Below are 57546 nucleotides of genomic sequence, written 5' to 3'. Positions count from 1 at the left end.
GTGACTTCCACGGCTAACTCTTGGTTCCATTGAGCTAACAGCGCGATGCGTTGGAGTTCCAAAATGTGGGACGCAGTCATTTTCATCACTGAAGAGAGGTGCGTCTTCATCTGGCCAGATCAACCTCAGGCTGTTGACTTTTTGCTTGGAAATCGCCTGAACACCGAGCCAGAATGGACGCTTGAGCGGGGCCATACAGCCAAGAATACGCGTACAACCTTCCCCCTGAACACGGATTGGCAGGAGCAGGAGCTCCAGATCTACTGACTGGCCCATTTCAGTTGTGCCGGTGAAGCTGATCACAGCAGCAGCGCCATCCTGTGTTATGGCAGAAAGCATGGCTGTGACGGCTTGCTGGTCTTTCTCATCCCAGCCATCAAGGAAACTGCGGCCTTTCAGTTCACGGCAGAACAGGGAACACAATCGTGTCCCTGCAAGACGGAACCTGAAATTGTTCTGCTGTGCCAGTTCCAGAATAAACGTATCGCCCAAAACACTTTTGATTGCGGAAGGTTGAATATCGCCACGTTCGGGAGCTGGTCGTTCAGCCCGAATTTCGTCCCAGTATTCGAAGAGTATCCGTGATGCACCGTGTTTCATATTCCCGCCTTCCCCAGTCCGCTTATTGGGTTTTCCCATTGGGGTCAGTGTCCTTTTTATGGACAACTTTAACTATCCGCTGGTCTATGGTGGGGAATAAGCATGGAGCGTGCCAAGTTAGAAATATCATAAAAATTTAATAAAATATTAACCTTAACAAAGGGTTTAAGTTGTGCTGTTGGGTGGCTTGTATAATCTTGGTTGCAGTTGCCTCACCTGAACCCTTGAGGCCCGAAGAATTGAGCTATTGTTGGCGGTAAACCTAGGTTTTCAGCATTTCGTGTGCTGATAAAAAGTCGGGAAATCAAACGCCTAACGGGGAGAAGCTCCGATAAACCGTCAGCGCTTGGGGGAGTGCTGGCGGTTTATTGTTTTCATTTGATCCTTACATTTTGCGGCAAGCCTTGCGAAGCGTGCCAAGTTGTCTTAGTTCAAAATGGGACAATAATTTTGGATCTGTAATAAAATGAACCAATCCAATGAAGACCATCTGGCACCTCACGGCCCCAACCTTCAGAGACCAGCACGGGAGCCGATGTTCAATCTGCCAACCGTGGTTGTTGGACTGTCTCTGATTTTTATTGGGATACATCTGGTTCGTGCCTATGTGTTGACGCCCAATGCAGATTTGCAGACGCTGCTTCTGTTTGCGTTCTGGCCTGTCCGATATCTTAGTGGTTTTATGGCTGAATATTCCTGGCCAGGAGAAACCGTTTCGGCGATCTGGAGTTTTCTGACCTACGGATTTTTGCATGGTAGCGTGCAGCATGTAGGTTTCAATGTGCTTTGGATGGCAGTGTTCGGGAGTGCTGTTGCACGACGTTTTGGGGCGACACGTTTTCTGGTGCTCTCGGCTGTTTGCGCTGTTGCCGGAGCTGGTGCTCACCTTGCTACAAACTGGGGGCAGAGTATCCCGGTGATTGGTGCCTCGGCGGCGGTCTCAGGACAGATGGCAGCTTCCTTACGTTTTATCTTTGAAGCTGGTGGTCCGATGAGTTCGTTTCGGCGCTATGATAATGCAGCCTATTCTATTCCTGCCCGACCTTTGATGGAGGCGTTGAGCGATCGTCGTGTCCTTACCTTTATTCTGGTATGGTTTGGCTTGAACTTCCTATTTGGCATGTGGTCCGCGCCAATTGCGGGTGAGGGCGTTAGTATTGCCTGGCAAGCTCACGTAGGTGGATTTATCGCTGGCTTGATCCTATTCCCATTATTGGATCCGATTAAACCGCGTTGAAGTGGAGCGTTTAATAGTTAGCTAACTACATATGTTAACAGCACCTAAGTTGGTGGCTAGGCAAGCATTGTTTTTTTGTGTCATGATGCCGTAGGGTTAGATTTGTTCTCTTCCTCTTTTTTCTCTGAGAAAGAAGGATGACATAAACAAACGAGGAGGTCGCCATGACAGTTGCTGCCATATTGAACGGCAAAGGGCGGGACGTTTTTACGGAACCGAGCACACGTAGTTTAAGCGAGATATGCGCAAGCCTTGGAGGCCGCCGCATAGGTGCTATTGTGTTGTGTGATCAGCCGGGTGTGATTGTTGGGATCGTGTCGGAGCGTGATGTGGTTAAGGCAATTTCCATGGAAGGAACTGATGCACTTGCACAACCCGTCAGTGACTACATGACTAAAGAAGTTGCCGTCTGTAACGAAACCGATTCCGTGAACGGTGTTATGGCGCGTATGACTGATGGGCGGTTCCGTCATATGCCAGTTGTGGAAGACGGAAAGCTCATCGGGCTGGTCTCGATCGGTGATATCGTGAAGTTCCGCATTGCTCAAGTTGAGCGTGAAGCCGAGGATCTGCGGAGTTACATTCAGGCCGTATGATATGTGCCTAAACTGCTGTGCTTCTAAGGCACAGCAGTTCTATCCAGTCTATTTCTTATCAATACATTGTTGGTCAATGCACTTCATCAAGGCTGCATCTCTGCCAGTTGATGGAGTTCTGGAAGCGCACGGCATGTGGTTTCATATCCAACGCGAATTGCTTCTTCACCACGATGAAAGTCGAAAAGACCCAGATGTGAGAGGCGCAGTGTCAGAATGTTGTCTGGGGGGTCTCCTGCAAGCCGTGAGCGTCCGATCCTGTCCTGAATGATATTGTAGCTGTCCATCATTACGCCGGAGATGCCCGGCAATCCTTTTGGCTTCCCACCGAATATTTGACGTCGCAAGACGCGCTTGATTGCGCCGCCCGGATCTTTTTGCAGCTTGCTATCGATCTCTGGGATCATGTCTTTCGGGATTGGGGGCAGTTCATGGACAATTGTAGAGCCTCGGCCGAATGTGTCGGAGTTGAGGTTGACTGCGATCACAGCTCGTGCACCCATCGCGCGGCATACTGAGACTGGGATTGGATTGACCAACGCACCATCCACCAGCCAGCGACCACCATATGCGACCGGCTCGAACACGCCGGGGAGAGAGGTGGAACACCGCATCGCCTGCGTGAGTGGACCCTTCTTCAACCAGATTTCGTGTCCGGTCCCAAGCTCTGTTGCAACTGCTGCAAACGGTCGGTCGAGGTCCTCGATCATGATACCGCCGAAGTGGTCTTCGAATAATGAAAGGACTTTTTTGCCTGAGATGAGGCCGGAACCGCCGAAGGAAAGGTCGACCATGCTGAAGACCCGGCGGCGAGAAAGTGACACAACCCATTCTTCGAGTTGGTCCAGCTTGCCACAGAGATAACAGCCGCCGACAACAGCGCCAATGGACGTGCCAGCTATAAAGTCCGGCTGAATGCCTGCTTCTGAAAGGGCTTTAAGTACGCCAATATGCGCCCAACCACGAGCCGCACCACCGCCTAGAGCCAATCCGATACCTGGTGTGATCTCTGGCTCAGGTGTGGTGGGTGGTGTCTCAGGCTCTTCTTCTACAGGCTGTTTGCTGTTTGGCCACAGAGGTAGATTTTGCAGCACTGCTATCTCCCCGACTGTCTTTCAACGGTTGAATAATCAAAATTACCTTGGGGTAACTATGCTATTTAAACCTATAAAAAGACTGAATCGGGGCACAGCGAAACCTACTGTTTTTTCCCGTAAACTTCTTGGGGGTCATATACCGGAGCGACTTCCGTCTTCTCCAGCCAAACGTCGCCTGTGTCGTTGCTGTCCACTTTTCGAAAGAAGCAGGAGCGGTAACCGACGTGACAGGTTGCGCCGTTGCCATGCACCTTGACGCGCAGCCATATGGCGTCCTGATCGCAATCGGTCCGGATTTCAATGACTTCCTGCACTTGGCCGGAAGTGCCGCCCTTTTTCCAGTATTCCTGTCTGGAGCGGCTCCAGTACCAAGCTTCGCCGGTTTCAATTGTACGACGCAGGCTCTCGGTGTTCATATAGCCCACCATGAGTAGCTCACCGCTCTCGAAATCCGTGACTGCAGCTGCGATCAGACCGTTATCGTCAAATTTTGGGCAGAGTTCATCACCCAGCTCAATTGCTTTTTTGTCAGCACGCGGCGCGAAGCCGTCGGCTTTAATATTCGTCGACATGAAATGCTCGAATTTTGTGATGAATGGTCCGAGCTTACGAACGGACCATTGTCATAAAGCGTACCTGTTCAGATGCGTTATCTTCAAAAACACCAGAGAACCGGTTGGTGAGTGTTGATACACCTTGTTTTTGAATGCCACGCATGGACATGCACTGGTGTTCTGCCTCAATCATGACGGCGACGCCACGTGGAGCCAGATATTCTTCCAATGCCGTTGCGATCTGAACGGTCAGATGTTCCTGTGTCTGAAGGCGACGCGCGTAAATTTCTACAACACGTGCGATCTTGGACAGGCCGACCACAGCATGATCTGGATAATAAGCGATATGTGCTTTTCCGGTGAACGGCAACACATGATGCTCACAGAAAGAAGTGAAAGAGATATCCTTCAGCAGCACAATATCATTGTAGCCGCCGACTTCTTCGAAGGTTCGTTCCAAGTGCTCGCGAGGATCTTCTTTGTATCCAGAGAAGAGATCTTCGTAGGCTTTTACCACGCGTTTTGGTGTATCCAGCAGTCCTTCACGTTCGGTGTCATCACCGATCCATTGAAGAAGTACGCGTGCAGCAGCCTCAGCTTCAGCCCGGCTAGGGCGGTTGGGGAGCTTGTTGTCTTCTGTAGCCGTGGGATCGGTCTCTGTAACCGGTCTCAAAACAGCGTCCATATTATGTCTCCAACAATACGCAGTCGATGAGTGTAATTTAAGACATACTTCTCTTAAAAAAACACTGAACCCGCCATAGGTTCCTGCGCAACAACTATTTTTGTCGGCCTGTTTTCAGTCAGGCTCTTCCCATTGTCATACGCAAATCTATAGCTTACCTAAGGAGATGCGAGTATGGCGCAGGGTATAAACTACGACAACCCGTTTAGACAGCCAATAAATTGGCACCTATGGTTTCTTCTAGGTAATGTGTGCTAGATTGCGATATTCCGCTTTTGACCTCTAGCAAGGTCTCGGCAGCACCACCTATATAAGATAGATGTCTTGGTTAGGAAAGGGTCTTCCCTTACTACTGAGTGATCCAAGGTCGCTTTAAGTTATAAAGCGAGTGTCAGAATAGTAGCCAGAGTTTTGCATGTTGGACGACATTTACAATACTAAGATCCTTGAGTTTGCAGGGAATATCCCTTTACTGGGACATCTCGATGCCCCGCAAGCTCAGGCAAAAGCACACTCGCGGCTTTGTGGTTCGACGGTGAGCGTTGAGGTTTGTGTAGCCGATGGTCTAATAACCTCATTTGCGCAGGACGTGAAAGCGTGCGCGCTTGGGCAAGCATCAGCCTCTATTTTAGGTCAGCATGTTATTGGGGCTTCACCCTCTGAAATTCGGGAGGCTTATGCGCAGCTCCATGCGATGTTGAAGGAAAATGGACCACCACCGGTCAGTCGTTTTGCTGATCTGTCCTTCCTTGAACCGGTGCGCGAATATAAAGCGCGTCATGCGTCCACCATGCTTGCGTTTGAAGCCTTGGTGAAAGCGCTTGATGATGTTGAAGCTACCGTTGCTTAAGGCCAACTGAAATGTGTAAGCCCGAACCGCTCCCCAAAGTGAGGCCTGCCAGCCTGATGGCGCGGGTTGGGGTCGGGCTTATTTGGATTTACCAACACAGTTTGTCGTTGATACTCGGGCGTGCGTGCCGTTATCAGCCTTCCTGCTCACATTATACAGCTGAGGCGATGGTGCGTTTCGGCTTTTGGCGTGGCGGTTGGATTGGGCTATCACGGATCATCCGTTGTAATCCATATGGAGCGAGCGGGTATGATCCTGTGCCTGCAAGTCTGCCCAAGCATTCCAGATGGTATCTGCCCTGGCGCTATGGGCACTGGACTGGACACCATATTGACCCCAAGACGCGCTTTGATCTGCTGGACTAGAAACCGTTCCTGTTGCTAAGGGCAGGTGAACTCGTTTTTCTCTTCTTCAGTGAGGACTGGCAAAACCGCGAACTCTCCCTCAATGGAAAGGTTTTCATAGGGCTGTGAGTTGATAACAACACCGTATGCTTTTCCGCTGGCAGCATCTAATGTCCAAACCCATCCGAGATTGGATTCCTGCGGATTATCCTTCCAGGAGATTTGAGTAATTTCCGGTGTGATCTGCTGAACAGTGTAGGTTGCAGATCCTTTGCTCTTGCCAAGTTTGGAGGTGGTGTTCCATGCGAGTGCTTCACTGTTGCAGATGAAGGTTGTGAACTTCTCTTCAATTGCCTCTGCGCCTTCCTTTGTAATAGTCCAGGCGAAATTCAATGATTTCCCTAACCATTGCTCAGCGGCTTTTGCAGCGGAAGCGCCACTTCCAGTTTCTGCGAGTGTATGGATGTCGCTTTGGAGGCTTTTGCTGGTTGGGACGGGCGGGCCATCTCCCGTAACCTGTGCAACCGCTACCAGACCAGATGAATGAATGAACAAGACTGCGCTTGCGCTCAGGATTGCTAAGGGTTTCATTGGGTTATCCTGTTTTCATTCTTGCCGCTGTTTGATTGAGTTCAAAGGCTACTGAAAGAACTGCGACCAAAAACTTCCTTTGTCATTCTCGCTATTCTCATTGTCAGTAGCGGTTGGATCAGTCGTCGGTTCGGATGGTGCCGGCATGTCGTGCGGATTGCTCATTTGGTATTCCGGCATGCCACTCATCATGGATGGGTCTTCTTCTGGATTATCTGGTGCTGGTTCGACAGTTCCAGAGGTTCCAAGAGAGGGTTCAATAGATATCTGAGCGTGAGCAGGACGCGCTCCAGACGTGAGCGTAAACCCCATGACGACGAGATATGTGAAAAGCCAGTGCCTGCTCATTTGAATACCTTTGGATGATCAGTGTAGTGTGCACTCCAATACAGAAACTCATAATTTCGTTTGAAGATAATGGCTTAATGTAGAGTTGCGTCCAGCAACTTGCAGTGGTTCCGGGTTCTTGGCTTAATGAAAAGCTATCTGCCGGTGTTGAAATTCATGAAATTTTTGTGCGGGAAATACGTGATTTTGCCTATGTGAGAGCTGCCTAGAGGCGTGTTGTTCACAGATTGAGGGCCAAAAACGTTTTTTCCTATGTTTTCCCAACCCAAATTTCAAAGGAGCGTTGACAAGAGGGGCTCAAATGAAGATAACCCGTCCTCACACGGCGCGGCCAACTTGGCCAATGCGACGGAGGAGTGCCCGAGTGGCTAAAGGGGGCGGACTGTAAATCCGCTGGCTATGCCTACGTTGGTTCGAATCCAACCTCCTCCACCATTTTTCTTTCATAAAATCAGTTTGTTACGGTAGAGATGCATGTCTATTGAAGGTTTTGAAGACCTCCCAAGTTATGCTTTTGGCGACAGCCCTGACCTTGCTGACAGCTTGCTTGAGCTTGTTCTGAATGGAACAAAGACGGCTACCTGTGGCGATCTGCTTTCCTATGAGAAAGAAGGGGAGCCGCTTCCTCAGCCGGGTGATCAGTTCGTTATTCTTGATGGTAAGGGGCAAGCCGCTTGCGTCATTGAGATGGTTACGGTTGATGTGCGCCAGTTCGACGAGATTGATGAAATTTGGGCTGTACTGGAAGGCGAAGGCGATCTTAGCCTTGAATTTTGGCAGGACGCGCATCGTGAATATTTTGAGCGGAACGGTGTCTTTGCTCAAGATATGAAGTTGGTTTGTGAGTATTTCCAGCTGGTAAAGATCTTCGAACGCGATCAAGCTAAGCCGAATTAAGTCTCTTCCAGTTTTTGTGAGATGCTCTCTGAGCCGGATGATCGCTTGTCCGGTGATGTGCTGTGGCTTTGAATAGCCTGCCAGATATCCTCTTTAACATTCTGCCATTGCCGGAGCTCAGCCCTTAAGGGTAGTTCTGCGCGTAAGGCGTCCTTGGTTTTTAATGTTGATTGGATCAGGGCGGCCAGTTCCTCAGCGTTGTGCGGGTCGAAATATCGGCAATGATCACCGCCAACTTCTGGAATGGAGGTCGCATTTGAGGCAAGCACAGGTGTCCCCATCCAAAGAGCCTCGCCGACGGGCAGGCCGTATCCTTCAAACAAGCTCGGATACACCAGCGCAATTGCTTCTTTGTAAAGGGCGGTGAGCTCGGCTTGCGAGGGCGATTGGACAATCGTCACGTACTTGCCAATAGCCGTATACTGCTGATCTTTGTTGAGGCTTGCGAAGGCGCCATTTGGAATTGCGCCTGCGCATATGAGCTGTGGCAGTGGGGTATCTTCGTTGTGCTCCAGAATGTGCAAGTAAGCGTCAAAAACCAGCTTCGCATTTTTTCGGTATCTAATGTCACCTAACAGCAAAAAGAAACCATTCTCCGGGCGTTGTCTGAGCGGGTAGATCGGCTCTGTTTCCTGAAATTCGTGAGCCAAATGGACAACGCTTGTGCTCTGAGGGGATGGGAGTTTCTGCTCTGCCAGGAATTTCAGCAGATCGCTTCTCGTATACTCAGAGTTTGCCAGAACGTGCGGTCTTGTAGTGACGGTTCGCCTTAGATGTTCCAGCCAAAGTTTTGCGCCGAGGTCTTCTTCAGGGTCGTTGAGACGCAAAGGAGATATGTCATGGATCATGACATAGACTGGTACATATGGTGCGCGGCTCTTCACATACTCAGTTAGACGCCGAGCTTCTTCCAAGTTTCCCAATGAAAGGAAGGGAGCGTCAATGTCGGAGAGTGGTTCTCCAAGCGCTTCTCCATCATAAGCTCCGATGGTTTCATCCGCGTGTGAGCGCAATGTATGCCGCAACCTGTGAAATAGTCCTTTGATTTTGCGGTTCCTGTATTTTTCAAGATGGAATGTTTTTACAGGAGCGCCCAGCAAGTCGGGCAGATATGCAGGGTTAAGGTCATCATCTTTAAATAGAGGATCGGCTTGCACACTCACATATTCGTTTGTTCGAGCGTCATGGCAGATGAAGGTGACTTCAAGGTCATCTTTATAAAAGCGTCTGGCTGTTTCATAGAGTGTTCTGGTGACGCCATTCGCCTGTAATGAGGTAGAGCGGTTCTGCCTCAAGGTGGTCAAATCAAAGTAGAGCTTTGGCTTTGGCGTCGTCATGCTCAGCTCCTGGTTGCTGGTAGAGTGTGCGTCATGCATTCCTTGTGATGGAGTTTGCGAATCCTGTTGTTGCAAACAGTATGCGGAGTGGGGAGGGGGAAGGCTAGCTAAACCCTTGCTAACCAGTGGTAATTCAAGGTGTGTAACCTGTCGATTAGGTGATCTCTCCCGAGGAAAACAGAGTTGGGTGCGCTTAAAATCATCTGGACGCGTCTTCAAGAATTGTTTATTCAGGCAATCCATGATTAACACCAAACCGCTTACCTGCCTTGTTTGCAGGAGTGAGCTGGAGACTTGATATGCTGCAATTGACTTTCCCTGACAATTCCGTTCGCGAATATGACGCTGGTTCCACCGGAGCTGACGTTGCGGGGAGCATTTCTAAATCTCTCTTGAAGAAAGCTGTTGCCGTCGCGATTGACGGTGAGCTGCGCGATCTTTCTGATCCTATTCCAGCAAGTGCTGCGATTGAATTTGTTACTCGGGATGACCCTCGTGCGCTGGAATTGATCCGCCACGATGCGGCGCACGTGATGGCAGAAGCTGTGCAGGAGCTGTGGCCTGATACACAGGTTACAATCGGCCCTGTTATCGAGAACGGTTTTTATTACGACTTTAAGCGTGAAACGCCGTTCACGCCTGAAGATCTGCCAAAAATCGAAAAGAAGATGCAGCAGATCATTCAGCGCAACGCGAAGTTCACCAAGGAAATCTGGAGCCGCGATGAAGCGAAGGAATACTTTGCTTCCAAGGGCGAAGATTACAAGGTTGAGCTTGTTGATGCGATTCCTGAAGATCAAACCGTTAAGATCTATAAGCAGGGTGATTGGCTGGATCTCTGCCGTGGTCCGCATATGGCATCCACTGGCCAGGTTGGTCAGGCATTCAAGTTGATGACTGTTGCTGGTGCTTACTGGCGCGGCGATTCCAACAATGAAATGCTGACCCGTATCTACGGTACTGCATGGTCCAATGAGAAAGATCTGAAAGCTTACCTCCATATGCTTGAGGAAGCTGAGAAGCGTGACCACCGTAAGCTTGGCCGCGAAATGGATCTGTATCACTTCCAGGAGGAAGGTCCGGGTGTTGTCTTCTGGCATCACAAGGGCTGGCAGCTGTTCCAGAACCTGACCAACTACATGCGTCGCCGTCTTGCTGATGACTATCAGGAAGTGAACGCACCGCAGATTCTGGATAAATCGCTTTGGGAAACTTCCGGTCACTGGGAATGGTACCGCGAGAACATGTTTGCGACTGAGACCGAAGACCACCGCGTCTTTGCGATTAAGCCGATGAACTGTCCTGGTCACGTCCAGATCTTCAAGCACGGCCTGAAGTCCTACCGTGATCTGCCTTTGCGTATGGCTGAGTTCGGCGCAGTTTCCCGCTATGAGCCATCCGGTGCGTTGCATGGCCTGATGCGCGTTCGCGCGTTTACGCAGGATGATGCGCATGTGTTCTGTACTGAAGAACAGATGGCTGCGGAGTGCCACAAGATCAACGACCTGATCATGTCCGTCTACAAGGACTTCGGGTTTGAAGAGATTGTTGTGAAGCTCTCAACCCGTCCTGAAAAGCGTGTTGGTTCTGATGAAGTCTGGGATCACGCTGAAGCAGTGATGGGAGAAGTGCTGAAGGAGATCGAAGCGAACTCTGGCGGTAAGATCAAGACAGGCATTCTTGAAGGTGAGGGTGCGTTCTACGGTCCTAAGTTTGAGTACACTCTGCGCGATGCGATTGGTCGTGAATGGCAGTGCGGTACCACTCAAGTAGACTTCACGTTGCCAGAGCGCTTTGGTGCGTTCTATGTGGACAGCGATGGCGAGAAGAAGCAGCCGGTGATGATCCACCGTGCGATCTGTGGTTCTCTGGAACGTTTCCTTGGCATCCTCATTGAGAACTTTGCTGGTCACTTCCCATTGTGGCTGACACCTCAGCACTTCGTTGTGGCAGCAATCACTTCTGATGCAGATGATTATGCGAAAGAAGTGCATGCAGCGCTGAAAAAAGCTGGTTTGCGCGGTGAGCTGGATCTTCGTAACGAGAAGATCAACTACAAGGTTCGCGAGCATTCTCATGCCAAGATCCCAGTGATCATTGCGGTTGGTAAGCGTGAAGCAGAAGAGAAGACAGTGAGTATCCGTCGTCTTGGTTCGCGCAACCAAACATCAATGACATTGGATGAAGCGGTGGCAAGCCTTACTGATGAAGCAACAGCACCAGATCTGAAAGAGCAGGCCTCCTGATCTTTATAGACTGAGTGAAATTTTGAAGGCTGGCCGCAGGTTTCTGTTGCCAGCCTTTTTCTTTTTGGCCTCACTGTCGCCTAAACTTCACGTAAGTTTGCGAAAGCTTACAAAGCCGGCTCAGATGAAATGAGTTATGTGAAGTGAGGATGTCGTGAACCACGCGGATTTAAGCTATGCCAATAGTACTCATCCCTTATTGAAGCGATGGCTTATTCGCAGCATCGAAGGGCTCTCTGGTAAGCGAGCGCTGGTGGACCTTTATGAGGAGTGGCGAGCTGGTTTTCAGTTTCTGATCAGGTGCTCTGGCGTGATCTGCTGGAACAGATTGACTTGCGTGTGGAATGTACCGGAAACGACTGGCCGCCCGCTGATCTGGATGGGAAGCCGCTGGTGCTGATTGCGAACCATCCCTATGGCATTGCAGATGGAATCGCGATTCTTTCGCTTGCTGAACAGCTCAATCGTCCTTACCGCGTGCTGATCAATAATGAGCTGTTGAAGGTGCCTGAAATCAGGCCTTTCGCTTTGCCAGTAGACTTTGAAGAAACCGAAGAGGCTTTGCGCACCAATTTGAAAACACGGCAGGAAGCGCTGAGATTACTGCGGGAAGGGGTGGTGATTGTGATCTTTCCTGGAGGCGGTGTTGCTACAGCTGCTAAGCCGTTTGGCAGGGCTGAGGAGCTGCCTTGGAAAACATTCAGTTCCAAGCTCATTCGAAGCGCGCGAGCAACGGTGCTGCCGGTTTATTTTGAGGGGCAGAACTCGGCATTGTTCCACATGGTCAGTCGCTTTTCTCTGAGTTTACGATTGTCGCTCCTTATCCGCGAATTTAAGAGCATTCTGGGACAAACCATTCTTGCGCGGATTGGCTCTCCTATTTCCTATGAGGTTTTAGAGGGATGCAAGAGCCAGCGAGAAATGGTGGATGAACTTCAGGCAATTGTTATGAGTTTGCGGGATTGTGTTGAGGCGCCAAAGGCGGAGACCTTTTATCTTCCGTAGGACATCCTCCTTAAGGTCTGCCTGAGCCAATAAAAAAGGCGCCGAGTGCGGCGCCTTGGTCATTCTAGATCTTGTGTAAGCCTTACAGAGGGTTTTCTGCAAGCACTTCCACTTCCACGTTGTTTACGCTTGGATTGACCGTGAACTCTTCGCGATACATTTCACCGTTGTTGCGCGCCATAACCGTATAGGTTCCGGCTGCTAGGGTGAGGTCAAGGAACGCACCATTGCCGCTTGCAACTGTGTCACCGCCTGGAGAGAGGATCGTCCAAGACGTGTTGGCCAAAGATGTCTTGTTTTTAGCGCTTACCAGCTTCAGCGTGATGTTGCCTGCCTGATGGTAAAGGGTTGCTTCGGTCAGCTTGCCTGCCTGAACGTGAATATCTGCGCGTACGACAGCGTTGACATCGCCGTAGCGGCTTTCAACATGGTAGGTGCCTGCGCTCACTGGAACCAGCTCGCCCGGCTTGATGCCAGATGCAATGAGACCGCGGTTGCCTGTGGTGTCGTAAGTCATATCGTAAATGTTAAAGCGCACATCTTTGCGTGGCATCTGTTGATCGTTGCCCAGAGCAGCGTCCAGACGAATACCACCTGCGTTCAGGATGATTGTTCCTGTCTTCACACCGCTTTTAAGTTCATAACGCGTGGTTGCTGTGACTTTGCCAAAAGAGGTGTGAACGAGGTAAGTACCCGGATCGAGGCGGAATTCTGCGTCCTGATCTTGAGAGGACGCGACCATGGTCAAGGACCCATCATCATTTTCTTTTGAAGAGTAGACGCGCCATTTTAGGCCACGTGTGAGGTTCGGTGTTCCCTCAGCCAGCTTTGCTACCAGATAAAGGACAGGCTGTGCGCCGACAGGTGCCTGCTCTGCGCCTACAGATGGGGGAGCGTACGGTAAGAAGCTCGTACCCATTGTTGGTGCAAGGGATTGCCCCTGATAACCGCTGAGCGGATCATAGCTGATAGGAGGTGCGATGGTCTTGTCTGGCTTTGCGCCCAAGTCCAGCACTTCTTTAGAGAACGGCAAAGCAGGTTTGGAAACAGGAATAGGACCTGCAGCCTGAGCGGCGTTTCCAAGCAAGGCCAATCCAGCACAAAATGCTGTGGCGGTTGCTGCGCGTTGTAGCGCTTTGCTGAACGTCGATATCCGCTCTAACTTCACGTGTGCTCTCGCTACTACTTCAGAAAGTGTTACCCGTGTGCGACAGTAAATACAAAACCGACACCCGATCGAGTGAAATCAGATTACAGTGACAAACTGTGATTTGGAAGTGTTTTATAAATTTTTACTAAGTGGGTTGGGGATTGGTAGTCAATGTGGCAAGAATGGGGCAAGACCATCCTTTAATTGACACAGTTGATATTCTGTATAGGACTATTGCGTAGCTTTAATCGTTGAAATCCTGAAAAGAATCGAGACCGTGGAAACTAAAGACCTTCCAGAACTGAAGAGTTTTCTCAAAACTCGTCGCTCCCATCTCGCTGCAACACTCGTGCATCCTGGTCCCAATCAAGCACAAATTTCAGAGCTTCTTGAGATAGCCTGCCGTGTTCCGGATCACGGAAAAATTTCTCCTTGGCGGTTTATTATCTATGGCAATTCACAGGCTGACCTCATCGGTCTAAAGCTTGCTGAAATTGCAGAAAAGCGTCAGGGCTCGCTTGGTGAGAACACCAAGGTAATGGAGCTGGAGCGTTTCAAGCGCGCGCCGTTGGTTATTGGCGTTGTGTCTTCTCCAAACCGGGAACATAAAGTTCCGGTCTGGGAACAGGAGCTTGCTGTTGGGGCGGTTTGTGTCTCGCTCCTTAATGCCTGCTTTTCAATGGGTTTTGCAGGCCAGTGGCTCTCTGAGTGGTATGCTTTTGATGATGAGGCAGCTGCCTATCTTGGTGCTCGTGATGGGGAGCGGTTTGCAGGCTTCATTCATATCGGAAGCGCTAGCATTGTTCCGAGTGAGCGTCCTCGGCCTGATGTTGCCCGATTGACTGAATATTTTGAAAGTTCTCTTTCCGGTGTTGATGCGTAGGAGTTGAGGCAAGTATATGTTTTATGAAGCGAATAAGCCGCATGGATTGCCCCACAATCCATTCAAGGCTGTTGTTGCACCTCGTCCGATTGGTTGGGTTTCTACCGTCTCTAAAGACGGTGTGCGCAACTTGGCTCCTTACAGTTTTTTCAATGCAGTGTGTGATACTCCGCCGATGGTTGTGATTGGGTCCAGCGGTTACAAAGACTCTGTCCGCAACATTGAAGAAACTGGCGAGTTTGTCTGCAACCAAGCCACATTGGATCTTGCAGATGCGATGAACCTGTCCTCTGCAATGGTTGGTACTGATGTTGATGAGTTCGAGCTTTCCGGTTTAACGGCAGAGCCATCCAAATTGATCAAGGCTCCACGCGTTTTAGAGGCAAAAACTGCGTTGGAGTGTAAGCTGGTTAATGTGCAGCGTCTGATCGATATTGACGGAAATGAGACTAACAGCTGGCTTATACTGGGTCAGGTTGTTGGTGTGCATATCGACGAGAGTGTGCTTGAAAACGGATTGCTCAATGTGGCGAAAATGAAGCCTTTGGCCCGGTTGGGTTACATGGATTACTCGGTGGTTGATTCTGTATTTCAGATGGACCGGCCAGTTCTTCCAGAAAAAGCATGATGGCGGGCGCTCAGGCGCCCCTTTTCTTATCTCGAAAATACCTGTTGTATCTGATGCGCGTCTTCAGGCGTGTTTGCGTTCATGCCGGTAAAGCCGAGTGCTGCTGATTTTTCCAGATCTTCAGGTGCTGCCGTTGGTGCTGTATCCAGAGCAAACAGGTGAGCCGATTTTGCAGCAAACAGGCATTGTGTTTGTGCATATTGAAACGGCGGCAGCAAACCTCCATTTTCATCTCTGGACTGTTTCGCATCCAGTGCCTCTTTCAGCGCTTCTTCATTCCATGCCAGTGCGGTTAGGCGTGGGCTGGTGTTGGAGAGGTTCATGAGGTTGTGAAAGGCTGCAGGATATCTGCCAAGTTCAGGAATGATCTTCACTGTGCAGTCTTGCAATGCGTGTTCGGCTTCAAAGACAGAAAGTATCGCGTGCAAACGTTCAATATCAGCGCGCGATTTGATGAAGGTTGGAACGACGCCTCTTGGCTTCACATGAGCATAGGGCTTGAGCGTTGTGAGGATCGTGCTCTCTGATGGTTCGTTTAGTGTGAGATAAAGATCGTGGTGTTTGCCCAGCTCAGCCAGAGTGTTTGGCGAGCCATAAGGCTCGAACTCGCTGACGGGCTTTTCTGGCAAAATGGCGAGTGATACATTCCTCAGAGCTTTCAGCTTTTCTGTCTTATCGAATGTTGAGGCCATCACGCTCAGCAGGCAGTTCATTGCTTTTCTCCGAATCCAATCAGAAATTGAATTGTAATGCATAATTCGTAGAGAACAGGATAGGTGAAAAATCTGTTTTAACTCAAATAACTCAGTGATTTCAGTAGGGTAAAATTAAAATTTAACTATTTATTAACTAATATTAAGGTATATTAACTAATGGTATTATAGGGGGCAGATTCTCGTGAAGGTTGCAGGCGATCCTTCCATTGCAGGGCGTATTGAATCGGCTTTTCAAAAGGCCAGTTCCAAAACAGGTACGTCTTTTGACTTTCTGCTGCAAGCGGCTGCCCGTGAATCTTCCTTTGACCCGAACGCCAAAGCTAAAACCTCCTCTGCCTCGGGGCTTTTTCAATTCATCGAGTCCACCTGGCTTGAGACGCTCAAGAAAAATGGCGAGGAATTGGGCTTGCAAGACTATGCGCAGCACATTCGTGTTGATGCAAATGGTAAGTACCGCGTCGACAACAAGCACCTGAAGCAACAGCTTCTGGATCTGCGTTATGACCCTGATATCTCTTCGCTTGTTGCCGGTGCTTTGGCAAAAGACAACGCCTCTGGACTTTCTTCAAATCTGGGGCGGGACCCGTCCGCTGGTGAGCTGTATCTTGCGCATTTTCTTGGGGTGAACGGTAGTCTACGGCTTTTGAATGCTGCTCAGGACCGACCTGAGCACCCGGCTGCGGACCTGTTTCCGCTGCAAGCGCGGTCCAATAAGGCTGTATTTTACAACAAGGATGGGCAGGCACGGACTGTCAGCGATGTGCATGACCGTTTGGTTGGGCGCTTTAATGATACGATTGCTGGTTCAGATCGTCCGGCAGTTGGTGTGCGTAGGGGGCCTATCACTAAGCCGATTGACAGCCATCGCGTTGAAAGCCGCATTCTGACAGCATGGCGTGCGACGACGGTTGATAAAGATGAGGCGCCTTTTCAGTCCCTGTTTCGGACTGATGAAGCGGCAGCATTAACTGCGTCCAAAGCTGTGAGTGAGACGAAGCGATCCGGTGTTGAGGTTCAGGAATCAATCAGCCAACAGTTTGTTGCGCCAAAGCCAATCGCGAGACCATCTGGTGCACCTTTGGACCTGACCAAATTTCTTGCACCGTCCCAAGCAAGTGGAAAGTCCTTAAGTAAGAAGGTCTAGAACCTGTGACTTACAGGCGTTTCTTACTGCTCTAATCTTTCAAAAAACAAGTTTTACGAGAAACTGCGGGTGCAGTGAACGAAGCCTTAAGAATTATGATTAATTATTTCTACCCATAGTTGGTGGATACAGGTTTCTGAGTGCCATGATTATCAAGAGTTTTCTGAATTGGGTGCAGTATGCGCCAAGTGGAAGTCGCGCACAGGCGGCTGGTGCTTTGGTGCGTGCTTTCTTGTACTCTGAACTTGAAAGCTCTGAGTACAGCGAAGCAGAGGCAGCATTGACCTTCCTGCTTGATGATCGTGATGTTGCGGTTCGGATCGCCCTTGCAGAAGCCTTTGGCGCTGCAAAGATTGTTCCTTCTCACATCATTTCTGCTTTGCTCGTGGATGAAGATGAAGTTGCGCTGCCTTTGCTTTCTGGTGCAACGACTATTCCAGAAGGTGAGCTGGTGGATCTTGTTGCGACAGGCTCCACTCAGCGTTGTGTTGCAGTTGCCAGCCGACCTGAAATTACGGTGGGCTTGTCTGCTGCTATCTGCGAAGTTGCTTGTGAAGAGGCCTGTGTTGCTTTGCTTGCAAATGAAAAGGCAGAGATCACACCCAACAGTATGGAACGTGTGGTTGCACGGTTTGGCGAAAGCCGGGACGTGAAAGATGCTCTGATGTCTCGTGATGATGTTCCCTTGCAAATCCGACATATGATGCTGCGGCGTTATACTGAAGGTCTTGGTGACCATCCGCAGGTGCTTGGTGCAAGGAATATGCGTGCTCCTGAGCAACTGGTTGCTGATGCGCAGGATCGTTCTACGATTTCACTGGCCTGGAGTGCCTCTGACAAAGAGCTGCACGGGCTTGTTGAACATCTGGTTGTTTCCGCTCAGATGACAAGCGTTCTTTTGCTTCGTTCAGCAGTAACCGGTTGCTTTAACTTGCTTACAAGCTCGTTGGCTCGTTTGTCTGATTATGAGGAGGATCAGGTGTTTGACGCATTGGCGACGCCATTTGGTGCTTCGCTGCGACGCGTCTTATCAGCCGCTGGCTTGCCAGACCGCACGCATGCGCTTTTCCAGGAGTGCATTGCCAGCTGGCAGCGGGTCGAAAACATGCAGATCGACCATTGGTCCAAATCACGCATTGTAGCGGGTGATCTGATTGCGCTGGAAGATGAGCTGGGTATTGAGGATCTGGGAGATCTGCAAGACTTGTTGCATCGCCTCTCCAATGAGGCTGCGCGCGAAAGTGCACGTACACGTGTTGCTGAAATGCTGAGTGACGTTGCTTAAGGTATTCAGCTTATTGCCCGATTAGCTGTCGACGAGTTCTGTGAGCGGAGCGCTCGCTTCTTCCAGTCTTGTCACAAGCGCGACACCAAGCCGATTGGTTTCATCGCGGGCATCTTCAGAAATCATTGCATTGATTGCGCTTACGTGTTGAGCGATGAGCTCTTTCGGAAAGCTCTCTTGTGTCTTGGCAGCGACCAGCAAGAGCGTCAGATTGTTTGCAACGCGGCCAACCAGTGGGAAGCCCAGAGTTTCCGCCTGGCCTTTGATATCGTGGGCGCAGCGGAACAGTGCGTCGTAGGTTTCCTCTGTAAAATCAGCATTCTGTGCTGCCTGATTGGTCTCTTTCAGGCAATCGACTTCCGAGCCCATCCAGCTTTCGAACTTGTCAGAGAGTTTCTCGATGGCTTCTTCAGCAGCTTTGACCGGGTCGAACTTGGCAGCTTCAATGGTCGACATCTTCCGGACTTTTTTGGAAAGATCGTTTGGAACGCGGATGTGTTCCTGAGAAGATTTATCTGAACCAGTTAAAGAAGCCATTGTCCTGCGTAATTCCTGAGCCTGCATTGCTGTAGGTGTGATTATATTTCGAATTCGAAATAATATCTAACTATTTTACGAGCAATTCCAACCCGAAGTTGCTTCTTTTAGCATATTTGGTTGTGATCACAGCATCAACTGGTTGTGTCTTAGTACTTAAACATCTCAGAGAGGATACGTTCGTCCCAGCTGTGTTCATTATCGAACATGATGCAGCTTTGAGCTGTCGCGTCCTGATAGATGGTCGTGCTGATAACATTTCGGAACTCACGGTGATCAGCGGCTGCGTTGACCGGGCGTTTGTCTGCTTCAAGTACTTCAATCTTAACGGTGTTCTGTGTTGAGAGCAGAGCACCGCGCCAGCGTCTTGGGCGGAAGGCACTGATGGGTGTAAGTGCCATCAGAGGCGAGTCAATCGGCAGGATCGGGCCATGGGCTGACAGGTTATAAGCTGTGCTGCCCTGGGGAGTAGAGATAATGATACCATCGCATGCCAGCTCTTCCATGCGGACGCGGCCATCAACGGAGATGCGCAGTTTCGCGGCCTGATGGGATTTGCGCAGGAAAGAGACTTCATTGATTGCACGAGCGGTGAACTCGTTTCCGTCTTTGTCGACAGCTTCAATGTTAAGGGGATGGAGAGGCGTTATCTCTGCTTTTTCAAGGCGTTCAATCAGGCCTTCGGTCTTGTACTCGTTCATGAGAAAGCCGACTGAACCGCGATTCATGCCGTAGATCGGCATGCCTTTGTTCATAAACTTATGTAGATAAGAGAGCATAACTCCGTCGCCGCCAAGCGCGACAATGACGTCCGCATCGTCTTGCGAGGCAGATCCGTACATCTTTTCAAGAGCTTGGCGTGCAGCAAGTGCTTCTGGCGTATCGCTGGAAACAAAGGCAATGCGGTTGATAGTTCTTCTCTTCAAAGACGGCTCCTCCCTTAAAAAGGAGGTAGCATGACTTTGGGAAAATTCAAACTGCCTTTATGTCGCTTCTGGTGGGATTGCCAATGGATAAGCACATGCCTTGCCAGTTTTTACCGTAAAAAATACATAGACTCTATAAGTATTGTGTTGTGTATTTGTGCAATACTACTTGTTTGTGTTCGAATAAACATCAAGGTACTGAATTGCAACAGTTGTTGTTTTGGTTGTTTGGAGGGGTTTTTGTTAAAATAACTTTCGAGTATGTTGATTGTGTTGCAGATAGTTGAAATTCTTTCAAGATATCAATTATCTACAATGTTGCGACCAGAATATACTGCCTACCTTTTCTTATAGATATTTGAAGTTGAGACCTTTTGAACTTTAAACAAGAGGTCGGTGGGAGCTCTTGCGCGGCGGCAAGGGCTCCCACCTTTTTACTTCTGGTACGGCTGTTTAGCTGGTGTGTTGGTGTGGAAGCGCCTTGGTGCCACCTGACATAGCTGTTGGAACGCCTGTGGTTCCCGGAAAACTGATCGGTAAATTGCGATCGCATCTGGCCGCGAGCAAGGCGAAGCATTCGGCTTCCACTGCGTCCCCACGCCAGCCAAGTTCTTCAGCCTGAATGATTTTTACGTTTGCCCGTGCTTCGATCTCTTTCAGAAGCTGCGGGTTTTTGCGTCCTCCACCGCATGCTACCAGGCGGGCTGGGCGTTTTGGTAGCATGTCCAACCCCTTGCCGACTGCGCTTGCCGAAAATGCGGTGAGTGTTGCTGCGCCGTTTTGCAGAGAAAGGCCGGTTGCCATGTCTTTTGTGAAGCTGTTGCGGTCGAGGGATTTGGGGAAGGCTTCGGTGAGATAGGGGTGTTCGAGAAGTGTTTTGAGGCGGTCTTCGTCCGCTTGTCCGCTGGCAGCGATGAGGCCGTCGCGGTCCATGTCGCCGCGATTATGGGAGCTGATCCAGTCGTTTATAGGCGCGTTGGCCGGGCCTGTGTCGAAGGCAATCAGGGTGTTATGCCCGTCCCACCACGAGATGTTGGCGACGCCGCCGAGATTCAGAATTGCTGTGTCCGTTGGATTGTCGGACAGACCGGCGCTTCTTAAGAGGGCCTGATGGTAGATGGCTGCGAGGGGCGCGCCTTGTCCACCTGCTTCGATATCTTGCGTTCTGAAGTCGTAAATCACTGGAATATCGAGGATATCAGCGATGATGTGGCCGTCACCGAGTTGTCGGGTTGCGCCTTTTTGGCCGCCTTTGGGTGCGCGGTGCAGGACGGTTTGGCCGTGAAAACCGATTAACGCAATATTTTGCGTTGAAATGGAGTTTTTTGAAAGGAAATGTGAAATTGCGTGGGCTTGTCCCTCGCTGAGTGCTTTCTCCGCTCGTGAGAAAATTTCAGGTTCCTCGGATGCGAAATTCCAGTCCTGAGCGGCGGCCATGGCTTCGGCGATCAGCTGATTGGTTTCAGGGGGATAACTTGCCAGTGTGTAAGGGCCGAACTCTTCGATGGTTTGTCCATCGGTTTTCAGCATGGCGATGTCGACGTTGCCGTCCATTACCGTTCCGGTCATCAGACCGATGCACCACTGCGCAGCCATTTATTCCCCCACTCACAAAACCCGGTAGACTAAAAACTGAAGAGACTTCGGTCAGAGCAAGATGTTGCAAGGAAGGTGTGTGCCTTACGGATCTGCCTGCACGAAGTCTCCACTTCATAGCGGGTTCTGGGCGCAGTGACAAACGTTGGAGTGAGGGAAGCTTGTGTGTTTTCAGCTGGTGATTGTGATGATAGGAGGCATTGTTGTACGGGCTATGTATCAATTATTATGATGAAATAAAGTGATGAGAGTTTCCTTAGGCTTGTTGTGATCTGGTGGTTGTGCTAGTTTTCCTGCAAGAAATGTCTATTTGAAATCAACATTTCACATTTCTTGTCCGGCAAAATTACTATTATAAATAGTACTTATATTATCAATACTGGTTTGATGCACCTCAATGCTCACGTGCTCCACTCTCAATAATTGGAATAAGTGTAAAGCTCGCTTATACAACTGGAGGTGGAGATGAGTTTGAAAAGGGTGATGGGCCTTATGGTCACTGCTGCGATGGTGGTGCCTGCTGGTCAAGTTCTGGCGGCAGATATGCCTGTGCCACAGGAAGATATCGTTGCTGCGGCTGCATCTGAGAAGAGCCCTTGGCAGATCCGTGTGCGCGCTCTGGGTGTGATCCCTATGGATGAGGGTCATGTCAACGGTGTCTCAGGGTCTGATCTGTCATACTCGAGTACAGTGATTCCTGAGTTGGATATCACCTATTACTTCACTGACAATTTTGCAGCTGAGTTGATTTTGGGGACTACTTGGTCAGATGTTGATGGTGATGGTAGCCTTCCAGGCCTCGGTGTAAGCGATGTTGGAGAGACTTGGATCCTCCCACCAACGCTTACTTTGCAGTACCACTTCACTAATTTCGGCAGTTTTAAGCCGTACATTGGTGCAGGTATCAACTACACGATTTTCTATAATCAAGATGATGGAAAAGACTCCAAGAAACTTGATATCGAAAACACGTTTGGTGCAGCTCTACAGGTTGGTTTCGACTACATGGTTGATGACCATTGGGGTGTGAACTTTGACGTTAAAAAGCTGTTCCTTGAGGCAGACTATGACGCGACGTTGAACAATGATGCGAAAGTCTCAGGTACTGCTGAACTTAATCCCTGGCTAATTGGGGCTGGTGTTACTTATCGCTTCTAAGGGTGTCATAGCTGCTTAGAAAAGTAAGGCTTGGATGTGTGAGCACCCAAGCCTTTTGCTTATCGAGGCTGCTTGTTGTTTCAGGCTGGTTCTATTGCCTTCTCGCTGTTCACCCGTACGGCTTTGCCATCAGTCCCGAAGAAGTGGGTGAGGGCGGGGTCGAAAGAGAGGCCGACGGTGTCGCCTGCGCTGTAGTGCTCCAGACCGGATAATCTGACCAAGATGGTGCCAAGCCCTTTGGCTGCAACATAGATGAAGAGGTCTGCACCAAGGTACTCGACGTGTTCCACCGTGCCCGTTACAGCAGCTTCTGCTGGTGGAACAACACTGATGTGTTCCGGACGGATGCCCAGCTTCACAGGTGTGCCTTCGTTGTTTTTGAAAGGCGATGGCTGCTCTGAGAAACCTGCCAGCGTGAAGGTATTGTCGCTGAACTCAACGGGTATGATGTTCATCTTTGGTGAGCCGATGAACTGAGCCACGAACAGGTTGTCCGGCTGCTCATAGAGTTCTCGCGGAGAGCCGACCTGTTCAATACGGCCAGACTGCAGAACCACGATCTTGTCTGCCAGTGTCATCGCTTCCACCTGATCATGGGTCACATAGATCATGGTGGCATCCAGATTGCGGTGCAGTTTTGCAATCTCAAAGCGCATTTCAACACGCAGGGCTGCATCGAGATTGGAGAGCGGCTCGTCAAACAGGAAGGCAGCTGGATCACGGACGATGGACCGGCCAATGGCAACGCGTTGGCGCTGACCGCCAGAGAGTGCCTTTGGACGCCGTTCGAGGTACTCTTCCAGCTGAAGCACTTCAGCGGCCTTGTTGACCTTGGCTTCAATCTCAGCTTTTGGAGCACCTGCGGTTTTCAGAGCAAAGCCCATGTTTTCGCGCACGCTCATATGTGGGTAGAGCGCATAACCCTGAAACACCATGGAGAGCCCACGTCCGGCCGGTGGTAGGGCGGTGACGTCTTTGCCATCAATGTGTACGGTGCCGCGGCTGGCTTCCTCCAGACCGGAGATCACCCGCAGAAGTGTGGACTTGCCGCAGCCAGAGGGGCCAACAAAGATGACGAACTCCCCGGGATTGATCTCAAGATCAATCCCTTTGATGACCTGAAGATCCCCAAACCATTTTTCGACACCCTCAAGGCGAATAGCTCCCATTCTTCCGTTCCTCCTCAGGCTGCTTTAGCGGTCAGGCTTGGTGTGGCCCATGTGAGCCAGATGGCGGATGTCCATGAGAAGGAGTTGCCGCCAGCGCCTTCGCCGGTGATTGGATCAAAATATTCCGCAAAATCACTCTTTTCGATCAGTGCAACAGTGTCTTTGCGCAGGCGCTCGGCCCGGACTGTGTCACCCATATCTGCAAACCCTGTTGCGATGAGGTAGTTGATGATGCCCCAGACCGGACCACGCCAGTAGCGCATGCTTTCAAACAGCGGATGATCCGGATCGTAGCTTGGCATGGTGTAGTTGACCTTTGCCGCGATCCGGTCGAAGTGTTCGCGTGTCGGGTTGATGTATTTTTCTTCGCGAATGCCTGCATATGGAGCAAGGAAAGACGCGCTGGAAATGCCGTTGCCCAATACATCATTGCGCAGATCGTAGGTGCAGAAGGCCTGCTTTTCTTCATTCCAGAGTTTGGCGATGCCTTTTTCTGTGAGGGCGATCCAACCTTTCAGCTCTTCAACTGCTTCGGTTTCGCCCAGCGCTTCGGCCATGGCCAGCAGGTCACGGTCTGCGCGCAGCAGGATGAAGGTGTTGCCCGGGTCAGCCACAAAGAACGGGCACTGGTCTGCAACGATCTTTGGATCCCAGTTGTTGTCGCGGCCAAACTTTACGATTGCCAGATAGCGGTCGTAGTCGATCTTCTTCGGGCGCATCTCAGGGTTTACGTGAGATGTGTCTTTACGGGTGTATTCACCAATATCAGAGATATCGACGTGGCTTGCAGCATTGTCCCAGTCCGGAAGGTTGTCGCGGCCAGATTCCCATGGGTGCATGATTGCGATGACGCCGTGACCTTCCGGATCGCGGTAGCTATGATACCAGCGATGCCATGCCAGCAGCTTCGGGAAGAGGGTTTTGATTTTCTCGATGCCAGCTTGTGAGGTGTCCTGCTCAAACAAGCGGCGAACAACGGTTGCTGCCACTGGTGGCTGAGAGTGGCCGGAGGTTGGGATCTTCGGGTTTGTGGTGCCCCAGACGGATGGGCCAGGGAAGTAGCTCGGGTCATCCTTACGGAAGATGATGTGCGGAACCATGCCGTCATCCCACTGGCCTTCAAAGAGCAGTTCAATCTCTTCCCATGCGCGCTCCATGTTGAATGTTGCAAAGCCGAGGGCGACGAAAGCGCTGTCCCAGTTCCACTGGTATGGGTAGAGGCCTTTGGTCGGGATGGTATAGCCGCCCAGATCATTTTCCTTGAGGATGGAAATGGCCTGATTGTCGAGTTGTGCGGACATAGTAGATACTCCGATGTTTTTTCTTTTTGACAGTGCCGCTTAGCCTTTGACGCTGCCTGCTGTGAGGCCCTGAACGAGAAAACGTTCGAACCACAGGAAGATGCCAAGAACAGGGACTGTTGCGATGACCGCACCGGCCATCAGGTGTTGACGTGGGACTTCAGAGGAATTGAGAGACACGACACCGCGGGAGAGGGTGAAAATGTCTGGATCATCCAGGAACATGAAGGCGAAGAGGAACTCGTTCCACGCGATCATGAAGACGTAAAGGGATACGGATGCCAGTGCTGGCAAGGACAGTGGCAGGGTGATTTTGAGGATCACACCCAGACGGCTGAGACCATCCATGAGGCCTGCTTCTTCCAACTCAGCAGGCAGGCCTTTGAAGTAGCCTTGCAGCATGTACAGGGCGACCGGAATGGTGGTTGCCGGATAGACGATGAGCAGGCCAGTCAGCGAGTTACGCAGGCCCAGCTGAGAGAAGACAGCGTAAAGCGGTATGACCAGAACAATCGCCGGCACCATGTAGATGAGCAGCACGGAGCGGGACATCCAGGAGCGACCTGGAAAGTTCAGACGGGAGACCGCATAAGCGCCCGGGACCGAGAACAGAAGGGTCAGGATGACAGTTGCTACTGAAACAATGGCAGAGACCGTCAGATAGGTGCCGAAGTTGAACTGGGTGAACAGCTCTACGTAAGAGCGGAACATGCCGGAGATGCCGCCTGACAGATCAATGGACAGATCCAGCGGGTTGCCGAGCAGTTGTTGTTGGCTTTTCAGGCTGGTCATGACCATGACGTAGAATGGCAGGGCAACCATCACCGTGAAGATGACGAAGCCAAAGCCTTTTGCAACACGCAGGAAGACGACTTCTTTCTCATATCGTGTGAGGTTGCCCTTTGGCGTGTCTGTCAGTGTCTGTCGATTGGCCCAGAACGTTATGGCTACAAAGGAGACCAGTGCGATGAGCTGCCAGAGCGGTTCTACGGAAAGCGGCAGGGCAAACGGAGCGCCAAATGTTGCTGCAAGCAGAGCCAGCAGGATGATGGCGGCTGGTGCGTATTTTTGTCCGGTGCTGGCGGATTTGCCTTCCCACAGATGGGTGAAGAGCGCGCCAAGCGCAGAGGCGAGGACGGCAGCGCCCACTTGTGGGATAGCGAGCTCTCCGGTGATGAGTGTCAGGGTGACACCAATCACGATCATGGCCAGGAAGCCCCAGACGGCGCCGCTTAGGCCGGCAAGAACGTAGCTACTGAGCAATCTCATAGCCCTTCCTCCTTGGTGGAAAAGCGGATGAACAAGGTGGCGAAGGTGACGAGAACAACAAAGACGACCACGGCAACGGCAGCACCTGCACCCAGATTGGAAAGGGCAAAGCCTTGCTCGTACACATCCACGGTCAGGGTGCGGGTTCCGGCGTTACCACCAGTGAGCAGGAAGATGTCGTCGAACTTGTTGAAGGTCCAGATGAAGCGCAACAGGAAGAGGACGGACAGGATGCCCATGAGTTGTGGCAGGGAAATGTACCAGAACTGCTGCATTGGAGTGGCGCCGTCCATTTCCGCTGCCTCATAGATGTCTGTTGAAACGGATTGCATGCGAGCCAGAATGAACAGGAAAGACAGCGGGAAGTAACGCCATGCTTCAAAGGCGATGACCGTTGAGAGCGCCAATGGGAACTCGAAGGAGGTTCCGAACAGGTGCAGGTCTACCGCGCGCTGACCGAAGAAGTTTACCGGTTCTGCGAGAACTCCCATCTTGGTGAGCAGGGCATTCAGGGTTCCGGAGAATGGATCCAGCAAGACGACCCAGGTGAAAGCAACGGCAATCACTGGAGATACGTAGGGGAACAGGAAGAGCCCACGCAGAATGCCTCTGCCCTTGAAGGAGGTGTTGAGGAGCTGGGCTGCAAACAGGCCGAGGACCAGTGCGCCAACTGTGCCGAAGATGGTGTAGTAGAACGTGACACGCAGAACGCTCCAGAACTCGTCACTGTCAAACACACGGCGGAAGTTATCGAGCGTGAACGTGCCGTTGGTGAGCACACTGTCAGCATCGCCGTAAGAAACGGGCTTGCTGGCTTTCTCCGGCTTTCTCAAAGCAAGGTATTCGTCAGAGACTGTGCCTGAAATGACCAGTTTTTCGCGGGCTTTGCCCTTAAGCGTGCCAAGGTCGCACTGTATGTTGATCCCATTGAGAGAGCAGGCATTCGGCAGCTTTAGCGCGGTGAAACCGGGTGGGAGGATGTCGGTAAAGCCTGCGTCTGCGATGGAGTTTTTCTGGGAGGAGTTTCTGACACGGTATTCCAGCGTTGCCGGATCGCCTGCCTGCTTTGGTTTGCCTTTGACGCGTTCGTTGATGAGGACTTTCGGAGCGCGCAGATCGCCCAGTTCCACGGGCTTAAAGCTGATCCAGAAGTTGGCGACCAGAGGTCCAAGAACAATTGCGAGGATGATCAGAAACGTGGGCGCCAGCATGGTGTAGGCAAGGCGTGCTTCCCGCTTTTGCATGGGGCCTGCGCCTTTGGGCGGCTGGCTCACGCTTTCACCTGCTGTGCTAACAGATTTTCCGGCCTGATCGGCTATGGCGCTCATTGCGCTGTGCTCCTGATATCACGGTGGTTTTGGTGGATTGAGAGCCCGCAGACATGAGGCCTGCGGGCTGAGATCGTGACGTCAGGCCTTACTTGATCTTGGCAAGTTCCTGATTGATCTTGGTGACCGCTTCTTCTGCAGAGAGTTCGTCATCAATGAACTCGCGGGTGTAGCGGTTGATGGCCATGGAGTTCAGGATCTTGGATGCAAGGCTGAGCTGGCCTTCTTTCACTCCCCAACGGCTGGCCGTATCCAGACCTTCCACAATCTGGGTGATTGTCTCAGCCGGATAGAGCTCTGTAAGCGGTGCTTTGCGGTCCACACCCACTGGCAGGGTTGCCCAGCCTTTGATGAAGGCTTCTTTGTCCTCAGCATTGCCGCGGCGAACAGGGAATTTGCCTTCTGGCGCGATGGACAGGGTCGCCAGATAGCCGTCGTTCATGGAGTATTCCACGAACTGCTGTGCAGCTTCTGTGTCAGCATCGTTGGTGATGGAGAAGTAACGGATGTCACCCCATGCTGCGCCAGCCTTGTTGGATGGGCCTGACAGAGTGGTTACAACACCGGTCTTACCTGCCAGTTCTTTGGAAGTTGGGTCACCGTTGATGGTTGGCGGTGCGCTGTCACGCAGGCCTGCCAGCTCGTCCAGAATGAACGGAGACCAGATGATCATGGCTGCCTTGCCAGCGAAGTACAACTCGCGGGACTGTTTCCAGTACAGATCGCCTGGAGGGGAGGCTTTCGCCAATGCTTTGTAGAAAGTCAGAGCTTCTGCAAGTTTCTTTTCGTCGAAACCTTTGAAGCCGTTTTCGTCAACCGGAGTTGCACCGTTTGCCAGAAGCACATGTTCCAGAAGCTGGCTCATGAAGCTTTCGTCGATCTTTGTTGCAGCCACAAAGCCGAACTGCTCTGGCGGATTGTGAAGTTTTTCGAGAGCTGCGAGGATGGAAGCGTATGTGTTTGGTGCTTCCAGACCGGCAGCGTCAAACAGATCCTTGCGGTAGACGATCATCTGGGTCCAGCCGTCCACCGGAACAGCTGCGTAGCCATCAGGCAGAGCTGCCATGTTCAGAGCGCCGGATGCGAAGGTGCTTTCTTCTAGATCTTCGATGACTTCGGTTGCAGCATCCGTGTCGATGATGCCAGCTTCTGCCCAAGGCAGAACGTGGATCAGCGGATGATAGATGACGTCTGGCAGATCACCAGCTGCATAAGCTGCTGTTGCGCGGGTGCCCATGTCTTTTTCGGTTACCGGAATGACATTGACTTCAATGCCGGTCTTCTCGGTAAACGCCTTTGCCATTGCTTCCTGCTTGGCAAGACGTGCAGGCTGTTCTTCTGTGGTCCAGAAGCGCAGCGCTTCAGCCTGTGCTGCACTCATTGCAAATGCAAGCGTGCCTACAAGGGCTGTCGTTCTTAGAATGTTCCTCCCGAACATAATTTCCTCCATTATGCGGTTGCGAAGTATGCGCTGAGGTGAGCTTTCAGCTCCTCAGGTGTTTTGCGTGGCGGACCATCAGAGCCACGCTGAATAAGTCTTGCTTCGGCCAGTACCTGCAGCTCCCGTGCTGGCTGGCCGCTGATTGCTTTTGTGAGAAGCTCTGCCAGTGTGCTGCCTGCAAGGACTGGTTCCTGAGCGAAGCTGGTAAGCGGCGGGTCGAAGTGCTCGCACACAGGCAGGCCGTCGTAACCAATGACTGTGACGTCCTCACCAACCGTCAAACCATGGCGGCGAATGATCTTGGTGACGCCGATGGCGATGGCATCGGTCATGCAGATGATAGCTGTTGGCGGACGGTCCTGATGCAGCAGTTGAAGCGCTGCCTGCTCCCCGCCCGGTTCATCCAAGGATGTTTCGACGATCAACTGCTCTTCAAAAGACAGACCGGCCTCTTCCAAGCCTTGTTGGAACCCTTCAATACGCAGGCGGCTGAAGTTCATTTGCGGATTAGACATCACCAGCGCGATACGGGTGTGACCTTGCGCAATGACCTTTCTGGCTGCTGAATAGAACGCGGCGTGGTTGTCGATGTCGAACCATGGGTGTTCGCCTTCGCGGGCTGTACGGCCATGGCTGACAAACGGAAAACCCCGATCCAATAGATAGTCTACGCGTGGGTCGTTGGTGGCTGTTCTGGTAAGAACGAAGCCATCGACCTTTTGCGAGGAGATGAGGCGGCGGATTGCCAGCACAGCATCATCCATGGAGCTCGCCGTTGTCACTAGCAGGTCTTTATCGACTGCGTTGAGTGCGCGGGTCATGCCGTCCAGAAACTCGGCGAGGAACGGGTCTGCCCCTTTGCCAGGCATGAGCGGCAGTACGATGCCGAAGGTGTCGACACGGCCACGCTTAAGATTGCGTGCTGTGGAGGAGGGGCGATAGCCCAGCTCTTCGACTGCTTTGAGGACGCGCTCGCGAGTTGCTTTGGAAATGTCCGTGTAATTGTTCAGGACGCGGGACACGGTGCCCTTTGCAACGCCTACATGGCGTGCCACGTCTCCAATGGTCACAGATTTTCTCTGTTGCACATTCTGGTCAGTGATGCTCACAGAATTCCCACCCAATAGGTTGTCATCAGATCGCTCCCATTCATGATCTGATTTCATCGATGATGCTTACAAAACCGATTTTGGAAGTCAACAAAATCGGTTTTGTTAAGTCCGAAATCGGTTTTGGAAACCGAAACACAAGGTTTTTCGGAAAGAGGGTTTCGGGTGGTTTCGGTGAGCGAAACTTAGCCAGAAAAAAGTTTGGCAGGGCTGGGGACAACTTGATGCGGACCGGCTGGATGCGGCAAACCAGAGCGATTTTGGTGTTGTGCAGAGGTTTTGAAAAGGACTCAGTGGTTCGGTTGAAGACTAGGCCAAAGAGCTAGGTTGCCCATTAGGTAAACTGGAAATAGCTTCTTTAAACGAAGTTAAATTGAAGGTGCCGGAGCCGGGAATGAGTGGAGCGCGACGAAGCTTTGCAGGTGTTGACTGTGCGGTTGCTCAAGCGATCGAGCAGATGGGGGATCCCTGGATCCTGCTTATTCTGAGGTGCCAGTTTCAGGGCATCAAGCGCTTTGATGACTTTCAGGGGCATTTGCAGATCTCCACCAGTGTACTGACAGATCGTTTGCGGCGTCTGGTGCAAGCGGGTTTGCTGCGTAAGGAGCAAGACCAGCAGGACAAGCGCGGAACGGTCTATCTTCTCACCGAGAAGGGCATGGACTTTTACCCGGTGATGATTGCGCTACACCAATGGAGTGAGCGCTGGGAAGCCCGTGAAGGCGGACCGAGACTGGAATTGCTGGACAAGCAAAGCGGAGAGCCCGTGCGTGATGTGCGTGTGCTTTCGCAAGACTATAGAGAATTGAGTGCCCGGGATGTTCTGGCATTGGTTGATGACCAGAGTGGCGAGATGATGCAGGACATTCAGGAGAGGTTGAAGCGCCGGAGAGGTGATGCCGCCTGATATTGAGATCAAACAGGCAGCAGATTGAATTGTAAGGGAGTGTGTTTGAAATGGCTTTGCCGGATATTTTGAAGAATAAGTTGCGCCTGCCAGTTGTTGGCAGTCCTTTGTTTATCATCAGCAATCCAGACCTGGTGATTGCACAGTGTAAGGCAGGGATTGTTGGTTCCTTTCCGGCGCTTAATGCTCGCCCGCAGGAAAAGCTGGAAGAGTGGTTGATCCAGATTACAGAAGAGCTGGCAGCTTATGATGCGGCTAATCCTGACAAACCGTCAGCTCCGTTTGCTGTAAACCAGATTGTGCATCGCTCCAATGATCGTCTGCAGCATGATGTTGAGCTTTGCGTGAAGTACAAGGTGCCAATCGTGATTACCTCTCTTGGTGCGCGCCCAGAGGTGTTTGATGCGGTTCATTCTTACGGCGGCATCGTGCTGCATGACATCATTACCAACACCCATGCGCATAAGGCGGTTGCGAAGGGTGCTGATGGCCTGATTGCTGTTGCTGCTGGTGCTGGTGGCCATGCAGGTACAACATCACCGTTTGCGCTTATTCAGGAAATCCGTGAGTGGTATGATGGCCCGCTTCTGCTTTCAGGCAGTATCAGTACTGGCAAGTCTATTCTTGCATCACAGGTGATGGGTGCTGATCTGGCTTACATCGGGTCCGCCTTTATTGCGACTGAGGAAGCAAATGCTCAGCAGGCCTATAAGCAGATGATCGTTGATAGCGGTGCAGAGGATATCGTGTATTCCAATCTGTTTACCGGTGTGCATGGCAACTATCTGAAGCCATCCATCGAGCAAGCAGGCATGGATCCTAGTAATCTGCCAGAAGGCGATCTGAAGACCATGGACTTTCACAGTGCTGACAAGGGTAAGCCGAAGAGCTGGAAAGAGATCTGGGGCTGCGGCCAGGGCATTAGCGCGGTGAAAACCATTGGCAGCACTGGTGATCTGGTTGCTCGGTTGTCGTCAGAGTATGATGAGGCTTGCAAAGCGGTGACGGCGCAAGCTTCTACACTGGAGCCTGCTGAGTAAGAGGGGCTTGCGTTATGGCTTGCGTGATACCTCGCAAGCCGATTCGATATTGATACATATTACAAGGCTGCTGGGTTCGGCTCAGCAGCCTTTTCTTTCACATCTGTGCGGATGTTTCGTCCTTATCAGTGTCCTGCCATGATTTTGTATGGGTGGGACCAAACAAGAAGGAAGAAAAATGCGTAACTTTTTGTGTCTCGGCCTTCTATTGGCCGTTCCTTTCATGGTTGCCTCTGAAGGCTATGCTCAGGGGAGTTCCAACCAGGTTACTCCGCCCATGACACAGTACTGTAATCGCGGTGATGTGCTGTATGCGGATGGAAGCAGTGCAGATGGCCCTATGCCGATGATCAAGTGCGGTCAGAACTCGCTGGTTTATCAACGCACCAACATGAGTTTTCCGCTGTCTGTGGTCTCTAATGGCAAGTTGTCCGTGGGCAATGCAAACGGTGCTTGTCAGAGTGCAAAAGCTGTTGGTGCGGATGCAATCGTCAGCAACATCCAGTCTCTTTGCAATACGACACTGTGGCCGAACTCTTGTGCTAAGTGTAATTGAGTATAAGATATATCACTGGTAGTATTGATTGCTGCATGTCTAAAGTAATCAATACTACTTATCTTGTTGAGTTAATCTCACCAAATGCCGCGTAGTAATCAGTATTACACTTTTATAGGTATCGTGACACCTGATGGTCATATATGAGAAACTCTGTTGCATAAAAGGGGTGTATCTCTAGCGTTATATTGCTAGAATCGGGCAACTTGTGAAAGTTGATTTCAAAAATACACTTAAGCAAAATCAACAAGAATGGCTCAGGTCACATGCAACGAGAGCATTGGGGAAGTCGTATCGGCTTCATTCTGGCTGCTGCAGGTTCAGCGGTTGGATTAGGTAATATCTGGAAATTTCCATATTTGGTTGGCGCGGAAGGCGGCGGGGCGTTCCTCATTGTCTATGTTGCGTTTTTGATCGCGATCGGCGTATGCGTGATGATCGCGGAGATTGCGCTGGGCCGTCAGGCTCAGGCCAATCCGTTCAGCGCGTTCAGACGTGTTGGTGGCGCAGGCTGGTCAATTTTTGGTCTCATGGCGGTTTTGACCGCATTTCTTATTCTCTCGTTTTATTCCGTTGTTGGTGGCTGGACCATCGCCTACGTGGTTAAGACAATCACCGGTGGCTTCTCTGGCTATTCCGGTGCGGAATTTGAGGGACACTTTGGTGCGCTGGTGACAGATGCAGTTGAGCCGATCATTTATCACGCTGCCTTTATGGCGATTGGCGTGCTGATCGTGATCAACGGTATTACCGGCGGCATCGAAAAGGCATCGAAGATCATGATGCCTCTTTTGTTTGTTCTGCTGGCTTTGCTGGTTATCCGGTCTCTGACTCTTGATGGGGCAATGGCAGGTGTTGAGTACTTCCTCGTTCCTGATTGGTCTCACCTGAATGCGGACATGGTTGCCGCGGCTCTGGGGCAGGCGTTCTTCACGCTGTCTCTGGGTATGGGTGCTTTGATCACCTATGGTTCTTATCTGGGTAATAAAGAGAGCATTCCAAACGCAGCCCTTTGGGTTGTTGGTCTTGATCTTCTGGTCGCTGTTCTGGCTGGCTTTCTTATTCTGCCAGCGGTGTTTGCGTTCAACATGGATCCGGCTGCAGGCCCAGGATTGACCTTCATCACACTGCCAGCGATTTTTGCTGAGCTGCCGTTCGGTATGTTCATTCAGCTTTGCTTCTTCGTATTGCTGTTTGTGGCTGCGATCACCTCAGCAATCTCCTTGCTGCAGGTCGTGGTTGCGTTCATCTGCGAAGAGTTCAATGTTGGTCGTAAGGCGGCCACCATCTGGGTTGGTATTGTGATCTTCCTGTTTGGTGTTCCAAGTTCTCTGGCGCTGGGCGTGTGGGGCGATATCACGTTCTTCGAACTGAACATCTTCGACTTCCTTGGCTACCTCACTGACAACTACTTCCTGCCACTTGGCGCGATTGCGACCTGTCTGGTTGCTGGTTGGGTGAGCTATGACAAGTTTGCTGCGGAAGTGACCAATAACGGTGAACGTCCGTTTGCTTACCTGACAGCATGGAAGTGGATGTGCCGTGTGGTTGCACCGCTTGCGATCATCTGGGTGATGGTCCATTCCATCTTCGGAGCATAAAGCTTCGCTCAAAAACAATGAAAAGGCCGCCAGTTTTGGTGGCCTTTTTTAATGCTGTTTTATGGTCATCCGTAGTTTGACTTAATCTGGGCCGGAAGAGGGAGGAGAATGTGTCTGTTGGGCATAGTCCCTTCACCCGAGATGGTCTTGATAAGGAACAGGGTTATGTTGAGGCAGCTGAAGCGCTATTGGGTGCATTCCATGAATGCCAGATTGCCGCGTGAGATGGTATGTCTGGACGAGGAAAAGCAGGCCAGGTATCGCAGTGTAAGGGGACGTTGGCCTCAGGAATAAGGCCTTATCTCCGTCCCAACGAGAGAAAGAAGCACCGTTTGAGCGGTGCTTTTTTGTGTCTGAACTGTGTTGGTGCGGTGCGTGAGCAGAACCTGCGACGAAAAAACTTGTGGGCTGCATGTGGTGGCAGGAAGTTGCGTTGCTGTCGTGTGGTTAACGTAATAAATGGTATGATCAGCCAATATATATGTATTTTATAGTTAGTTTCATTGTTTGATGGTGAATTATGGGTGTATGTGACTATATTTTGAATTCGCCCATTAAGTGCAGCTGTCAAAAACGCATATTTTTTGAGGTAAGGGAAATTACCTGCGACAATCTGTCAGGTCAACAAGGCTAAAGATTTCATCAAAAGAGCTGGAACAACGAATTCATTTCAAGCTTTTGCGCTTGATTGAAACAAACCATCACATGTTGATTGGCAATAACAAAAAATGAAACGTGAGCAATGGGGAAGCCGCTTCGGCTTCATTATGGCTGCCGCAGGGTCTGCGGTCGGTCTTGGTAACATCTGGAAATTCCCATACCTGGCAGGCACACAGGGCGGTGGCGCCTTTCTGGTGGTCTATCTTGTCATCATGGCAACCATCGGCGCAGCGCTGATCATGGCAGAGATTGCCATTGGTCGTTCAGCGAAGATGAACCCTGTTGGTGCGTTCCGCGCGCTGGGTGGCCGCTTGTGGTCAGTTACGGGTGTAATTGGGGTGATCACGGGGTTCCTGATCCTATCCTTCTACTCCGTTGTTGGCGGCTGGACGATCGCGTATCTGGTGAAGAGTATCGCTGGCACCATTGAATCTGCACAGCCTGAGCTTCTGGAAGCCCAGTTTGGCGGTTTGGTCTCTGCTGTATGGGAGCCGATCTTCTATCACGGTGTGTTCATGGTGTTGACCATGGGGATCGTGATTGCAGGTGTTGCTCAAGGTATCGAGCGTTCCGTTAAAGTCCTGATGCCATTGCTGTTCATCCTTCTGATGGTTCTGGTGGTGCGCAGTGTGACCCTGCCGGGTGCCTGGGAAGGTATTGAGTTCTTCCTCGTCCCTGACTGGTCGCAGGTGAATGGCGAGATGCTGCGTGCAGCTCTTGGTCAGGCGTTCTTTAGCCTGTCGTTGGGTATGGGCGCGATGATCACCTATGGCTCTTATCTGGACAAAGATGCTGACATCCCGAATGCGTCTTGCTGGGTGGTGTTCTTAGCAGCGCTGGTTGGTGTGCTGGGCGGCCTGCTGGTTCTGCCAGCTGTGTTTGCCTTCGGCATGGATCCAGGTGCTGGCCCGGGCCTCACCTTCATCACTCTGCCAGCTGTGTTTGGCGAGATGATTGGTGGCTATCTGTTCCAGATTATCTTCTTCGCCATGCTTTTGATTGCAGCTCTGACCTCTTCCATCTCTTTGTTGGCTATTCCGGTGGCTTACTTTGCAGAGGAATACGGCATAGAGCGCAAATGGTCTGCTATTGTGGTGGGCATTGTGATCTTCCTGATCGGCGTACCATGTTCACTGGCTCTGGGTGTCTGGGGCGAGTACAAGCTGTTTGGCATGAACTTCTTTGACCTGATGGTCTATGCGGTTGACAACTACACCCTGCCAATCGGCGGTATTTTGACCTCGCTGTTTGCTGGGTGGGTTGTGCTTGAGAAGATGGGCAAAGAGTTGAGCAACGACGGATCTTTGACCTTCAAGTGGATGGGCGCCTTCACATGGATCATGCGGATCGTGGCTCCATTGGCTGTTGTCTGGGTGATGCTGAGCGGTCTGCTGGGCAGTTGATACGGCGACATTCTGAGAATAAAAAACACCCCGATCAGAAATGGTCGGGGTGTTTTTGTGAGAACCTATAGCCAGAGATCAATGCTCGTCTTTTTTGTGATGCTCTCTGGTGTGCTCTTTGTGATCATGCATTTTTGCGTGGTGGTGGCCGTCGTCCGAATGACTTTTCCCGGGGCGGTGCTTGTGTGGGTGTTTGTGGCCCTCCGGATCACCACCATGTTGAGTTTCCGGATGGCTTTTCTGGCCGCGCTCATATTCTTGCCGATCTTTATCATGCTTGTGCTCATGATCGTCGTCATAGCGACGCGCCATTTTTTCCTTGGTATGGGCTGATGTGTTCTGTTGTTTTTCTGTCATCATTTCCCCGCAAGACTATTTCATCAATGGTTCTAGCATACTCGTGTTTTCTAACTTGAATGCTATGTGATGGCAGTTATTGAAGGCTGATTGACGGCTCTAAACATCGACTAAAATGCTGGGATTGTGCAAAAAAAGGGCTGCGCGTGGCAGCCCTTTCTGGTGTCGATTTGGTTCCTGATTTATCCGTTCTTTGGAGCTGTAAAGACTTTAACCTCTGGCAATTCGCCTTCGAACTTCTCAAAGTCTGCGATGACGGTATGACCGCAGTTGCCTTGTGCCAGCTTGGAGGTGCCAAGGTCTGGTGTAAGGGTATTAACGTCACCATAGGCGCAGAGACTGCCGGCTTTGCCACCTTCGACAGGATCGTACCAAGCACCTTCATAAAGGCGAATGACGCTTGGCATGATGTCTTCGCTGACGATTGCACCAGCCAGTGTTTGGCCACGATCATTGAAGATGCGGATGACGTCACCAGACTTGATGCCGCGTGCTTCTGCATCTTTCGGGTTGATCATGCATGGTTCGCGGTCTGCGACTGCATATCCTTCGCGAAGGACTGTGCCGCAGAGCTGAGAGTGCAGGCGATCGTTTGGATGACCTGTGTTGACGTGAACCGGGAACTTAGCATCCGGACCATCGAGACGTTCGAGCGGTTCCATCCACATTGGATGTGGAGGACAGTCATCGTAGCCCATTTTCTCGATATTCTTGGAGTAGATCTCGATCTTACCGGTTGGTGTGCCCAGCGGTTCCAGAAGAGGATCTTCGCGGAAGTCGGCGTAGCGGACATATTCCTTCGCTGCCTGTGAAACCGGGTGAACGACGATACCGTCTTCCCAGAATTTCTCAAACTCAGGCATTTCAAGGTTTTTACTTGCAGCCTGTTTTTGAGCCTGTTCGTAGTAGTGACGGACCCAGTCCATTTCGTCACGACCATCTGTGTAGGCATCTTTGTTGCCAAGGCGGTCTGCCAGATCAACAAAGATGTCGTATTCACTGCGTGCTTCAAAGACCGGATCAACGATCTTCTTCATAGCTACAGTTGCTTTGTTGGAATAAGAGCCCATTGCTTCGATGTCATTGCGCTCATAGGCAGAAGCTGCCGGAAGAACGATGTCTGCGAAGCGTGCTGTTGCTGTCCACTGGTAGTCCTGAACGATCACTGTTTCCAGTTTCTGCCAGGCCTTGATCATACGGTTACGGTCTTGATGGTGATGGAATGGGTTGCCACCAGCCCAGTAAGCAATCTTGATATCCGGGAAGGTATAGCGGGTGCCGTTGAAGTCGTATTCCTCGCCCGGACGCTCCAGCATTTCAACAACGCGTGCCACAGGAATGGAGACAGAGCCTTCCATTGCGCCGCCATCGTTCATGCCAGACAGGGCAGGGCCGTCGGAGGTTGGTGTGCCGCCATTGGAGTAATGATAGGAGAGACCGAAGCCGCCACCTGGCAGACCGATCTGACCTAGCATGGAAGCCAGCGTCACCAGCATCCAATGTGGTTGTTCGCCGTGATGCTGACGTTGCAGGGACCAGCCGCTGGTAAGCATGGTGCGGTTGCCCATGAACAGGCGTGCCAGTTCCTTGATCTTATCAGTTGGGACGCCGCAAATTTCGGAAGCCCATTCAGCTGATTTTGGCGTCTGATCTGTCTCACCAGTCAGATATGGCAGGAATTTTTCAAAGCCTGCAGTGTACTCATCCATGAAGTCGGCGTCATACAGCTCTTCAACAAAGAGTGTGTGTGCCATGCCGAGCATTAGTGCTACGTCAGTTTGTGGTTTGACCTGTACCCATTCTGCATCCATGAACTCTGCGGTTTTGGATTTCAAAGGATCGATACAGATGACTTTCTTGCCGGTTTTCTTGAATTCTTCAAGATAGGTGTAGCTGTCGTGATCTGCGATGAGCCAGTCGATCTGGTTGGTCTTGATTGGGTCTGCACCCCAAACGACCAGGACTTCTGTGTTGTCGACAACAACGGGCCAGACTGTCTGCTGCTCGTAGACTTCCAGTGTGCCCATGACGTGCGGCATGATCACCTGAGAAGCGCCAGTTGAGTAGTCGCCTGTGTGCGTCACGTTTGGCATTTGCAGGCCGCGGTTGATCAGGCGGCGCAACAGGCTGCGGCTGTTATGGATCTTGCCTGCGCTCTTCCAGCCATAAGTGCCGGTGAAGACACTGCGTGGACCATGTGTCGCTTTGGCGTATTTGAGTTCTTGTGCAACAAGGTCGAGAGCTTTGTCCCAGCTGACGCGCACAAAATCATTGCTTCCGCGGTCTTCAACGTCAGCGCCACGACCTTTTTCAAGATAGGCACGACGGACCATTGGATATTTGATGCGCGATGGTGAATAGACGGAGTCCATAACACCAGCCAGCTGATGGCTAGGATGCGGATCCTGCTCCCAAGGCTTAACTTCGGTCCAGCGTCCATCTTTAACCACTGCACGGAATGCACCCCAGTGACAACCAGAGAGAACTTCTCCGTTGACTGCTGCTTGCGCAAAGCGTGGTGAGAAAATGGATGGAGCCAGCACACCTAAAGCACCCAGTGCGGAGGCGCCTTTCAGGAAACTACGGCGAGACGTATAGTTTGCAATGATTTTCGACATCTCTGCTGTCCTTTTATTTTGGCAGACAATCGATGAGTTGAGCGAGTTGCTCGATGAAAACAGCCTGTTTTCTCTTGAGTTTCACCGTAGTCACTGCGTGTAAACGTGGTTCGCGCGTTGATTGAACGGGATGTAAAATCGAGTAAACAGGTTGTAAATGGAGTTGGTCAGGTGATGGTCTTTGCCTCATTCAAGCGAGCAAGATCCATGGCAAGCCAGGCGCTGAGGGCATTGGCCAGTTCTTTGTAAAAATCTGACTTGTCAAAGCGCTTACAGCTCTCGCAAAAAGAGGGCACCCAGTTCAGAAGATGGTTCGAGAGGAAGCGGATCTGGTTCTGATGTGAGGTGTATACGGTCTCATGATCGCCATTGGCTTCTGCCAGAGCTTCGCGGTCGATGTACTCTGCCAGTACGTTGAGTTGAACGCCGAGGTGATCGGCGGGTTCTTTCATTGAATTCTCAATGGAGATACCCAGATCCTGAAGGATCTTGTTCATGTCTGCTGTTGGCTTTTGGAAGAGCGTGCCTTTTTCTTTGTAATAGGCGGACTCGTAAGGAGGGGCAGAGTGTTGACCGCCAACACCTAGAAACAGACGAGAATATGCGGTTGCCAGATCGAGCACCTTGCTCTGATAACTCTCAACGGACAGCTCTGTCAGCTTGGCAAGCTCGCCCGTAAATGATGTGAGTGCCGGTGCTTGTGAGAAGACATCCAGAAGCGCCCGTCCTTCTGGAGAGCTGTAGCTCTCCAGAGTTTCGATTTTCGCTTCACTAGTGAAGAAACTTGCCAGCCAGCGGTAAACCAGAGATCTGTCGCTGTTGGAAAGAGTGATGGTTTCGTGCTTACCCATGAGCTTCACTCCCACCTGTGTCTTTTGCGTTGAGTTGCAGGTACTTTTGCAGGATGCGGTATTGTTCTTTGTCCAGTGAGATGAAGCGCTTCATGGCTTTGAGGGAGCCGATCCACTGGTTGGCAAGGAAGTGCTCGGGATCGCGCAGGCCATGGCATGTTGAGCAGGCGGCACTGTACATTTCCTTGGTGTAGGTCCAGAGCTGATCTCCGTTTGAAATCAGATTTTCCTTTGAGACCCAAGTGTCGATCTGTACCTGATGCCAGGTGAGTTCTGTGTCCGGATCCACCTCGGTTTTTAGGCGTTTGATTTTATCGATGACCTTTTTACCGACAGTGGCAGAGAAGATGCGCTGGCCTCGAAGGGCATAGATCACGCGGTCCACCTGATCTTGCTGCCAACCGGCGATGCGCACTTTGAGAAGATTGCCGCTGCGCTCCAGAACGGCGACATCGGTTCCGCCCAGAATGCGACCGTCGCTTTTGCCGTTACTTTCCGCTTTTGACTGTTCAACGAAGAAAGGTTTGCTGGTGATGGCGTACAGATGATCTGCGCTTGCACCTTCGCTTACTGACAGGGCTTTGAGCTCGTCATACAAAGCTTTGTAGCCCTGAGACATGTCTGGCAGTTTGTGGGCAATGCCTTTGTGACAGGAGATGCAGGTCTCGCCGTCCTTGAAACCCTTCTGCATGGTTTCAGAGGCTTTGGGATGCTGCTTGGCGAAGTCCATGGAAGCTTGCTTGTGGCAGTTGCGGCACTGCTGAGAGTCGTTGGCTTCCATCTCTGCCCAGACACTCTTGGCCATGGTCAGGCGATGGGCTTCAAATTTCTCCTTGGTGTCGATTTTGCCGGTAAGTTTAGAGTAGACCTCTTTGGCAGCTTCGATCTTGCGAATGATCTTTGGGTAAGTTTCTTTGGGCACGTGGCAATCTGAACAGACTGCTTGAACGCCTGATGCATTCGAGAAGTGCGGAGACTTCTTGTACTCCTCGTAGACCGTGCTGCGCATTTCATGACACGAGACGCAGAACTCCAGAGTGTTGGTGTAGTCCATTGCGGTATGGAAGCCGCCCCAGAACACGACGCCACCTGCAAATGTGCCGAACAGTAATAAGCTTATTGGAAATATTGCGGTTTTCGTCCGCAGGAGTCGCCAGATATTCATCTTCTATCTCTTTTGCACTCTCGGACAAGTCGGTCCGTTCAATGCTCAGAGAATTAGACTAAGGTTGTAAATAGCGTTTGGAGGAAATATGAACGGGGTGTAGAATGGTGTAAACATGATGTAAACACACAAGCCGACAACAAGCATATGACAAATAAGGCACATATACTGGTCGTTGATGATGACCTGACCAGCCGCGTGGCACTTTCCGGATATTTTGAGACCGAAGGATACCGTGTTTCTGAAGCAGAAGACGGCGCGCAAATGCGCTCGGTTTTTGCTGGTGGTGATGTGGACCTGATTATGCTTGATATTCGTCTGCCAGATGATGATGGCCTAACGCTTTTGAAGGACGTGCGAAAGAAGTCTGACGTCGGGATCATCATGGTGACAGGCCGGACGGATGATGTGGACCGGATTGTTGCGCTTGAAATGGAAGCTGACGACTATGTGATCAAGCCGTTCAACCCGCGTGAGCTGTTAGCACGTTCCAAAAATTTGCTGCGCCGGGTGAGGGCAGGGCGGGTGCCTGCCGCTGTTGATGAGCGCGTGTTGAATTTCTCAGGTTGGGTTCTGGACTTGGACAAGCGCGGGCTTCAATCTCCTGAGGGAGAGGATGTTCGTTTAACACGTGGCGAGTTTGAGCTGCTCTCAGCGCTGGTTGAGAACAAAGGCCGCGTACTCACCCGTGATAACCTATTGGATCACCTGAACCATTGGGAATGGGACCCAAGCGACCGTACTGTTGATGTGCTGATTGGCCGGTTGCGCCGTAAGATTGAAGCGAACCCCAAAGACCCGACTTTGATCATGACTGTGCATGGCGTTGGCTATGTGTTTACAGGTGCGTACTGAAGACGCTTATGCGCTTGCCGGTGCTTTCGTCAGGCAATTGAGCCAGGTTTCGTTCAGCTTGTGCTTTGAGGCTGTGTAGGTCACCTCCAGTGCGCTGAAGATCTCCATAATTTTGTGCTTTTCCTTGTTTTGAGCTGCCTGTTCCAACTGCTCTGCGAGATTAGCGGTATGAATGAGACCCACATTATGGGATGCGCCCTTCATGCTATGCGCCTTGTCTCTGATCTTGGAAAAGTTTTGGGTTGCGATGTGGTTTCGCAGCTCTGGAATGATGAAACGCGACGTTTGCATATATGCATCGACAATGCGTTTGGCCCGCGTTTCTCCCAGCATCTCGAAGTGACCACGTAACACCGTTGTATCAATGAGTTCTGTAGGTTGCTCCTGCAATGTCTGTCTGGATTTACGTGCAAACATGGCTCTGTCAGAGAGGCAGGAGGCGATGGCATCCTCAAGGTCCTCTTGAGAATACGGCTTGCCAAGGAACCCATCGGCACCAGCAGTGAAGCTCTTCTCGATGTCAGCCAGGAAGATGCAGGCGCTTTGTACAATAACGGGAATGTTGGAAATATGGTGGTAGTGAGAGGCTCGGATGCGGGCGATGGTATCTGTGCCGCTCAGACCGGGCATACGGTTATCCATGAGCACCAAATCGAAACGGTGTTCGTGCAACTGGGCCAATGCGTCTTCACCGCCGCCGACTGTGCGACATCCATGCCCTGCCTTATCTAGGAAGCCTTCAGTGACCAACTGATTGACCTTGTTGTCTTCAACAAGCAAGATTTTCAACTTCTTTGGCTTCCAGGTCTCTTGCTTATCTTCAATGACGCTGACGGTCTGATCCGCTTCAAAAAACGGAATGGTGAAGTGGAAGCTTGCGCCCTGAGCTTGATTAGATCGACAACCGATTTCACCACCCATCGCGTTGACCAGGCGTTTTGAGATTGCAAGACCGAGACCAGTTCCTCCGAACAAGCGATTGATTGCGGCGTTTTGCTGTACAAATGGTTCAAACAGGTAGCTGTGATCTCCGGTGGGCAGACCCACTCCAGTATCCGTCACCATGATCTGAAGACATCTTGCCTGTCGGATCTTGCTTTCAGGAATATGCACGCCGATGGTGATGGAACCTTTACTGGTAAACTTGATGGCATTGCTGACGAAATTCAATAGGATTTGCCTGATCTTGGTGGGATGAGCCCGCAGTATTTCTGGAACCTGCGGATGTACCTCTATGTGAAGCTGTAGTCCTTTGGTTTCAGCGTCTTGTTGGGTGAGGTCAACAACCTGTTTGATGACTTGTCTGATCTTGAAATCAACGGCCTCCAGCTCCAGCGAGCCTGCTTCCACCTTGGAGTAATCCAGTACATCATTGAGGATTGATCGCAGCATTTCGCCGGAGGAGATGATGCCATCCAGATAGCGGTGCTGTTCTGGCTTGAGGCTCGTGTCCTTGAGGAGGTCGGCTAGTCCCAGCACTCCGTTCAGAGGTGTTCTGATTTCGTGGCTCATGGAAGCAAGAAAGGTGGACTTGGCGCTATTCGCGGCTTCAGCTTCTTCCTTGGCTTTTTTATGGTCGGTGACATCATTGAGGATGAGGATCATCCCGGGAAACTTGCGGCTGAAGTCGACGATATGTTGGGCGCGGATATCAAAAACGCGTGGACCTATCGCGGTGTCCAGCGTGATGTCTGTATAGCAGCTTTCCAGCTTCTGTGGCAGATAAGGCAGTAGTTGGTTTGTCAGCAGCTCACGTGTGGCTGCATTGACGTATTTGACCTTCGTGTTTTGCAACCCACAAAAAACAGCCTGAGCAGCATAGTTCAGGTCATTGACCTGGCCACTTTCATCCATCAATACGATGGGGTCGCTCAGGCTTTCCAGGATGGTGAGATACTTGTTCTTCTCATTGGTGATACGGCGGTTTTCTTCATAAGCCTCGTGCAGTTTTTTATCTTCGGCTACACCACTCCATTCCGTCGAAAACCCAAGTTCCATGAAATCGAAATAACGCAGTAAGTAGGCGCGATATCTGGCTCTATCTGCCTCTGAAAACTCTTGTGTTTCCAGCAGATCCAGATAGGCGCTGCGGTAGTATTTTGTCAGACCGAGGAAGTAGCCCAGTGTTACACCTCTGGATCGATGGCTCTTGGCTTGCTCTACGCCAAATGCAGCGAAGGGGTGGCTGGAGAAATCGGAGCTGACATCAATTTCAGGCGGTGTGTCATAAGACTCCATCGCTGTGATGATGGATTTTGATAGACCTTCAACTGATATGCGCCATGCCTCCCGCAGTGTGGCTGTGTACTGCGTGTAACCCTGACTTTTGGCATAAAAGAATATGCGGTCTATGAGGGTGTTTTCATTTTGTAAAATCAGATCTCGTAGCACATGCATGATTGCCTCCGTCTTGCTTTCAGGCATGATACGAAGGGAAGGGACGGTCAAATTAAAACTGCCGTGCTACGTGCTGGGGCGTACGCAGCACTCCTTAATTGGCGATGCTTTTGAGTGCTTTGCGCTGAAGTCAGTTCAGGTAGCGAGAACCGAACCTGTTCAGCGCGTCTCTTAAGGTTTCCTGTTCATCCAGATGCCGGTTGGCTTCTACTTCGTGGTGATCCAGTTGAGGGCTCTCTTCCGTCATACGAAGGTGGTCGCCGGAGTTTTCCTGAAGTTCTTCCAGAATATGGTCAAAGACCTGTACGCGTTCTTTGAGAGAATGTTGGCCACTGTGTTCCAGAAAATCTTTCAGTTTGGCCAGCTCTGCCAGCAAAATCGTGTTGTCTGCGATTTCTGAGTGATAGGTGCTTATAATCCCTTCAAGAGCATTTACATCTTCACCAGTGTTTGGGTTTTCTAAGCTCATTACAGGTCTCCTCGTTCTGGGGGAGCATGCGGTCGTGCCTATGGCGATATGTAATTATTATCTAGCCATAAAATGACGTATTGAGCGTTGTCCGTTGGAGTTGAGGTAAGCCGATGCTTAAACCGTGCCCGAAAGTTCTATGAGAATTTTAACGGCTTCATCGGCGGCCAACATGCTGATGGGTTTCTCATTCCTTAACCATCTACTGAGTTCTACAAGTCCAGATATTCACGCAGTCGCCAGGCTCTCGTCATTCCTCACAAGTGTTTTAACGCAGATACCGTGAGGAGTTTGGTATGAAAAAAACAATAGGAGCCGATGAGCTGGATGTTGCAACTCTGGAGTTTGGACTTCTGGTTGGGCTGCTTCTTCCCGTGGGGAAAGATCCTGTAGAATACAAACTCAATAAAGACTGGTTGAAAGACCCAGTCGCTCAATTGCGTAAGCAGCTAAAAACCGTCAGCAAAGATCTCAACGGTTGTCTAAAAGATGCATTACAGGCTCTGAAGAAAGGCAGTAGTGATAAGGCTGCAAATGCCGCTGAAGAATTCAGCAAGTGGAACCCGCTTCTTTTTCCAGCTATCGGATTTGGTGGCCATGTTGGTGATTTGGGCGAAGTGCCAGCAATAGACTGGCTCTCGCTGATTACGAATGGTGGTGATGTGCCGGAGACCATCGAGAACTGGGTCCAAAAAGTTGCCGGCGATCGCGAAACTCTAAAAGCATGGGGAGCCGCACTGGTTGGCCTCGCAACAGGTCGCCTGGACCATCCAACCGGAATGGGAACTCCCGACACCCCCTACCTCTTCGCGATTATGGATGTGGGTTCCACGGGAACTTTGTATCTGTCACTGGCAGCAAAGAAAGAAAAGGACGGTTCCGTCGTCCTTGTCCCTGGCCTGACGTTTGACAGTGATCCAATTGATCTGGATGGGTGAGCTCATTTCAGAAAAGCAAAAAAGCCTCCTCCGGGAGGCTTTGGAATTCTCTTGATAAATCAAGAGAGAAACGAAGGTGCTAGCAGCAGGAATTGAACCCGCGACCCCCTGATTACAAGTTGCAATTTGCAACTCACCGTCACTTACACTCTACTACGATTCAGTACTATGAATCAATGAGTTGTAGAAAATTATTTGCTCCTGCCTACCTTGCATTTCGCTGCGAAACTCGTACATTTGCTTACAATATGCTGACAAGAAACGGTAGGCATTGAGCAAGCGATCTGTAAGGGGATGAGGCCGTGTTTTGCATAGGGCCATTAGAAAAGCCCAAAAGGTCGTCACAAGCTGTCAGACCGTCAGAAACAGCAGTAATCGGGGACTAATTTTAACTTCTATTTTCGCACGTATGGTGGTTCTTGTCATGGGCCGTCAGCGGGAGAGTTTTGTCTGATGCCCAATGTTACGAAGCGGACGGTTGATGCGGCCAAGCCAACAGCGAAGAAGTACTTCGTCTGGGACGGTAAGCTCTCAGGATTTGGGCTGCAGGTGGCGCCAACCGGGCGTAAAACCTTCATTGTCCAATATCGCACACTAGAAGGACGCTCCCGCCGTCTGACCCTTGGCAAATACGGGGAGCTGACACCAGATCAGGCGAGGGGATTGGCTGTCGATGTTCTGGCCAAGGTTCGTAATGGGGAAGATCCAACCGTTAATCGTAAGATCATTCGCAATGCGCCAACGGTTGATGATTTGCTGGACATGTACCTGAGTGAACATGTTGAGGTGCATAACAAGCCAAAGTCTCTGATTGAGATCCGGCGTATTCTTGAGCGCTGTGTGCGCAAGCCTTTAGGCAAAGCGAAGCTGGCTTCAGTCACCCGGCAGGATATCTCCAAGCTGCATCGCTCCATGAGGCGGACACCGCGACAAGCAAACCATGTGCTGGCGATCATCTCTAAAGCGTTCAACCTGGCTGAAGTGTGGGGCTTGAGGCCTGAACACAGCAATCCGGTGCGGTTGGTGAAGCGTTACAAAGAAAATGAGCGCGACCGGTTCCTGTCTGGTGATGAGTTACAGCGCTTGGGTAAGACGCTTGAACTTGCGGAGAAGGAGGGGCTTCCATGGATCATCAAGGCTAGCCCAGAGAACCACAAGCACTTGCGCCACGATATTGAAAAGCGCCGGACACCTGTGAACCCCATGGCGCTTTATTGTCTCAAGCTGCTGCTTTACACGGGGGCTCGGCTGATGGAGATCGCTTCTCTTGAATGGAAGCATGTAGACTTTGATGAAGGGGCAATTGCCTTGCCTTCAAAGAAAGGTGATGGCCGCAAACCTCACCCGGTTAGTGGGAATGTGCTCGACATCCTCTCCGATATACCGCGCTTAGACGGCTCTCCCTATGTTCTTGCTCGTATAAACGATCCTACAAGGCATATTACAAAGGAGCTGGTGGAAAATGCATGGCAGCGGGTACGCCATCATGCTGACATTCCAGATGTGCGCATTCATGATCTACGCCATACGGTTGGTACATTTGCTGCGCAATCAGGTAGCAACGCTTTCCTCATTAGCCATCTTCTGCGCCACCGCAACGTGACCATCACCAACCGCTATGTGAACCATGATGCTCATCCGATACGGGTGCTCTCAGAAACGGTCGGGGAGAGGATTGAGGCGGGGTTGAAAGGAGGGGGGTAAGAACTGACGGCATGAATGTGGAGGTATTTGCTTGAATATTCGCGAACACCGTATGTCGTAGTGTGACGGTGGTTTCAACTGGTGGTCGCAACACTTTAACCTTTGAATAAAGATGGAGTGTTCGACATGACGTATCGCCGCTGTATTTACTATTCTGCCGCACAACGAGCACTGATTTGAGATCGATGGCAGCGGGGAGAGTCGATGAGTTCGATTGGTCGTGTGTTCGACCGGCAGTCCTCCTCGGTGTTTTCTGTCATTTCGCCAACCGGAGGCATCCGCCCTTCTGAACGGCATCGTGGTAAGCTGGCGCTGAGCTTGAAAGAACGTGAGGAAATATCGCGCGGTCTCAGCATTAACGCCTCTTTACGATCTATAGCCCGCCAGTTGAGCCGGAGCCCGTCTACGATCAGTCGCGAGGTACAGCGCAACGGAGGTCGGGTTACTTATCGCGCAGCAGCGGCGGATCAGGCTGCCTGGGACCGCGCTCTGCGGCCCAAGACATGCAAACTCGCTTGTCATCCTTCATTGAGCCACGCAGTATCGGTGAAGTTGCGCAGCAAGTGGTCTCCAGAACAGATTTCTGGCTGGCTCAAACGTAGCTTTCCAGGAGACGTAAGCAAGCTGGTGTCCCACGAGACGATATATCGAAGCCTTTACATACAGGCCCGCGGCGTATTGAAGAAAGAACTGCTGGACCATCTGCGTGCTAAACGCACGATACGCCGGTCCAGACACGCAAGCCTCAAACGAAATAGTCTAGGCCAAATTAAGGATGCCGTTTCGATCAGCAAAAGGCCTGCTTGCGTCGAAGACCGTGCAATACTAGGGCATTGGGAAGGTGATCTGATCGGAGGATCCAAGAATAGCTATATTGCCACTCTTGTTGAGCGGCAAACACGCTATGTCATGTTGATCAAGGTTGCTAACAAAGACACGAGCAGTGTTATCTCCGGGTTGATCAAACACACCCACAAATTGCCAAAAGAGTTTTACAAATCCTTGACTTGGGATCGAGGCAAAGAGATGGCAGATCATCTAAGCCTGACATTAGTAACGGATGTTGCTGTATACTTCTGCGACCCACATTCACCGTGACAACGCGGATCAAACGAAAACACGAACCGCTTGCTGCGGCAGTATTTGCCCCGAGGCACTGACTTATCTGTACACACGCAGCCTGAACTTGATGCAATCGCAAGACAACTCAACGAACGACCATGCAAGACCTTGCAATATCAAACTCCAGCTGAGAAGTTCTCACAGTGTGTTGCCGCAACCAGTTGAATCACCACCATTTGCGGACATTCGCTGCAGGTGCGAAGGATGGAGCGTCTAAACAGTTATTGCGCTTGCGACAAGGTATTTCTAGCTAATCAGATAAATCTATCAAGGGTTGAATGTTCCGGCATAGCATCAGTCTTTGTCACGTGTTTTGTTTGGAAAAAAGCGGCTCTGTGAACTAAATGCGCTAATTAGTTAGCTTCCGGTATTTACTCGGCGTGTGGGGGGTGTTGATAGTGGCCATAATTGCTGGCTCCTAATCATTCTGGAAACTCTTCGTGTCTCATTAAACCAATAACCTAGCTGCCTTCATCTGGTCTCTTGCTGATTTGCTGCGTGGAGATTTTAAGCAAAGCCAGTATGGCCGTGTTATCCTGCCGTTTACACTGCTGCGCCGCCTTGAATGCGTGTTGGAAGGCAGTAAGGATGCAGTGTTAGGGCAAGCTGAGAAGCTCAAGTCGATGAACTTGCCAGAAGAGGCGCAGGAGAAGCTGTTGCTGCGGGCTGCTGGATTGTCTTTCTACAACACCTCCAGAATGGATATGTCCAAGCTGGGCGAAACGGGCATCAAGGACAATCTGGAGAGCTACATTCAGGGCTTCTCCAAGGATGCCCGCGAGATCTTTGAGCATTTCAAGTTCGCCGAGTTTATCGCTCAACTGGCAGAGGCCAACCTGCTTTACAAAGTGGTACAGCGCGTTCGTGAGGCTGACCTTAGCCCGCAAAACATCTCCAACCATGAAATGGGGCTGGTGTTTGAGGAACTGATCCGGCGCTTTGCGGAAGGTTCCAACGAGACGGCTGGTGAGCACTTCACTCCGCGTGATATCGTGCGCCTCACCACATCATTGGTGTTTATGGAGGATGATGACGCGCTGACGAAGCCGGGTATTATCCGCACTATTTATGACCCTACCGCAGGGACTGGCGGGTTTTTGTCTTCTGGTATGGAGTATGTTCACGAGCTGAACCCGCAAGCGGTTATGCGCGGTTTTGGGCAGGAGCTGAACCCGGAGAGCTATGCCATTTGTAAGGCAGATATGCTGATCAAGGGGCAGGAAGTTGACAATATCAAACTTGGCAACACGCTCAGCCAGGATCAGCTCTACGCCGACAAGTTTGATTATATGCTCTCCAACCCGCCATTTGGGGTGGACTGGAAAAAGATTGAAGGCGACATCAAGGACGAGCACACCCTGAAAGGCCATGATGGACGCTTCGGCCCCGGCCTGCCGCGTGTGTCAGATGGGTCGCTGCTGTTCCTCATGCACCTCATTTCCAAGTTACGCGACACCCATGAAGGCGGCGGGCGTATCGGCATCATCCTCAATGGGTCTCCGCTGTTTACGGGTGGCGCTGGCTCTGGGGAAAGTGAAATCCGCCGTTACGTTTTAGAGGCTGACCTGCTGGAAGCCATCATCGCGTTGCCAACGGATATGTTCTACAACACCGGCATTGCCACCTATGTGTGGGTGCTCAGCAATAAAAAGAGCGCTGAGCGCAAAGGACAGGTGCAACTCATTAACGGGGCGAACCTTTATTCCAAGATGCGCAAGTCTCTTGGCTCCAAGCGTAACCAGATGAGCGACGATGACATCCGCACCATCACCCGCTGTTTCGGCGCGTTTGAGGTGGTGGACGCACGAGAGCTGGACAAGGCAGAAGAACCTGCCAGCACACGTGGGCGCAAGTCTGCAATTGGCAAGAAGGCTGAGATCAAAACCTTCGCCTCCAAAATCCTCAAGTCACATGAGTTCGGTTATCGCCGCCTGACCATTGAGCGCCCGCTGCGTGAGAGCTTCCAGTTTTCTGATGAGCGATTGGAGACCCTGCGCTTTGCTCCAAAACCACTGGGCACTGTGATGCAGTGGATCTTTGAGACCTATGGGGGGAACTGGACAGACGCACCGGACTGCCCACGCTATGGCGATCTGGCTGAGCATGAGACAGAAATCCGCGCCCACATCAAAGCCAGCTTTGCAGAGCTGAAGGAAAAGCATATCAAGGACTTGCTGAAGCGGGATACATGGACAGGACAGAAGGCCACTCTGCTCAGCGCCAAAGACCTGCAAGCGGTTATCGGCACCGATCAGCACAACGACATGAACACCTTTGACGACACGCTAAAGGCAGCGCAGAAGCAAAGCGATGTTAAGCTGGAAACAGCCGCCAAAAAGCAAATCACGACCGCTGTGAGCTGGAAGAACCCGCAGGCTGCGCCGGTTATCAAAAAGGTTCACAAGGCTACCACGCCGAACCCAACCTACGGCCTGTTTGATGTGAACGGGCAGAGTGTGGAGTACAAACCAGATGGCGACCTACGCGATAATGAAAACGTGCCGCTGGACCCGTCCCGCACTGTCAATGAGACTAACGAAGATTACTTCGCCTGCGAGGTAAAACCCCATGTGCCAGAGGCGTGGATTGACGCCACCAAGAAAGATGCAATTGACGAGGAAGTCGGCATTGTCGGCTATGAAATCCCCTTCAACCGCCATTTTTATATCTACCAGCCCCCACGGGCACTGGAAGAGATCGACGCTGAACTGGACGCGGTGAGCAACGAGATTATGCAGCTGCTTCAGGAGGTCCACTCCTGATGGCTGGCAAGTATAAGGCATACCCGGAATACAAAAAGAGTGGTGTTGAATGGCTTGGGGAGATCCCGAGTGAGTGGGAACTCAAACAGATCAAACACCTTAGCGTTGTGAAGCGTGGCGCGTCCCCGCGCCCAATTGACGACCCCAAATACTTCGACGATGAAGGTGAGTACGCGTGGACTAGAATCGCAGATGTCACCGCATCAGATGTCTATCTTCTAAGTGCTCCACAAAGGTTATCTAAATTAGGCAGTTCCTTAAGCGTAAAGCTGGCACCTAATGAACTATTTCTAAGTATCGCCGGGAGCGTTGGAAAACCCTGCATCACAGGAATGAATGCCTGCATTCACGATGGCTTTGTATATTTCCCCGAATTAGAGATACCAAGCAAATTCCTTTTCTACATCTTCGCAGGTGGGCAAGCCTATAAGGGGCTTGGTAAAATGGGAACGCAGCTGAATTTAAACACCGATACAGTTGGGGCAATAAAAGTTGGTCTTCCCACTCCTGAAGAGATTGAGCAGATCATTGATTTTCTCGACCATGAAACCGCGAAGATTGATCGGTTGATTGAGAGGCAGGAGCGGTTGATTGGGTTGCTGGAAGAAAAGCGGCAGGCGGTGATCTCTCACGCTGTCACCAAAGGCCTGAACCCAGACGCCCCCTTACGCCCCTCCGGCGTCGACTGGCTCGGTGATGTGCCGGAGCATTGGGAGGCCTTACCTCTCAAGTACCTTTGTAATTTGATCAAAGATGGTACGCATTTACCTCCACCTAGAGTGGATGTCGGCGTGCCATTGCTTAGCGTTCGCAATATCATAAACGGCAAGTTCCGATTCTTAAATGATGACTCTCACATCTCAAGAGAGGCGTACCAGGCCCTATGTCGTTCATTTATCCCTCAGGCTGATGATGTTTTGCTCGCAATAGTTGGAGCAACCCTCGGTAAGTCAGCACTAGTGACTAAAATGTCAAATTTCCATATTCAGAGAAGTGTTGCAATTTTCAGAACAAACGCAGATCGCATTCACAGTGAGTTTCTACTTTACGCCTTCCGTTCAACAAATTTTCAGGAACTCTTGTGGCAAAATGTAGGTTTCTCTGCGCAACCCGGCATTTATCTGGGAGCGCTTGAAAATTTTAAGATCCCAACACTTCTCCTTTCTGAACAAAGAGAGATTATCGAGCACTGCAAGACTCAAGATCATGTGTTCTTGAACTTGATCTCCAAGGCCCAAGCCGCCATCGACCTCCTCAAAGAACGCCGCACGGCGCTTATCTCCGCTGCGGTGACGGGCAAGATTGATGTGCGCGAGTGGGTGCCGTCGAAAGATGGCTTTCAACCTGCTGAAGAATCTGCAAGTTTAACGCGAGTATCTGCGTAAAGCACACGAGGAGTTTGGGGCGCATGAAGGGTCGGTCGCTGGAGCTGTTTTTTGTTGATGGTCGTGCGGACGGCCTTCTGGTGGCTGAGCTGTTCAACTGGACAGGCCATGTGCTGCTTGTTCCGCGCACCCAGATAAAGCAGGCACTGGAGCGCACAGAAGCCAGCTACACGGGCATTTACATTCTGCTGGGTCAGCAGGACGGCGAGCCCATGGCCTATATCGGGGAAACTGAGGATATTGGCCAACGTATTCGCACCCACGATTCTAAGAAGGATTGGTGGACGAAGGCGGTGTTTGTGACCTCAGCCGATAACAAACTGAACAAGGCGCATGTGCGGTTTTTGGAAGCGCGCAGCTTCGAGCGGGCCGCCTCTGTTAGTCGTGTGACCCTTGACAACACCCAGGTGCCACAAAAACCACAGGTGAGTGAAGCGACTGTTGCCAACATGGAAGGATTTCTGGAAAACCTCTATATGATCCTCCCCGCTCTCGGCATTGATTTGTTTGTGGAGAGCAAACGCAGCAGGCCTGCGCCAGAGCAAGCGGTTATTGCCAGCTCTTTCGTTCCCACTGCGCAAGACGCCAGTTCGGCACGTTTTGAGTTGCTCACACCTAAACACGGTCTCAGTGCAAAAGCGCGTTTGGAGGAAGGTGAGTTCATCGTTGAAAAGGGCTCGGTTGTGCGGGCGCGCTGGGAAGGCAAAGGCGGGCGCGTCACATCCTATGAAACCTTGCGTAAGGAGCTGGATAAAACAGGTGTTATTGTCAGCGCGGGCAGCAGTGCGCGCTTTGCAGCTGATTACGCCTTTAATAGCCCCAGTGCTGCGGCGGCGATCGTGAATGGTCGTTCTTCCAATGGTCAAAAATCCTGGAAACTGGAAGGCACCAACAAGACCTATAAGCAATGGGAAGCTGAACAACTGCTTGGAGCACCGGAACCACAGTTGGAAGACGCCTGAGATAATGGCTGGTTTACGCCATCATGAGTTGATATTTAAGGAATTTTAGGAATGAGCGACAAGGCAGCTGAAGTGCATTTCCAGCGCGATATTATCAACCAGTTGTGCGCCAATGGCTGGTTGCTTGGTTCGCCTGATGGCTACAATCGCGCCCTTGCCCTTTATGAAGAAGACCTGCTCAGCTTTGTCAAAGAAACGCAGGATGGGGAATGGCAGAAGTTTGCCAGAAACCACCCCGGCAACAGCGACCAGAAATTCCTTGAATGCGTTGCCGCTCAGCTTGGCAAAGCCGACCCAAGAGCCGCCGACAAACAAATGCGCCTTTATGGCACGCTTGGTGTGTTGCGCCATGGCCTGAAAGACCGCAATGCTCGCTTTAGCCTGTGTCAGTTTAAGCCAGAGCACGACCTCAACCCCGACACGCTGGCGCGCTTCAAACAAAACCGTTTGCGTGTGGTGCCAGAGCTGGTTTACAGCCCCTGGGCGACAGCAGAGCATCTGGCAGCAACCGGAAAGAAGGCAAAGAACTGGCGCATCGATCTGGTGCTGTTCGTCAACGGCTTACCAATTGCCACGCTGGAGTTAAAGTCCGAGTTCAAGCAGGCGGTAGACAGCGCCAAGCGGCAGTACAAAACCACTCGCCTGCCTGTTGACCCTGAAACGCGCAAGCCAGAGCCGTTGCTCACATTCAAACGCGGGGCGCTGGTCCATTTCGCGGTCAGCCAGTACGAGGTCTACATGACCACCAAACTGGCAGGCAAAGACACATATTTCCTCCCCTTCAACAAAGGGGCAAAGGACGGTGCGGCTGGCAATGACGTTCCAGAAGACAAAAATGAATATGCCACAACCTATTTGTGGCAAGAGGTGCTGCGGCCCGACAATCTTCTGAACATCCTCGCCCGGTTTATCCATCTGCAGATTGAGGAAAAGGAAGACTGGCAGGGCAGGAAGATTAAAAAAGAGACCATGATCTTCCCGCGCTATCATCAGTGGGATGTGGTGGGCAAACTTGTTGATGCGGCAAAAAGCGAAGGTTCTGGGCAAAAATACCTTATTCAGCACAGTGCTGGCTCTGGTAAATCCAATTCTATTGCATGGACCGCACATCAACTCTCTTCGCTCTATGGTGACAACGGCGAAAAGGTGTTCAACTCCGTCATCATCGTCACCGACCGCACAGTGCTTGATGACCAGCTGCAAGACACAATCTATCAGTTTGAGCATGTGGACGGTGTTGTTGGCCGCATCAACAACAAGGAAGGTGATGGTTCCAAGTCTGAAAAGCTGGCTAAAGCGCTAGAGGTTTCTCAGCCCATTATTATCGTCACCATCCAGACCTTCCCGTTTGTGCTCAAAGCGATTGAGAACAGCACAAGCTTGAAGGCGCGCAGCTATGCCATTATTGCCGATGAAGCGCATTCTTCACAGACTGGCTCCACCGCACGTCAGCTCAAAGAAGTGCTGATGAAAGAGGAAAGCTCTGGCGACGAAGAGCTGAGCAGCGAAGATATTCTTGATGCTGCTGTAGCCTCACGCCGCGCCTCGCAAAACCTCAGTTATTTTGCCTTTACCGCAACGCCAAAAGCTAAAACGCTGGAGTTGTTTGGCCGTCTGCCAAAGCCTGATGAGGTGCCATCTCGCACCAATATCCCAGTGGCTTACCACATATATTCCATGCGTCAGGCGATTGAGGAAGGCTTCATTCTCGATGTGCTGAAAAACTACACCAACTACAAAGTCGCCTATAATCTCGCTCTTAAGATACAGGAAAAAGACGACGAGGTTGAAAGCAAAAAAGCCAAGGTCAAGCTGAACCAGTGGGTACGGCTGCATGACTACAATATTGCTCAAAAAGTGCAGATCATTGTTGAGCACTTCAAAGATAATGTGATGGGTTTGCTGGGCGGACAAGCCAAGGCGATGGTCGTTACCAGCTCACGCAAAGAGGCTGTTCGTTTTAAGCTGGCTTTTGATAAATACACAAAAGCCAAAGGCTACGATAAAATCCACTCAATGGCTGCTTTTTCCGGAGAGGTAGAGTTCACCGATAAAGACCCGAACTCAGCAGGATTGGTTGGCGAGAAGTTCACTGAAACCAGCATGAACCCAGGCCTGAAAGGCCGCGACGTGCGTAATGCTTTTGATGGTGACGAGTATCAGGTGATGATCGTTGCGAATAAATTCCAGACTGGGTTTGATCAGCCCAAGCTCTGCGCCATGTACGTGGATAAAAAACTGGCCGGAGTGGAATGTGTTCAAACTCTTTCCCGCCTCAACCGCACCTATCAGGGTAAAGCAGAATCCGGCACGTTTGTTCTGGACTTCTTCAATGAGCCAGAAGACGTTTTGGCCCCGTTCCAGAAGTATTATCAGACCGCTGAACTTATGGATGTGTCTAATCCTAATCTCGTCTTCGAACTCTCAGAAAAACTCAGAAGCTCCGGAATATTCCTATGGAGCGAGGTGGAGCAGTACTGCATAGCCTTCTTGCAAAAGAACAAGAGCAGTGCGGCCATCTCAAATATCTGTAAGCCTGCTGTGGAACGCTGGACCAATCGTTATAAGTCAGCCGTTGAAGCCTATCAGCGTTCAAAAGATATGTTCGAGCGCGCCAAAAAAGCTGGCGACCCTGTCTTGATTGCCAACACGGATACAGCGTTCAAAGACTGCAAGAAAGAAAAAGACGGGTTGGAAATCTTCAAGAAGGATTTGGGCACGTATGTGCGGTTTTATGAGTTCATCTCACAAATCGTGAATTATGATGATAAGGAGCTGGAAAAGCTTAGTCTGTTTGCACGAAGCCTGCGTCCTTTGCTGCGCGAAGCTGCAATTGAGGATGATGTGATTGATCTGGACAACGTGGAACTGAGCCACTACCGACTGTCGAAGCTTAAGCAGCAGGACTTGCAGTTGGTAAGCGGTGAAGGCGAGGGATTGGAGCCAGCTGACGAGCTTGGTAGTGGCAAATCTAAAGATCCCAAAGAAGAATTCCTCTCGCAGATTATTGAGCGTGTGAATGACCTGTTTGCTGAGGATGGGCTTACAGAAAAAGATAAGGTCAATTACCTGTACGTTCTCAAAGACAAAATCTCTGAAAATCCGCTTGTTATGACTCAGATTGAAAACAACACCAAAGATCAGGCAAAGCTAGGCGGCTTCCAAAATGCAGTAGACGATGCCATTATTACGAGTGGTGAGGCGCACCAGAAAATGATGATGCATCTTCTATCAAACCCAGAGAAAGCTGCTGAGATCTCCAACTTGTTGCTTGATCTGATGTATGCGGAGAAGAAGCAAACTCAGTTCGATCAATCAGACGTTGAGTAAATCACTCTACGAAAAGTCTTTGTTAAATCGTGTTGATGGCTGTTTTAGCCTGCCACTAATATGCTGCGCCTGCGAAACAACCCAGCATTCAATGCCTTGTCGAGTGTCGGCTATTGGCCCGATGTGCTTGCAGCAGCTTGATGTTGCCCTAGCTTTCTGCACCCGCAGCCAATGACCTGAATGTCTGGTAGGCTCAACTAATCGTTGCAACACATTCGGCAAACTTCTCAGCTGCAAGGGGGACGTTGATCTGGAGACAAAACTCGACCAGCGGGAGCTACTTTACAACCTTCATCGGCCGCTTACGAAACACTCAGAGAAAAGCTTACAGTCAACGCCTTAATCGCCTCGTGAGTAGCTGCACCTTACCGATCGGTTGAATTGGGACAATCGGGATGCCGTAAAAGTGCAAACAGCAGGAAGCGCGGTGCGAACCC

General features: G+C 51.1%; 48 protein-coding genes, 1 tRNA gene and 1 pseudogene (1 of these 50 only partly in view). 26 read left to right on the top strand and 24 right to left on the bottom strand.

Going from position 1 to position 57546, the window contains the following annotated elements; translation table 11 throughout:
• A protein-coding gene (locus PsAD46_RS22470; RefSeq protein WP_057462525.1) for a PAS domain-containing protein crosses the window boundary here: on the bottom strand, positions 1 to 600 show its 5' portion. The gene continues 90 nt to the left of window position 1, outside the view; 600 of the gene's 690 nt are visible here — the first part of the coding sequence; it begins with the start codon at positions 598 to 600; its stop codon lies off the left edge, out of view.
• A gap of 466 nt (positions 601 to 1066) precedes the next feature.
• On the opposite strand from PsAD46_RS22470, the gene PsAD46_RS22465 reads away from it, so the two are divergent.
• Together PsAD46_RS22465 and PsAD46_RS22460 are read left to right on the top strand one after the other, a co-directional pair.
• Positions 1067 to 1837: a rhomboid family intramembrane serine protease gene (locus tag PsAD46_RS22465; RefSeq protein WP_063307911.1), complete on the top strand. Its 771-nt coding sequence runs from the start codon at positions 1067 to 1069 to the stop codon at positions 1835 to 1837.
• A 164-nt stretch (positions 1838 to 2001) separates the two neighbouring features.
• Positions 2002 to 2433 (top strand): CBS domain-containing protein, encoded by a 432-nt coding sequence (locus PsAD46_RS22460; RefSeq protein ID WP_057462523.1) that lies wholly within the window; start codon positions 2002 to 2004, stop codon positions 2431 to 2433.
• 86 nt (positions 2434 to 2519) lie between these two features.
• Here PsAD46_RS22460 and PsAD46_RS22455 read toward each other — a convergent pair whose 3' ends face one another.
• The 3 genes from PsAD46_RS22455 to folE all read right to left on the bottom strand — a co-directional run bounded on the left by PsAD46_RS22455 (position 2520) and on the right by folE (position 4769).
• A complete protein-coding gene (locus PsAD46_RS22455) occupies positions 2520 to 3533 on the bottom strand; it encodes a patatin-like phospholipase family protein (protein ID WP_063292720.1) in 1014 nt (337 codons plus the stop codon).
• Between the two features lie 98 nt (positions 3534 to 3631).
• On the bottom strand, positions 3632 to 4102 hold the full coding sequence (hisI, locus tag PsAD46_RS22450; RefSeq protein ID WP_063289530.1) for a phosphoribosyl-AMP cyclohydrolase: 471 nt from the start codon (positions 4100 to 4102) through the stop codon (positions 3632 to 3634).
• Between the two features lie 34 nt (positions 4103 to 4136).
• Positions 4137 to 4769, bottom strand: coding sequence for a GTP cyclohydrolase I FolE (gene folE / locus PsAD46_RS22445; RefSeq protein ID WP_057462520.1), 633 nt, complete (start codon positions 4767 to 4769; stop codon positions 4137 to 4139).
• A gap of 415 nt (positions 4770 to 5184) precedes the next feature.
• Here folE and PsAD46_RS22440 point away from each other — a divergent pair, with 415 nt between their 5' ends.
• Together PsAD46_RS22440 and yidD are read left to right on the top strand one after the other, a co-directional pair.
• Positions 5185 to 5619 (top strand): iron-sulfur cluster assembly scaffold protein, encoded by a 435-nt coding sequence (locus tag PsAD46_RS22440; protein ID WP_063292719.1) that lies wholly within the window; start codon positions 5185 to 5187, stop codon positions 5617 to 5619.
• A gap of 11 nt (positions 5620 to 5630) precedes the next feature.
• A complete protein-coding gene (yidD, locus tag PsAD46_RS27785) occupies positions 5631 to 5984 on the top strand; it encodes a membrane protein insertion efficiency factor YidD (protein ID WP_084404516.1) in 354 nt (117 codons plus the stop codon).
• Between the two features lie 15 nt (positions 5985 to 5999).
• Here yidD and PsAD46_RS22435 read toward each other — a convergent pair whose 3' ends face one another.
• Positions 6000 to 6554, bottom strand: coding sequence for a hypothetical protein (locus PsAD46_RS22435; RefSeq protein ID WP_063292718.1), 555 nt, complete (start codon positions 6552 to 6554; stop codon positions 6000 to 6002).
• A gap of 48 nt (positions 6555 to 6602) precedes the next feature.
• Positions 6603 to 6902, bottom strand: coding sequence for a hypothetical protein (locus tag PsAD46_RS22430; RefSeq protein WP_063307910.1), 300 nt, complete (start codon positions 6900 to 6902; stop codon positions 6603 to 6605).
• Between the two features lie 350 nt (positions 6903 to 7252).
• Between PsAD46_RS22430 and PsAD46_RS22425 the strand changes: the two genes are divergently transcribed.
• Positions 7253 to 7337 (top strand) — tRNA-Tyr (locus tag PsAD46_RS22425).
• A 39-nt stretch (positions 7338 to 7376) separates the two neighbouring features.
• Positions 7377 to 7799 (top strand): ASCH domain-containing protein, encoded by a 423-nt coding sequence (locus PsAD46_RS22420; protein WP_063297978.1) that lies wholly within the window; start codon positions 7377 to 7379, stop codon positions 7797 to 7799.
• On the opposite strand, the gene PsAD46_RS22415 is transcribed toward PsAD46_RS22420, so the two are convergent.
• The gene (locus PsAD46_RS22415; RefSeq protein WP_208981973.1) at positions 7796 to 9136 is read right to left on the bottom strand and encodes a glycosyltransferase family 1 protein; all 1341 of its coding nucleotides are present in this window, start codon (positions 9134 to 9136) and stop codon (positions 7796 to 7798) included. The two genes, PsAD46_RS22420 and PsAD46_RS22415, sit on opposite strands and share 4 nt — an antisense overlap.
• 299 nt (positions 9137 to 9435) lie before the next feature.
• On the opposite strand from PsAD46_RS22415, the gene thrS reads away from it, so the two are divergent.
• A complete protein-coding gene (thrS, locus tag PsAD46_RS22410) occupies positions 9436 to 11382 on the top strand; it encodes a threonine--tRNA ligase (RefSeq protein ID WP_063289525.1) in 1947 nt (648 codons plus the stop codon).
• Between the two features lie 270 nt (positions 11383 to 11652).
• Entirely contained in the window at positions 11653 to 12387 is a 735-nt protein-coding gene (locus PsAD46_RS22405) for a 1-acyl-sn-glycerol-3-phosphate acyltransferase (protein WP_244273239.1), read from the top strand.
• An 82-nt stretch (positions 12388 to 12469) separates the two neighbouring features.
• Here the strand turns inward: PsAD46_RS22405 and PsAD46_RS22400 are convergent, their stop codons facing one another.
• A complete protein-coding gene (locus PsAD46_RS22400) occupies positions 12470 to 13555 on the bottom strand; it encodes a hypothetical protein (protein ID WP_057462510.1) in 1086 nt (361 codons plus the stop codon).
• A 259-nt stretch (positions 13556 to 13814) separates the two neighbouring features.
• Here PsAD46_RS22400 and PsAD46_RS22395 point away from each other — a divergent pair, with 259 nt between their 5' ends.
• Together PsAD46_RS22395 and PsAD46_RS22390 are read left to right on the top strand one after the other, a co-directional pair.
• On the top strand, positions 13815 to 14420 hold the full coding sequence (locus PsAD46_RS22395) for a nitroreductase (RefSeq protein ID WP_057462509.1): 606 nt from the start codon (positions 13815 to 13817) through the stop codon (positions 14418 to 14420).
• 16 nt (positions 14421 to 14436) lie between these two features.
• The gene (locus tag PsAD46_RS22390; RefSeq protein WP_057462508.1) at positions 14437 to 15048 is read left to right on the top strand and encodes a flavin reductase family protein; all 612 of its coding nucleotides are present in this window, start codon (positions 14437 to 14439) and stop codon (positions 15046 to 15048) included.
• Positions 15049 to 15074: 26 nt separating this feature from the next.
• Here the strand turns inward: PsAD46_RS22390 and PsAD46_RS22385 are convergent, their stop codons facing one another.
• A complete protein-coding gene (locus PsAD46_RS22385; protein WP_063307908.1) occupies positions 15075 to 15761 on the bottom strand; it encodes a hypothetical protein in 687 nt (228 codons plus the stop codon).
• A 184-nt stretch (positions 15762 to 15945) separates the two neighbouring features.
• On the opposite strand from PsAD46_RS22385, the gene PsAD46_RS22380 reads away from it, so the two are divergent.
• Positions 15946 to 16908 carry a transglycosylase SLT domain-containing protein gene (locus PsAD46_RS22380; protein WP_063307907.1) on the top strand — a complete coding sequence of 321 codons (963 nt, stop codon included), beginning with the start codon at positions 15946 to 15948 and terminating at the stop codon, positions 16906 to 16908.
• A gap of 145 nt (positions 16909 to 17053) precedes the next feature.
• Positions 17054 to 18193, top strand: a complete 1140-nt coding sequence (locus tag PsAD46_RS22375; protein WP_063307906.1) for a DUF2336 domain-containing protein — start codon at positions 17054 to 17056, stop codon at positions 18191 to 18193.
• A gap of 21 nt (positions 18194 to 18214) precedes the next feature.
• On the opposite strand, the gene PsAD46_RS22370 is transcribed toward PsAD46_RS22375, so the two are convergent.
• The 3 genes from PsAD46_RS22370 to PsAD46_RS22360 all read right to left on the bottom strand — a co-directional run bounded on the left by PsAD46_RS22370 (position 18215) and on the right by PsAD46_RS22360 (position 21252).
• A complete protein-coding gene (locus PsAD46_RS22370) occupies positions 18215 to 18730 on the bottom strand; it encodes an Hpt domain-containing protein (protein ID WP_057462504.1) in 516 nt (171 codons plus the stop codon).
• A 149-nt stretch (positions 18731 to 18879) separates the two neighbouring features.
• The gene (locus PsAD46_RS22365) at positions 18880 to 19656 is read right to left on the bottom strand and encodes an NAD kinase (RefSeq protein WP_063289517.1); all 777 of its coding nucleotides are present in this window, start codon (positions 19654 to 19656) and stop codon (positions 18880 to 18882) included.
• 453 nt (positions 19657 to 20109) lie between these two features.
• Complete coding sequence (locus PsAD46_RS22360) at positions 20110 to 21252, bottom strand: anhydro-N-acetylmuramic acid kinase (protein ID WP_063307905.1); 1143 nt, start codon at positions 21250 to 21252, stop codon at positions 20110 to 20112.
• A gap of 465 nt (positions 21253 to 21717) precedes the next feature.
• On the opposite strand from PsAD46_RS22360, the gene PsAD46_RS22355 reads away from it, so the two are divergent.
• Positions 21718 to 22410, top strand: coding sequence for an OmpW family protein (locus PsAD46_RS22355; RefSeq protein ID WP_063307904.1), 693 nt, complete (start codon positions 21718 to 21720; stop codon positions 22408 to 22410).
• An 80-nt stretch (positions 22411 to 22490) separates the two neighbouring features.
• On the opposite strand, the gene ugpC is transcribed toward PsAD46_RS22355, so the two are convergent.
• From ugpC to PsAD46_RS22325, 6 genes are all read right to left on the bottom strand, one after another.
• Entirely contained in the window at positions 22491 to 23579 is a 1089-nt protein-coding gene (ugpC, locus tag PsAD46_RS22350) for a sn-glycerol-3-phosphate ABC transporter ATP-binding protein UgpC (RefSeq protein WP_063307903.1), read from the bottom strand.
• Positions 23580 to 23593: 14 nt separating this feature from the next.
• A complete protein-coding gene (locus PsAD46_RS22345; RefSeq protein ID WP_063307902.1) occupies positions 23594 to 24880 on the bottom strand; it encodes a trehalase family glycosidase in 1287 nt (428 codons plus the stop codon).
• Between the two features lie 39 nt (positions 24881 to 24919).
• On the bottom strand, positions 24920 to 26149 hold the full coding sequence (locus PsAD46_RS22340; RefSeq protein ID WP_063307901.1) for a carbohydrate ABC transporter permease: 1230 nt from the start codon (positions 26147 to 26149) through the stop codon (positions 24920 to 24922).
• Positions 26146 to 27477, bottom strand: a complete 1332-nt coding sequence (locus PsAD46_RS22335; protein ID WP_063307900.1) for a sugar ABC transporter permease — start codon at positions 27475 to 27477, stop codon at positions 26146 to 26148. The genes PsAD46_RS22340 and PsAD46_RS22335 overlap by 4 nt, the downstream gene beginning before the upstream one ends.
• Positions 27478 to 27565: 88 nt before the next feature.
• Entirely contained in the window at positions 27566 to 28915 is a 1350-nt protein-coding gene (locus tag PsAD46_RS22330) for an extracellular solute-binding protein (protein ID WP_063307972.1), read from the bottom strand.
• 11 nt (positions 28916 to 28926) lie between these two features.
• Complete coding sequence (locus PsAD46_RS22325; RefSeq protein WP_208981972.1) at positions 28927 to 30084, bottom strand: substrate-binding domain-containing protein; 1158 nt, start codon at positions 30082 to 30084, stop codon at positions 28927 to 28929.
• A 337-nt stretch (positions 30085 to 30421) separates the two neighbouring features.
• Here PsAD46_RS22325 and PsAD46_RS22315 point away from each other — a divergent pair, with 337 nt between their 5' ends.
• From PsAD46_RS22315 to PsAD46_RS22290, 5 genes are all read left to right on the top strand, one after another.
• Positions 30422 to 30934, top strand: a complete 513-nt coding sequence (locus PsAD46_RS22315) for a helix-turn-helix domain-containing protein (protein ID WP_057462497.1) — start codon at positions 30422 to 30424, stop codon at positions 30932 to 30934.
• A gap of 50 nt (positions 30935 to 30984) precedes the next feature.
• The gene (locus tag PsAD46_RS22310; RefSeq protein ID WP_063304081.1) at positions 30985 to 31974 is read left to right on the top strand and encodes a nitronate monooxygenase family protein; all 990 of its coding nucleotides are present in this window, start codon (positions 30985 to 30987) and stop codon (positions 31972 to 31974) included.
• 178 nt (positions 31975 to 32152) lie between these two features.
• The gene (locus PsAD46_RS22305) at positions 32153 to 32530 is read left to right on the top strand and encodes a hypothetical protein (protein ID WP_063307898.1); all 378 of its coding nucleotides are present in this window, start codon (positions 32153 to 32155) and stop codon (positions 32528 to 32530) included.
• A gap of 266 nt (positions 32531 to 32796) precedes the next feature.
• Positions 32797 to 34131 (top strand): sodium-dependent transporter, encoded by a 1335-nt coding sequence (locus PsAD46_RS22300; protein ID WP_063304083.1) that lies wholly within the window; start codon positions 32797 to 32799, stop codon positions 34129 to 34131.
• A 728-nt stretch (positions 34132 to 34859) separates the two neighbouring features.
• A complete protein-coding gene (locus PsAD46_RS22290; RefSeq protein WP_057462493.1) occupies positions 34860 to 36194 on the top strand; it encodes a sodium-dependent transporter in 1335 nt (444 codons plus the stop codon).
• A gap of 78 nt (positions 36195 to 36272) precedes the next feature.
• Here the strand turns inward: PsAD46_RS22290 and PsAD46_RS27780 are convergent, their stop codons facing one another.
• The 4 genes from PsAD46_RS27780 to PsAD46_RS22270 form a co-directional block, all read right to left on the bottom strand.
• Positions 36273 to 36551 (bottom strand): hypothetical protein, encoded by a 279-nt coding sequence (locus tag PsAD46_RS27780; protein ID WP_082827057.1) that lies wholly within the window; start codon positions 36549 to 36551, stop codon positions 36273 to 36275.
• Positions 36552 to 36733: 182 nt separating this feature from the next.
• Entirely contained in the window at positions 36734 to 39169 is a 2436-nt protein-coding gene (gene torA, locus PsAD46_RS22280) for a trimethylamine-N-oxide reductase TorA (protein ID WP_063292698.1), read from the bottom strand.
• A 167-nt stretch (positions 39170 to 39336) separates the two neighbouring features.
• Positions 39337 to 40020: a molecular chaperone TorD gene (torD, locus tag PsAD46_RS22275; RefSeq protein WP_063307897.1), complete on the bottom strand. Its 684-nt coding sequence runs from the start codon at positions 40018 to 40020 to the stop codon at positions 39337 to 39339.
• Positions 40013 to 41185 carry a NapC/NirT family cytochrome c gene (locus PsAD46_RS22270; RefSeq protein ID WP_063307896.1) on the bottom strand — a complete coding sequence of 391 codons (1173 nt, stop codon included), beginning with the start codon at positions 41183 to 41185 and terminating at the stop codon, positions 40013 to 40015. The genes torD and PsAD46_RS22270 overlap by 8 nt, the downstream gene beginning before the upstream one ends.
• Before the next feature lie 147 nt (positions 41186 to 41332).
• On the opposite strand from PsAD46_RS22270, the gene PsAD46_RS22265 reads away from it, so the two are divergent.
• Positions 41333 to 42040: a response regulator gene (locus PsAD46_RS22265; protein WP_063307895.1), complete on the top strand. Its 708-nt coding sequence runs from the start codon at positions 41333 to 41335 to the stop codon at positions 42038 to 42040.
• 6 nt (positions 42041 to 42046) lie between these two features.
• On the opposite strand, the gene PsAD46_RS22260 is transcribed toward PsAD46_RS22265, so the two are convergent.
• Both PsAD46_RS22260 and PsAD46_RS22255 read right to left on the bottom strand, forming a co-directional pair.
• Positions 42047 to 44437 (bottom strand): ATP-binding protein, encoded by a 2391-nt coding sequence (locus PsAD46_RS22260; protein ID WP_063307894.1) that lies wholly within the window; start codon positions 44435 to 44437, stop codon positions 42047 to 42049.
• A gap of 130 nt (positions 44438 to 44567) precedes the next feature.
• A complete protein-coding gene (locus tag PsAD46_RS22255; protein WP_057462490.1) occupies positions 44568 to 44906 on the bottom strand; it encodes a hypothetical protein in 339 nt (112 codons plus the stop codon).
• Positions 44907 to 45202: 296 nt separating this feature from the next.
• Here PsAD46_RS22255 and PsAD46_RS22250 point away from each other — a divergent pair, with 296 nt between their 5' ends.
• The 7 genes and pseudogenes from PsAD46_RS22250 (at position 45203) to PsAD46_RS22220 (ending at position 57109) form a co-directional block, all read left to right on the top strand.
• Positions 45203 to 45844, top strand: coding sequence for a hypothetical protein (locus PsAD46_RS22250; protein WP_063292693.1), 642 nt, complete (start codon positions 45203 to 45205; stop codon positions 45842 to 45844).
• A 453-nt stretch (positions 45845 to 46297) separates the two neighbouring features.
• Positions 46298 to 47548 carry a site-specific integrase gene (locus PsAD46_RS22245; RefSeq protein ID WP_063307893.1) on the top strand — a complete coding sequence of 417 codons (1251 nt, stop codon included), beginning with the start codon at positions 46298 to 46300 and terminating at the stop codon, positions 47546 to 47548.
• A 126-nt stretch (positions 47549 to 47674) separates the two neighbouring features.
• Positions 47675 to 48835: pseudogene (locus tag PsAD46_RS22240) on the top strand (IS30 family transposase).
• A 308-nt stretch (positions 48836 to 49143) separates the two neighbouring features.
• On the top strand, positions 49144 to 51432 hold the full coding sequence (locus tag PsAD46_RS28465) for a class I SAM-dependent DNA methyltransferase (protein WP_063307892.1): 2289 nt from the start codon (positions 49144 to 49146) through the stop codon (positions 51430 to 51432).
• Positions 51432 to 52817 (top strand): restriction endonuclease subunit S, encoded by a 1386-nt coding sequence (locus tag PsAD46_RS22230; protein WP_063307891.1) that lies wholly within the window; start codon positions 51432 to 51434, stop codon positions 52815 to 52817. Before PsAD46_RS28465 ends, PsAD46_RS22230 begins: the two co-directional genes overlap by 1 nt.
• 23 nt (positions 52818 to 52840) lie before the next feature.
• Positions 52841 to 53779, top strand: coding sequence for a GIY-YIG nuclease family protein (locus tag PsAD46_RS22225; RefSeq protein WP_193776990.1), 939 nt, complete (start codon positions 52841 to 52843; stop codon positions 53777 to 53779).
• Positions 53780 to 53830: 51 nt separating this feature from the next.
• Positions 53831 to 57109, top strand: coding sequence for a DEAD/DEAH box helicase family protein (locus PsAD46_RS22220; protein WP_063307889.1), 3279 nt, complete (start codon positions 53831 to 53833; stop codon positions 57107 to 57109).
• The last annotated feature ends 437 nt before the right edge of the window (positions 57110 to 57546 follow it).

The organism is Pseudovibrio sp. Ad46, assembly GCF_001623065.1.
Classification (GTDB): domain Bacteria; phylum Pseudomonadota; class Alphaproteobacteria; order Rhizobiales; family Stappiaceae; genus Pseudovibrio.
This window is presented reverse-complemented; position numbering and strand designations above follow the sequence as displayed.

What these genes read in the sequence shown, in the direction of transcription:
- PsAD46_RS22305 (WP_063307898.1), top strand. Translation starts at nt 32,153, where the DNA reads ATGCGTAACTTTTTGTGTCTCGGCCTTCTATTGGCCGTTCCTTTCATG.
- PsAD46_RS22300 (WP_063304083.1), top strand. Translation starts at nt 32,797, where the DNA reads ATGCAACGAGAGCATTGGGGAAGTCGTATCGGCTTCATTCTGGCTGCT.
- PsAD46_RS22290 (WP_057462493.1), top strand. Translation starts at nt 34,860, where the DNA reads ATGAAACGTGAGCAATGGGGAAGCCGCTTCGGCTTCATTATGGCTGCC.
- PsAD46_RS22260 (WP_063307894.1), bottom strand. Translation starts at nt 44,437, where the DNA reads ATGCATGTGCTACGAGATCTGATTTTACAAAATGAAAACACCCTCATA.
- PsAD46_RS22265 (WP_063307895.1), top strand. Translation starts at nt 41,333, where the DNA reads ATGACAAATAAGGCACATATACTGGTCGTTGATGATGACCTGACCAGC.
- yidD (WP_084404516.1), top strand. Translation starts at nt 5,631, where the DNA reads ATGTGTAAGCCCGAACCGCTCCCCAAAGTGAGGCCTGCCAGCCTGATG.
- PsAD46_RS22250 (WP_063292693.1), top strand. Translation starts at nt 45,203, where the DNA reads ATGAAAAAAACAATAGGAGCCGATGAGCTGGATGTTGCAACTCTGGAG.
- PsAD46_RS22430 (WP_063307910.1), bottom strand. Translation starts at nt 6,902, where the DNA reads ATGAGCAGGCACTGGCTTTTCACATATCTCGTCGTCATGGGGTTTACG.
- PsAD46_RS22435 (WP_063292718.1), bottom strand. Translation starts at nt 6,554, where the DNA reads ATGAAACCCTTAGCAATCCTGAGCGCAAGCGCAGTCTTGTTCATTCAT.
- PsAD46_RS22315 (WP_057462497.1), top strand. Translation starts at nt 30,422, where the DNA reads ATGAGTGGAGCGCGACGAAGCTTTGCAGGTGTTGACTGTGCGGTTGCT.
- PsAD46_RS22390 (WP_057462508.1), top strand. Translation starts at nt 14,437, where the DNA reads ATGTTTTATGAAGCGAATAAGCCGCATGGATTGCCCCACAATCCATTC.
- PsAD46_RS22370 (WP_057462504.1), bottom strand. Translation starts at nt 18,730, where the DNA reads ATGGCTTCTTTAACTGGTTCAGATAAATCTTCTCAGGAACACATCCGC.
- thrS (WP_063289525.1), top strand. Translation starts at nt 9,436, where the DNA reads ATGCTGCAATTGACTTTCCCTGACAATTCCGTTCGCGAATATGACGCT.
- PsAD46_RS22335 (WP_063307900.1), bottom strand. Translation starts at nt 27,477, where the DNA reads ATGAGCGCCATAGCCGATCAGGCCGGAAAATCTGTTAGCACAGCAGGT.
- PsAD46_RS22270 (WP_063307896.1), bottom strand. Translation starts at nt 41,185, where the DNA reads ATGAATATCTGGCGACTCCTGCGGACGAAAACCGCAATATTTCCAATA.
- PsAD46_RS22420 (WP_063297978.1), top strand. Translation starts at nt 7,377, where the DNA reads ATGTCTATTGAAGGTTTTGAAGACCTCCCAAGTTATGCTTTTGGCGAC.
- PsAD46_RS22310 (WP_063304081.1), top strand. Translation starts at nt 30,985, where the DNA reads ATGGCTTTGCCGGATATTTTGAAGAATAAGTTGCGCCTGCCAGTTGTT.
- PsAD46_RS22355 (WP_063307904.1), top strand. Translation starts at nt 21,718, where the DNA reads ATGAGTTTGAAAAGGGTGATGGGCCTTATGGTCACTGCTGCGATGGTG.
- PsAD46_RS22325 (WP_208981972.1), bottom strand. Translation starts at nt 30,084, where the DNA reads ATGAAATCAGATCATGAATGGGAGCGATCTGATGACAACCTATTGGGT.
- torD (WP_063307897.1), bottom strand. Translation starts at nt 40,020, where the DNA reads ATGGGTAAGCACGAAACCATCACTCTTTCCAACAGCGACAGATCTCTG.
- PsAD46_RS22465 (WP_063307911.1), top strand. Translation starts at nt 1,067, where the DNA reads ATGAACCAATCCAATGAAGACCATCTGGCACCTCACGGCCCCAACCTT.
- PsAD46_RS22230 (WP_063307891.1), top strand. Translation starts at nt 51,432, where the DNA reads ATGGCTGGCAAGTATAAGGCATACCCGGAATACAAAAAGAGTGGTGTT.
- ugpC (WP_063307903.1), bottom strand. Translation starts at nt 23,579, where the DNA reads ATGGGAGCTATTCGCCTTGAGGGTGTCGAAAAATGGTTTGGGGATCTT.
- PsAD46_RS22460 (WP_057462523.1), top strand. Translation starts at nt 2,002, where the DNA reads ATGACAGTTGCTGCCATATTGAACGGCAAAGGGCGGGACGTTTTTACG.
- PsAD46_RS22385 (WP_063307908.1), bottom strand. Translation starts at nt 15,761, where the DNA reads ATGAACTGCCTGCTGAGCGTGATGGCCTCAACATTCGATAAGACAGAA.
- PsAD46_RS22345 (WP_063307902.1), bottom strand. Translation starts at nt 24,880, where the DNA reads ATGTCCGCACAACTCGACAATCAGGCCATTTCCATCCTCAAGGAAAAT.
- PsAD46_RS22245 (WP_063307893.1), top strand. Translation starts at nt 46,298, where the DNA reads ATGCCCAATGTTACGAAGCGGACGGTTGATGCGGCCAAGCCAACAGCG.
- PsAD46_RS22360 (WP_063307905.1), bottom strand. Translation starts at nt 21,252, where the DNA reads ATGGCTGCGCAGTGGTGCATCGGTCTGATGACCGGAACGGTAATGGAC.
- PsAD46_RS22255 (WP_057462490.1), bottom strand. Translation starts at nt 44,906, where the DNA reads ATGAGCTTAGAAAACCCAAACACTGGTGAAGATGTAAATGCTCTTGAA.
- PsAD46_RS22415 (WP_208981973.1), bottom strand. Translation starts at nt 9,136, where the DNA reads ATGACGACGCCAAAGCCAAAGCTCTACTTTGATTTGACCACCTTGAGG.
- PsAD46_RS22340 (WP_063307901.1), bottom strand. Translation starts at nt 26,149, where the DNA reads ATGAGATTGCTCAGTAGCTACGTTCTTGCCGGCCTAAGCGGCGCCGTC.
- PsAD46_RS22375 (WP_063307906.1), top strand. Translation starts at nt 17,054, where the DNA reads ATGATTATCAAGAGTTTTCTGAATTGGGTGCAGTATGCGCCAAGTGGA.
- PsAD46_RS22440 (WP_063292719.1), top strand. Translation starts at nt 5,185, where the DNA reads ATGTTGGACGACATTTACAATACTAAGATCCTTGAGTTTGCAGGGAAT.
- PsAD46_RS27780 (WP_082827057.1), bottom strand. Translation starts at nt 36,551, where the DNA reads ATGACAGAAAAACAACAGAACACATCAGCCCATACCAAGGAAAAAATG.
- hisI (WP_063289530.1), bottom strand. Translation starts at nt 4,102, where the DNA reads ATGTCGACGAATATTAAAGCCGACGGCTTCGCGCCGCGTGCTGACAAA.
- PsAD46_RS22220 (WP_063307889.1), top strand. Translation starts at nt 53,831, where the DNA reads ATGAGCGACAAGGCAGCTGAAGTGCATTTCCAGCGCGATATTATCAAC.
- torA (WP_063292698.1), bottom strand. Translation starts at nt 39,169, where the DNA reads ATGTCGAAAATCATTGCAAACTATACGTCTCGCCGTAGTTTCCTGAAA.
- PsAD46_RS22330 (WP_063307972.1), bottom strand. Translation starts at nt 28,915, where the DNA reads ATGTTCGGGAGGAACATTCTAAGAACGACAGCCCTTGTAGGCACGCTT.
- folE (WP_057462520.1), bottom strand. Translation starts at nt 4,769, where the DNA reads ATGGACGCTGTTTTGAGACCGGTTACAGAGACCGATCCCACGGCTACA.
- PsAD46_RS22225 (WP_193776990.1), top strand. Translation starts at nt 52,841, where the DNA reads ATGAAGGGTCGGTCGCTGGAGCTGTTTTTTGTTGATGGTCGTGCGGAC.